This is a genomic window from Acidovorax bellezanensis (genome assembly GCF_025421555.1).
Taxonomy (GTDB): domain Bacteria; phylum Pseudomonadota; class Gammaproteobacteria; order Burkholderiales; family Burkholderiaceae_C; genus Comamonas; species Comamonas bellezanensis.
The window spans coordinates 504,174-559,820 of record NZ_JAODYH010000004.1 but is presented as its reverse complement, the minus strand read 5'-3'; the positions used below and the strand labels follow the sequence as shown (position 1 = coordinate 559,820).

General features: G+C 66.4%; 53 protein-coding genes (2 of these 53 running past the window's edge). 29 read left to right on the top strand and 24 right to left on the bottom strand.

The features are described 5' to 3' along the window. The 4 genes in view from N0K08_RS10765 to N0K08_RS10750 are tightly spaced (at most 28 nt apart) and all read right to left on the bottom strand, a layout consistent with a single transcriptional unit that may run on beyond the window. On the bottom strand, positions 1-1,738 hold the 5' portion of the coding sequence (locus N0K08_RS10765) for an acetyl/propionyl/methylcrotonyl-CoA carboxylase subunit alpha (RefSeq protein ID WP_261500298.1). Its footprint begins 314 nt before the window's first position; only the first 1,738 of its 2,052 coding nucleotides appear in the window; the start codon lies at positions 1,736-1,738; the stop codon falls past the left edge of the window. Then, complete coding sequence (locus tag N0K08_RS10760) at positions 1,735-2,634, bottom strand: enoyl-CoA hydratase/isomerase family protein (RefSeq protein WP_261500297.1); 900 nt, start codon at positions 2,632-2,634, stop codon at positions 1,735-1,737. The genes N0K08_RS10765 and N0K08_RS10760 overlap by 4 nt, the downstream gene beginning before the upstream one ends. A gap of 10 nt (positions 2,635-2,644) precedes the next feature. Further along, positions 2,645-3,808, bottom strand: coding sequence for an acyl-CoA dehydrogenase family protein (locus N0K08_RS10755; RefSeq protein ID WP_261500295.1), 1,164 nt, complete (start codon positions 3,806-3,808; stop codon positions 2,645-2,647). 28 nt (positions 3,809-3,836) lie between these two features. Then, positions 3,837-5,450, bottom strand: coding sequence for an acyl-CoA carboxylase subunit beta (locus N0K08_RS10750; RefSeq protein ID WP_261500294.1), 1,614 nt, complete (start codon positions 5,448-5,450; stop codon positions 3,837-3,839). 181 nt (positions 5,451-5,631) lie between these two features. Here N0K08_RS10750 and N0K08_RS10745 point away from each other — a divergent pair, with 181 nt between their 5' ends. Continuing rightward, the gene (locus N0K08_RS10745; RefSeq protein ID WP_261500293.1) at positions 5,632-6,399 is read left to right on the top strand and encodes an IclR family transcriptional regulator; all 768 of its coding nucleotides are present in this window, start codon (positions 5,632-5,634) and stop codon (positions 6,397-6,399) included. Positions 6,400-6,414: 15 nt separating this feature from the next. Here the strand turns inward: N0K08_RS10745 and N0K08_RS10740 are convergent, their stop codons facing one another. Continuing rightward, the gene (locus tag N0K08_RS10740; protein WP_261500292.1) at positions 6,415-7,290 is read right to left on the bottom strand and encodes a LysR substrate-binding domain-containing protein; all 876 of its coding nucleotides are present in this window, start codon (positions 7,288-7,290) and stop codon (positions 6,415-6,417) included. 143 nt (positions 7,291-7,433) lie between these two features. Here N0K08_RS10740 and phnD point away from each other — a divergent pair, with 143 nt between their 5' ends. The 5 genes from phnD (at position 7,434) to phnX (ending at position 12,114) form a co-directional block, all read left to right on the top strand. Next, entirely contained in the window at positions 7,434-8,309 is an 876-nt protein-coding gene (gene phnD, locus N0K08_RS10735) for a phosphonate ABC transporter substrate-binding protein (RefSeq protein ID WP_261500291.1), read from the top strand. Next, positions 8,306-9,100, top strand: coding sequence for a phosphonate ABC transporter ATP-binding protein (gene phnC, locus N0K08_RS10730; protein WP_261500290.1), 795 nt, complete (start codon positions 8,306-8,308; stop codon positions 9,098-9,100). Before phnD ends, phnC begins: the two co-directional genes overlap by 4 nt. Before the next feature lie 8 nt (positions 9,101-9,108). Then, complete coding sequence (gene phnE / locus N0K08_RS10725; RefSeq protein WP_261500289.1) at positions 9,109-9,918, top strand: phosphonate ABC transporter, permease protein PhnE; 810 nt, start codon at positions 9,109-9,111, stop codon at positions 9,916-9,918. 134 nt (positions 9,919-10,052) lie between these two features. Continuing rightward, on the top strand, positions 10,053-11,141 hold the full coding sequence (gene psrA, locus N0K08_RS10720; protein WP_261500288.1) for an iron-containing alcohol dehydrogenase PsrA: 1,089 nt from the start codon (positions 10,053-10,055) through the stop codon (positions 11,139-11,141). Positions 11,142-11,214: 73 nt separating this feature from the next. Next, positions 11,215-12,114: a phosphonoacetaldehyde hydrolase gene (gene phnX / locus N0K08_RS10715; RefSeq protein WP_261500287.1), complete on the top strand. Its 900-nt coding sequence runs from the start codon at positions 11,215-11,217 to the stop codon at positions 12,112-12,114. On the opposite strand, the gene N0K08_RS10710 is transcribed toward phnX, so the two are convergent. Both N0K08_RS10710 and N0K08_RS10705 read right to left on the bottom strand, forming a co-directional pair. Further along, the gene (locus tag N0K08_RS10710) at positions 12,111-14,777 is read right to left on the bottom strand and encodes a M66 family metalloprotease (RefSeq protein ID WP_261500286.1); all 2,667 of its coding nucleotides are present in this window, start codon (positions 14,775-14,777) and stop codon (positions 12,111-12,113) included. The two genes, phnX and N0K08_RS10710, sit on opposite strands and share 4 nt — an antisense overlap. 177 nt (positions 14,778-14,954) lie before the next feature. Continuing rightward, positions 14,955-15,848 carry a LysR family transcriptional regulator gene (locus N0K08_RS10705; RefSeq protein WP_261500284.1) on the bottom strand — a complete coding sequence of 298 codons (894 nt, stop codon included), beginning with the start codon at positions 15,846-15,848 and terminating at the stop codon, positions 14,955-14,957. Between the two features lie 100 nt (positions 15,849-15,948). Here N0K08_RS10705 and N0K08_RS10700 point away from each other — a divergent pair, with 100 nt between their 5' ends. The 3 genes from N0K08_RS10700 to N0K08_RS10690 all read left to right on the top strand — a co-directional run bounded on the left by N0K08_RS10700 (position 15,949) and on the right by N0K08_RS10690 (position 18,957). After that, positions 15,949-17,151 (top strand): MFS transporter, encoded by a 1,203-nt coding sequence (locus N0K08_RS10700; protein ID WP_261500282.1) that lies wholly within the window; start codon positions 15,949-15,951, stop codon positions 17,149-17,151. Between the two features lie 109 nt (positions 17,152-17,260). Continuing rightward, positions 17,261-17,722: a MarR family winged helix-turn-helix transcriptional regulator gene (locus tag N0K08_RS10695; protein WP_261500280.1), complete on the top strand. Its 462-nt coding sequence runs from the start codon at positions 17,261-17,263 to the stop codon at positions 17,720-17,722. After that, positions 17,719-18,957: a multidrug effflux MFS transporter gene (locus N0K08_RS10690; protein WP_261500278.1), complete on the top strand. Its 1,239-nt coding sequence runs from the start codon at positions 17,719-17,721 to the stop codon at positions 18,955-18,957. The genes N0K08_RS10695 and N0K08_RS10690 overlap by 4 nt, the downstream gene beginning before the upstream one ends. 19 nt (positions 18,958-18,976) lie before the next feature. Here the strand turns inward: N0K08_RS10690 and N0K08_RS10685 are convergent, their stop codons facing one another. Both N0K08_RS10685 and N0K08_RS10680 read right to left on the bottom strand, forming a co-directional pair. Beyond that, positions 18,977-19,753, bottom strand: a complete 777-nt coding sequence (locus tag N0K08_RS10685) for a substrate-binding domain-containing protein (protein WP_261500276.1) — start codon at positions 19,751-19,753, stop codon at positions 18,977-18,979. A gap of 42 nt (positions 19,754-19,795) precedes the next feature. After that, entirely contained in the window at positions 19,796-20,776 is a 981-nt protein-coding gene (locus N0K08_RS10680) for a Bug family tripartite tricarboxylate transporter substrate binding protein (RefSeq protein ID WP_261500275.1), read from the bottom strand. Positions 20,777-21,100: 324 nt separating this feature from the next. Between N0K08_RS10680 and N0K08_RS10675 the strand changes: the two genes are divergently transcribed. From N0K08_RS10675 to N0K08_RS10610, 14 genes are all read left to right on the top strand, one after another. Then, positions 21,101-21,478 carry a helix-turn-helix domain-containing protein gene (locus N0K08_RS10675; protein WP_261500274.1) on the top strand — a complete coding sequence of 126 codons (378 nt, stop codon included), beginning with the start codon at positions 21,101-21,103 and terminating at the stop codon, positions 21,476-21,478. A 174-nt stretch (positions 21,479-21,652) separates the two neighbouring features. Then, positions 21,653-22,615, top strand: coding sequence for a P-type conjugative transfer ATPase TrbB (gene trbB / locus N0K08_RS10670; protein ID WP_261500273.1), 963 nt, complete (start codon positions 21,653-21,655; stop codon positions 22,613-22,615). A 23-nt stretch (positions 22,616-22,638) separates the two neighbouring features. Further along, the gene (trbC, locus tag N0K08_RS10665; protein WP_261500272.1) at positions 22,639-23,034 is read left to right on the top strand and encodes a conjugal transfer system pilin TrbC; all 396 of its coding nucleotides are present in this window, start codon (positions 22,639-22,641) and stop codon (positions 23,032-23,034) included. After that, positions 23,034-23,336, top strand: a complete 303-nt coding sequence (locus N0K08_RS10660) for a conjugal transfer protein TrbD (protein WP_261500271.1) — start codon at positions 23,034-23,036, stop codon at positions 23,334-23,336. The genes trbC and N0K08_RS10660 overlap by 1 nt, the downstream gene beginning before the upstream one ends. Positions 23,337-23,344: 8 nt before the next feature. Then, entirely contained in the window at positions 23,345-25,870 is a 2,526-nt protein-coding gene (locus tag N0K08_RS10655) for a VirB4 family type IV secretion/conjugal transfer ATPase (protein ID WP_315967996.1), read from the top strand. Then, a complete protein-coding gene (locus N0K08_RS10650; protein ID WP_261500269.1) occupies positions 25,867-26,604 on the top strand; it encodes a VirB8/TrbF family protein in 738 nt (245 codons plus the stop codon). The genes N0K08_RS10655 and N0K08_RS10650 overlap by 4 nt, the downstream gene beginning before the upstream one ends. A 17-nt stretch (positions 26,605-26,621) precedes the next feature. Next, a complete protein-coding gene (trbG, locus tag N0K08_RS10645; protein ID WP_261500268.1) occupies positions 26,622-27,518 on the top strand; it encodes a P-type conjugative transfer protein TrbG in 897 nt (298 codons plus the stop codon). Continuing rightward, a complete protein-coding gene (locus tag N0K08_RS10640) occupies positions 27,515-27,976 on the top strand; it encodes a conjugal transfer protein TrbH (RefSeq protein WP_261500267.1) in 462 nt (153 codons plus the stop codon). The genes trbG and N0K08_RS10640 overlap by 4 nt, the downstream gene beginning before the upstream one ends. A gap of 3 nt (positions 27,977-27,979) precedes the next feature. Next, positions 27,980-29,314, top strand: a complete 1,335-nt coding sequence (locus N0K08_RS10635) for a TrbI/VirB10 family protein (protein ID WP_261500266.1) — start codon at positions 27,980-27,982, stop codon at positions 29,312-29,314. An 11-nt stretch (positions 29,315-29,325) separates the two neighbouring features. Continuing rightward, entirely contained in the window at positions 29,326-30,114 is a 789-nt protein-coding gene (trbJ, locus tag N0K08_RS10630) for a P-type conjugative transfer protein TrbJ (RefSeq protein WP_261500265.1), read from the top strand. 11 nt (positions 30,115-30,125) lie between these two features. Next, positions 30,126-30,434, top strand: a complete 309-nt coding sequence (gene trbK / locus N0K08_RS10625; RefSeq protein WP_261500264.1) for an entry exclusion lipoprotein TrbK — start codon at positions 30,126-30,128, stop codon at positions 30,432-30,434. A gap of 52 nt (positions 30,435-30,486) precedes the next feature. Continuing rightward, on the top strand, positions 30,487-32,052 hold the full coding sequence (trbL, locus tag N0K08_RS10620) for a P-type conjugative transfer protein TrbL (RefSeq protein ID WP_261500263.1): 1,566 nt from the start codon (positions 30,487-30,489) through the stop codon (positions 32,050-32,052). A gap of 17 nt (positions 32,053-32,069) precedes the next feature. After that, complete coding sequence (locus N0K08_RS10615; protein ID WP_261500262.1) at positions 32,070-32,636, top strand: TrbM/KikA/MpfK family conjugal transfer protein; 567 nt, start codon at positions 32,070-32,072, stop codon at positions 32,634-32,636. Between the two features lie 8 nt (positions 32,637-32,644). Continuing rightward, positions 32,645-33,145: a transglycosylase SLT domain-containing protein gene (locus tag N0K08_RS10610; RefSeq protein ID WP_261500261.1), complete on the top strand. Its 501-nt coding sequence runs from the start codon at positions 32,645-32,647 to the stop codon at positions 33,143-33,145. Positions 33,146-33,226: 81 nt separating this feature from the next. Here N0K08_RS10610 and N0K08_RS10605 read toward each other — a convergent pair whose 3' ends face one another. Further along, a complete protein-coding gene (locus N0K08_RS10605) occupies positions 33,227-34,480 on the bottom strand; it encodes a type II toxin-antitoxin system HipA family toxin (RefSeq protein WP_261500260.1) in 1,254 nt (417 codons plus the stop codon). Continuing rightward, entirely contained in the window at positions 34,477-34,890 is a 414-nt protein-coding gene (locus N0K08_RS10600) for a helix-turn-helix transcriptional regulator (RefSeq protein ID WP_261500259.1), read from the bottom strand. The genes N0K08_RS10605 and N0K08_RS10600 overlap by 4 nt, the downstream gene beginning before the upstream one ends. 333 nt (positions 34,891-35,223) lie before the next feature. Here N0K08_RS10600 and N0K08_RS10595 point away from each other — a divergent pair, with 333 nt between their 5' ends. Next, positions 35,224-36,204, top strand: coding sequence for a Bug family tripartite tricarboxylate transporter substrate binding protein (locus N0K08_RS10595; protein ID WP_261500258.1), 981 nt, complete (start codon positions 35,224-35,226; stop codon positions 36,202-36,204). Between the two features lie 71 nt (positions 36,205-36,275). Continuing rightward, a complete protein-coding gene (locus tag N0K08_RS10590; RefSeq protein WP_261500257.1) occupies positions 36,276-36,935 on the top strand; it encodes a cupin domain-containing protein in 660 nt (219 codons plus the stop codon). A gap of 48 nt (positions 36,936-36,983) precedes the next feature. Here N0K08_RS10590 and N0K08_RS10585 read toward each other — a convergent pair whose 3' ends face one another. Next, positions 36,984-37,934 carry a LysR family transcriptional regulator gene (locus N0K08_RS10585; protein ID WP_261500256.1) on the bottom strand — a complete coding sequence of 317 codons (951 nt, stop codon included), beginning with the start codon at positions 37,932-37,934 and terminating at the stop codon, positions 36,984-36,986. A gap of 108 nt (positions 37,935-38,042) precedes the next feature. Here N0K08_RS10585 and N0K08_RS10580 point away from each other — a divergent pair, with 108 nt between their 5' ends. Then, positions 38,043-39,119 (top strand): TauD/TfdA family dioxygenase, encoded by a 1,077-nt coding sequence (locus N0K08_RS10580; RefSeq protein ID WP_261500255.1) that lies wholly within the window; start codon positions 38,043-38,045, stop codon positions 39,117-39,119. Positions 39,120-39,155: 36 nt separating this feature from the next. Next, positions 39,156-40,133 carry a Bug family tripartite tricarboxylate transporter substrate binding protein gene (locus N0K08_RS10575; RefSeq protein ID WP_261500254.1) on the top strand — a complete coding sequence of 326 codons (978 nt, stop codon included), beginning with the start codon at positions 39,156-39,158 and terminating at the stop codon, positions 40,131-40,133. 115 nt (positions 40,134-40,248) lie between these two features. On the opposite strand, the gene N0K08_RS10570 is transcribed toward N0K08_RS10575, so the two are convergent. The 8 genes from N0K08_RS10570 to N0K08_RS10535 form a co-directional block, all read right to left on the bottom strand. Then, positions 40,249-40,944 carry a PepSY-associated TM helix domain-containing protein gene (locus tag N0K08_RS10570; protein ID WP_261500252.1) on the bottom strand — a complete coding sequence of 232 codons (696 nt, stop codon included), beginning with the start codon at positions 40,942-40,944 and terminating at the stop codon, positions 40,249-40,251. A gap of 161 nt (positions 40,945-41,105) precedes the next feature. Beyond that, positions 41,106-43,223, bottom strand: a complete 2,118-nt coding sequence (locus N0K08_RS10565; RefSeq protein WP_261500251.1) for a TonB-dependent receptor — start codon at positions 43,221-43,223, stop codon at positions 41,106-41,108. 362 nt (positions 43,224-43,585) lie between these two features. Continuing rightward, positions 43,586-44,752: an acyl-CoA dehydrogenase family protein gene (locus N0K08_RS10560; RefSeq protein WP_261500250.1), complete on the bottom strand. Its 1,167-nt coding sequence runs from the start codon at positions 44,750-44,752 to the stop codon at positions 43,586-43,588. A 32-nt stretch (positions 44,753-44,784) separates the two neighbouring features. Next, positions 44,785-45,612, bottom strand: coding sequence for an IclR family transcriptional regulator (locus N0K08_RS10555; protein WP_261500249.1), 828 nt, complete (start codon positions 45,610-45,612; stop codon positions 44,785-44,787). Between the two features lie 154 nt (positions 45,613-45,766). Beyond that, positions 45,767-46,423, bottom strand: a complete 657-nt coding sequence (locus N0K08_RS10550; protein WP_261500248.1) for a DsbA family protein — start codon at positions 46,421-46,423, stop codon at positions 45,767-45,769. Further along, on the bottom strand, positions 46,420-46,836 hold the full coding sequence (locus N0K08_RS10545; protein ID WP_261500246.1) for a disulfide bond formation protein B: 417 nt from the start codon (positions 46,834-46,836) through the stop codon (positions 46,420-46,422). Before N0K08_RS10545 ends, N0K08_RS10550 begins: the two co-directional genes overlap by 4 nt. Before the next feature lie 148 nt (positions 46,837-46,984). Beyond that, positions 46,985-47,317 (bottom strand): hypothetical protein, encoded by a 333-nt coding sequence (locus N0K08_RS10540; protein ID WP_261500245.1) that lies wholly within the window; start codon positions 47,315-47,317, stop codon positions 46,985-46,987. 44 nt (positions 47,318-47,361) lie between these two features. Further along, complete coding sequence (locus N0K08_RS10535; protein ID WP_261500243.1) at positions 47,362-48,420, bottom strand: porin; 1,059 nt, start codon at positions 48,418-48,420, stop codon at positions 47,362-47,364. 364 nt (positions 48,421-48,784) lie between these two features. Between N0K08_RS10535 and N0K08_RS10530 the strand changes: the two genes are divergently transcribed. Beyond that, positions 48,785-49,732: a GGDEF domain-containing protein gene (locus tag N0K08_RS10530; protein WP_261500242.1), complete on the top strand. Its 948-nt coding sequence runs from the start codon at positions 48,785-48,787 to the stop codon at positions 49,730-49,732. 135 nt (positions 49,733-49,867) lie between these two features. Next, the gene (locus N0K08_RS10525) at positions 49,868-50,890 is read left to right on the top strand and encodes a patatin-like phospholipase family protein (RefSeq protein ID WP_261500240.1); all 1,023 of its coding nucleotides are present in this window, start codon (positions 49,868-49,870) and stop codon (positions 50,888-50,890) included. A 205-nt stretch (positions 50,891-51,095) separates the two neighbouring features. On the opposite strand, the gene N0K08_RS10520 is transcribed toward N0K08_RS10525, so the two are convergent. The 4 genes in view from N0K08_RS10520 to N0K08_RS10505 are tightly spaced (at most 55 nt apart) and all read right to left on the bottom strand, a layout consistent with a single transcriptional unit that may run on beyond the window. Beyond that, on the bottom strand, positions 51,096-51,839 hold the full coding sequence (locus tag N0K08_RS10520; RefSeq protein WP_261500239.1) for an SDR family NAD(P)-dependent oxidoreductase: 744 nt from the start codon (positions 51,837-51,839) through the stop codon (positions 51,096-51,098). Between the two features lie 55 nt (positions 51,840-51,894). After that, a complete protein-coding gene (locus N0K08_RS10515; protein WP_408642943.1) occupies positions 51,895-53,406 on the bottom strand; it encodes a class I adenylate-forming enzyme family protein in 1,512 nt (503 codons plus the stop codon). 16 nt (positions 53,407-53,422) lie between these two features. Continuing rightward, positions 53,423-55,057, bottom strand: a complete 1,635-nt coding sequence (locus N0K08_RS10510) for an acyl-CoA dehydrogenase family protein (RefSeq protein WP_261500237.1) — start codon at positions 55,055-55,057, stop codon at positions 53,423-53,425. A gap of 26 nt (positions 55,058-55,083) precedes the next feature. Then, positions 55,084-55,647, bottom strand: the 3' portion of a protein-coding gene (locus N0K08_RS10505; protein WP_261500235.1) for a thioesterase family protein. The gene runs 303 nt beyond the window's last position; only the last 564 of its 867 coding nucleotides appear in the window; its start codon lies off the right edge, out of view — the gene reads right to left on this strand; the stop codon is at positions 55,084-55,086.

Sequence of the window (55,647 nt, the reverse complement as noted above, 5' to 3'; positions counted from 1 at the left end):
CCACGGCCGCCGCGCTCTCCACCATGCCATTGCATTGCACCTGGAACTGGCGCCGCCCGGCGTCCAGCCACAACAGGTCGCGCATCTCGAAGCGCGCGGCGGCAGTCGCTGCGTCCTCCCCGGTCTGCGTCTGCAGTGCAATGTCCCAGCCCTGGGCTGTGGCCTGCACCTGGGCTTGCCAGCGCTGCTGGCCGTGGCGCAACTCCAGCGCGGTGGCGGTCTGTTGCTGCAGGCGACCTGCGCCCAGCTCGGCCAGGCCCTGGCTGGCGAGCAGCCTGGCCAGCACGGCGTAGGCCACGGTGCGCTCCTGCGGCGCCGGGGCCTGGGCCAGGCTGTGGGCCATGGTTTGCGCCACAAAACCGGTGTGGATCTCGCGGCCCGCCGCGAACTGCGCGGAGTTCAGGCACTCCACCAGAAAGCGCTGGTTGGTCGGCACGCCCAGCAGCACGCATTGCTCCAGCGCCTGCACCAGCTTGCGCCGCGCTTCCTCGCGGGTGGCGCCATGGGCCACGACCTTGGCGATCATGGAGTCGTAGTAAGGGCTGATGACCCAGCCATCGCGCAGCGCGTGGTCCACGCGCACATCCAGCGCCTGCTGGTGGCTGGACAGCGGGCCAGGCGGCGGTGCATTGGGCGCGCGCCAGAACAGCACATTGCCGGTTTGCGGCAGAAAGCCCGCGTATACGTCCTCGGCGGTGAGGCGTGCCTCGATGGCGTGGCCCTGGTAGTGGACGTCGGCTTGTTGCAGGCTGAGCGGCTCGCCTGCGGCGATCCTGAACTGCCAGGCCACCAGGTCCAGCCCGGTGATGGCTTCGGTCACCGCATGCTCGACCTGCAGGCGGGTGTTCATTTCCATGAAGTAGAAATGCCCTTGGGTGTCGAGCAAGAACTCCATGGTGCCGGCGCCTATGTAGCCAATGGCCTGGGCGGCCTTGACGGCGGCCTCGCCCATGCGCTGGCGCAGCGCGGGCGTGACCACGGTGGAGGGCGCTTCTTCAATCACTTTCTGGTGGCGTCGCTGGATGGAACAGTCGCGCTCCCCCAGGTAGATGCAATGCCCCTGGCTGTCCGCGAGCAGCTGGATCTCGATATGGCGCGGCGCGAGGATGGCTTTTTCCAGGATCAGCTCGGCGCTGCCAAAGGCTTGCTGGGCTTCGGAACGCGCCGAGGCCAGGGCGGCGGGCAGATCGGCTGGGCTGTGCACCAGGCGCATGCCCCGGCCGCCGCCGCCGGCCGCGGCCTTGACCATCACGGGGAAGTCGATGCGCGCGGCCGCGGCCACAAAAGCGCTGTCCGCCTGGTCTGCTTCCTGGTAGCCGGGAATGCAAGGCATGTCGGCGGCCATCATCAGCTGCTTGGCCCGGGCCTTGTTGCCCATGGCCTGCATGGCGGCGCCGGTCGGGCCGATGAAGACCAGGCCGGCGGCGTCCACGGCGTTGGCGAAGTCCGCGTTTTCCGCGAGAAAGCCATAGCCGGGGTGGATGGCATCGGCACCGCTCAGGCGGGCGGCCGCGAGGATGGCGTCGCTGTCGAGATAGCTGTCGCGCGGCAGCGGCCCGCCGACCAGCACGGCGCTGTCCGCGGCCTGTACATGCGGGCTGAGGCGGTCGGCCTCGGAGTAAATGGCCACGGTGCGGTAGCCCAATTGGCGCGCTGTCTGGATGATGCGCAGCGCAATCTCGCCGCGGTTGGCGATCAGCACGCAGCGGAAGGGGCGGATGTTTTTGGTGACGGTCATGGCGCGGTCTGAAGAGAGGGCAGGCGGGAAGATGCGGGCGCGGCGGGCGGGGTATGGGTCTGCCGTATGTCCTGGGCGCTGAACTCGGCCTGCCAGGCCGCCGGGCGCTTCTCGCGGAATGCGGCAATGCCTTCGGCGCCTTCATGGCGCATGCATTGGGCGAAAGCCAGCGCGGCGTGGTCCAGGCGGGCTGCCAGGGCGGGGGCGGCGTCCGCAGCGAACAGCCGCTTGAGGGCCTGGTTGGCGCCCGGCGCGCAGCGGGCCATGCGCGTGAGCCACTGGGCCAGCAAGGCGTCCAGCGCGGCGCTGTCCGCGGCCAGCTCATCGACCAGGCCCAGGGCTTGGGCCTGATCGCCGCTGACGCGCTCGCCAAACAGCCCCAGGCGCAAGGTGTTGCGCCGGCCTATGCGCGCGTCGACGAAGGGAGCGATCTGCGCCGGAATGATGCCCAGCGCAGTTTCCGTCAGCGCGAACTTGGCGCCGTGCGTTGCCAGAACGATGTCGGCCGTGCACGCCAGGCCCATGCCGCCGCCCATGGCCGCGCCTTCCACGGCGGCGATCAGGGGCACGGGCAGCGCAGCCAATTGTTCGAGGAAGCGGCCGAAGGCACGATTGCGCGCGGCGACCGGGTCAGAGGCCAGTGCGTCGGCATCGGCCTGCGGGCTTTGGTCCAGGCGCGCCTGGAAGCTGCCGATGTTGCCGCCGGCACAGAAAAAGCCCTGGCTGCCGCGCAGCACGATGGCGCGCAGCTGCGCATCGCCCTGGACGCTGGCGATGGCCTGGGCCAACTCCGCCACCAGTTCGGGGGCCAGGGCGTTGCGGGTGGCCGGGCAGTTCAAGGTCAGGAACAGCACGTCTTGCAGACGCGTCACAAGAAGAGAGGAATGGCTGGACATGGCGGGACTTTCAGGCGCCAAAATCCATCAAGCCCATCTTGCGGGCGATGACCATCATCATGACTTCGTCGGCGCCGCCGCCTATGGAGCCCAGGCGGTAGTCCCGGTAGGCGCGGGAAGCGGAGTTTTCCCAGGTGTAGCCCATGCCGCCCTGGAATTGCATGCACCAGTCGGCAATCTCGCGGCCCAGGCGGCCGGCCTTGAGCTTGGCCATGGAGGCCAGCTCGATCACGTCTTCGCCCTGGATATAGGCCTCGGTCGCCCGGTAGATCAGCGAGCGCAGGGCTTCGAGTTCGGTCTTGAGTTCGGCCAGCTTGTACTGGATGTACTGGTTGTCCAGCAGCGGGCGGCCGAAGGCAATGCGCTGGCGCAAGTAGTCGGCCGTGTCCTGGATCAGGGACATGCAGGCCAGGCGCCGCGCCGCGCCGTCCAGCCGCTCCTCCTGGAACTGCTTCATCTGGTAGATGAAGCCCATGCCTTCCTCGCCAATGCGGTGGCGCACGGGCACGCGCACGTCGTCGAAGAAGATCTGGGCCGTATCGGACGACCACATGCCGAACTTCTTGATCTTCTGCACTTCCACGCCCTTGGCGCGCTGGCCGTTGTGCTTGAGCGGCACGATGATCAGCGACTTGTTCTTGTGCGCCGGGCCGTCGGAGGTGTTGGCCAGCAGGCAGATCCAGTCGGCCTGGGTGCCGTTGGTGATCCACATCTTGGAGCCGTTGATCACATAGTCGTCGCCGTCGCGCCGCGCCGAGGTCTTGAGGGACGAGACATCCGAGCCCGCGCCTTGCTCCGAGACGCCGATGCTGCAGACCATGTCGCCGGCGATGGCCGGTGCCAGGAATTCGCGGCGCAGTGCGTCAGAGCCGAAGGCCGCCAGCGCGGGCGTCGCCATATTGCTTTGCACACCTATGCCCATGCCCACCCCCTGGGCCTTGGCATGGCCTATGGCTTCGGCCGCGGCCAGCGCGTAGGAAAAATCCAGGCCCATGCCGCCGTAGGCTTCGGGCTTGGAAATGCCCAGAAAGCCCAGCTGCCCCATTTTCTTGAACAGCTCGTGGGCGGGAAAGATCTCGTTGGCCTCCCATTCGTCCACGAAGGGGTCGATTTCGCTGGCGACAAAACGGCGGATGCTGGCCATCAAGGCATGGTGTTCGGCGGTGTAAAGCATAGGGGTCCTGGAAAAGAATGGGACGGGCTTAGAAACGGGCCACGCCAAACTGCATGGCGCGCGGCTGGCGGCGCTGGGCTTCGTCTATGGTGGCCAGCGCGAACAGCAGGACGTCGCGCGTGGCGCGGGGATCGATCACGCCGTCATCCAGCAGGTGGCCGCTGGTGTAGAAGGCGCTGGCCTGCTTGTCGAAATGGGCGATGGTTTCGGCTTTCTGCGCGGCCAGAACGGCTTCGTCGACGGCTTGGTTCTTGCGCTGCGCCTTGTCGCGCTCCACGATCTCCAGCGTGGTGGCCGCTTGCTCGCCGCCCATGACCGCGGTGCGGGCGTTGGGCCAGGAGAAACAAAAGCGCGGCTTGAAGGCGCGTCCGCACATGCCGTAGTTGCCCGCGCCAAACGAGGCGCCGCAGTAAATGGTGATCTGCGGCACGCTGGAGTTGGACAGGGCCTGGATCAGCTTGGCGCCGTGCTTGATCATTCCGGCCTCTTCCGAGGCGCGACCGACGATGAAGCCCGTGGTGTTCTGCAGGAAGACGATGGGTGTCTGGCTTTGGTTGCACAGCTGGATGAACTGCGCGGCCTTGGTGGCGCCCGCGGGATCGAGCGAGCCGTTGTTGCTGATGAAGCCCACGGTCTGCCCCGCCATGCGGCCATGGCCGCAGACGGTGGCCGGGCCGTAGTCGGGCTTGAAATCCATCCAGCGCGAGTCGTCCACCAGGCGCGCGATGACTTCGCGCATGTCGACGGGCTTCTTGTGCTCTAGCACCATCACGCCGGCCAGTTCCTCCGTGGGCAGGCAAGGCGGTGCGGCGTCGGCAGCGGGGGCTGCGCGCTCCCAGGGGAGCAGGGACAGGATGTCGCGTACCAGCGCGATCGCATGGGCATCGTCCTCGGCCACGTATTCGGCCAGGCCGCTGATGGCAGCATGCATGTCGGTGCCGCCGAGCTCTTCGGCCGTCGCCACTTCGCCCGTGGCCGCCTTGAGCAGCGGCGGCCCGGCCAGGAAGGCCTTGGCCTGGCCGCGCACCATCACCACGTAGTCCGACAGCCCGGGCATATAGGCGCCGCCGGCGGTGGAGGAGCCGTGCACCACGGTGATGACCGGCAGGCCGGCCGCGGACAGCCGCGCCAGGTTGTAGAACATGCCCCCGCCGCGGACGAATTTCTCGACCCGGTACTGGCGCAGATTGGAGCCGGCCGATTCCACCAGGTGCACGAAAGGCAGCTTGTTTTCCAGCGCGATTTCCTGGCAGCGCATCAGTTTCTGGTTGCCTGCCTCGGTCAAGGCTCCGGCGTTGATGCCGGAATCGGTGGCCACCACCATGCAGCGCACGCCGCCGACAAAACCGATGCCAGCGATCTGCGAGCCGCCGGGAATGGTCTTGTCGAGCTCGCCGCCGTCCATGCCATAGCCCGCCAGATTGCAGATCGGCAGGAAGGGGCGCATGGGGTCGAGCAGGCGGGCCATGCGTTCGCGGGGCAGCAGCGCGCCGCGCTTGGCAAACCGGGCGGCCGAGCGCGCGGAAGTGGTGGCCGCACGTTGCTCCAGCGCTTGCAGCTGGTCCACCAAGGACAGCATGCCGTCGCGTTGGCCTTGGAATTCCTCGCTCTGGGGCAGGATGCGCGTGTTGAACGGTGTCATGAAGCAGTCGCAATCAAAGTGATTTGTGGCATGGCTGTTGATTGAATGTGAACTGCCGCCAAGGGACAATCGGAGAAGCGGTTTTTGTGCACCATATGCACAATCCAGGGATTTCCAGTAGATCCCGCACGGCATGGCCGTGCCCTCGCAGCGCGCGCGCCGCGCAGGAGAAAGCCGCCCCATGGATATCGCCGACGACCTGGACAACAGTGGCAAGGGTGCGCAAAGCACGGACCGCGCCTTGCGCCTGCTGGCGCTGGTGGCCGCGCAGCATGGAGCGGGAATCAGCGTGGCGGCGTTGGCCGCGCAAAGCGGGCTGGACCGCACCACGACGCACCGCTTGATCAAGGCGCTGGAAGGCCACGGCCTGGTGCATCGCGAAGGGCGCACCGAAGGCTTTCGGCTGGGCTTGCAGGCCATGGCCCTGGGCCAGGCCGCGTTGCAGCGCCCGCCCTTGCTGGTGCAATACGCGCCGCTCATGAAGTCACTGGTGCGGCGCGTGAATGAGCCCTTGTTTCTGGTGGTGAGAGCGGGCGACCGCAGCCATTGCCTGTACCTCGAAGAGGGCTCGCGCCCGGTGCGGGATTTCGGCGAATCCGTGGGCAATCTGCGTCTGCTGGGCCTGGGCATTCCCAGTTTTGCGCTGCTGGCCCATCTGGATGACGCCCAAGTGCAAGCGCATTACCAGCGCTGCCGCGCGGAATATGAGGCCAATCAGATGGGCTTGATCCGTTTGCGCAAGTGGATCAGCGAGGCGCGCGCGCAAGGCTATGCGCATATCTATGCCAAAGGCTTGCGCGGCGTGGGCGTGCGCTTCACCTATGGCAGCTGCGGAGAGGCGGCGCTGGGTTTTGTCGCGCCCGCATCGCGCCTGCCCAGGGCCCAGGTGCCGCAGCTCGCCGCATTGCTCAGCGCGGCCCTGGAGCGGATCGCGCCGGGCGCGGTGTAGAACCCGCCGGGGCCGCTAGGACGCCTCCTGCTGCGCCATGCCCAGCGCCTGCAGGAAGGACTGGATCAGCAGGCTGGCGCGGCGCTCGCGCACGAAATGCAGGTAGGTGCTGGTGCTCGCCGGGTCGCCGTCTATGCGGATGGGCTTGAAGCGCGGGTCGGGAATGAACTCGGCTTCCGAGACGGCGCCCAGGCCCAGGCCATGGGCCACGGCTTCGCGCAGGGCTTCGCGGCTGCCGACTTCAAGGGCGCAAGGCGTGTGCACGCCCGCGGCCTGCAGCGTGGCGTCCATGGCCGCTTGCGTGGTGGAGCCGGCTTCGCGGCGCAGCATTTCCACGCCCTGCAAACGGGCGATGGGCACGCTGTCGTGCCGCGCCAATGGGTGGTCCTTGTGGGCGAACAGGATGATGGGGTGGCAGGCGTAGAGCAGGGCTTCGAGGCCCGGGCTGTCGTGCAGGCCGGCGAGCACGCCGATGTCGGTGGCGTAACGCTCGAGATCGGCCAGCACCTGCTTGGAGTTGCCCATGCGGATCGCGACCTGGATGCCGGGGTGGCGCAGTCGGTGGGCGGCGACCATTTCGATCACGTGGAAGGGGCCGACCGCGCCCAGGTTGAGCGTTCCCTGGTTGAGCTGGCCCGAGTCGCGCAGAAAGAACTCGGCCTCGGCGTCGAGCGCCAGGATTTTTTGGGCGATGGGCAGCAACTGCTCGCCGGCCGGCGACAGGCTCATGCGGTAGCCGCGGCGGTAAAACAACTCGACTTCGCTGCGCTGCTCCAAGGCGCTGATCTGGGCCGAAATCGTGGGCTGGCTCAGGTTCAGCGAGCGCGCGGCGGCGCTGAGGCTGCCCTGGTTGGCAACGGCGACAAAGGCGCGGTAGCGGGCGGTGCTCATCTATAGGTCTTATCTATAAAAACAGTATGAGAGAAGTTTAAAAATTTCACATGAAAGAAATATGGCATTCCTACCATCGAGTGGTCGAACAGCCTTTCTCTACCCACCCCCTGTCCCCCAGGACCGCCACCAGGAACGCCACCATGCACACCACCCGCAGAAACTGCCTCCAACTCGCTGGCGCCGTGGCGCTGGCCTTCGCCACGTCCAGCGCCGCCTTGGCCCAGACCCAGGAACTGCGCGTCGGCCTGATCCCTTCCGAAGACGCCCAGGCCATGATCCGCTCCAGCCAGCAGGTGATGGACCAACTGGCCGAGAAGACCGGCATGAAAGTGCGCCCCTTCGTGGCCAACGACTACAACGGCGTGATCGAAGCCCTGCGCTCGGGCAAGCTGGACATCGCCTACCTCGGCCCGTTCTCCTATGTGCTGGCCAGCAGCATGGCCAACGCCGAAGCCTTTGCCGTCGCCGTGACCAAGAAGACCGGCACCAGCGCCTATCACAGCCTGCTCATCACCCGCAAGGATTCGGGCCTGGACAGCGTGGCCAAGCTGCAGCGGCGCACGTTCGCCTTTGTCGACCCGACTTCGGCTTCGGGCCATCTGTTTCCCAAGGCCGGGCTGCTGGCCGACGGCTTCGATCCGGAAAAGCACTTCTCGCGCGTGATTTTCTCGGGCTCGCACGACGCCAACATCATGGCCGTGGCCAACAACAAGGTCGACGGCGCGGCCGTGGCCGACCGCATCTTCGAGTCGGCCATCGCCAAGGGCCTGATCAAGGGCGAGGACTTCCAGGTCATCTGGCGCTCGCAGCCCATCCCCGAGTCGCCCATGGTCTGGCGCAAGAGCCTGGACGCCGCGACCAAGCAGAAAGTCGCTGCCGCGCTGGCCGACATCAAGGGCCTGCCCTGGGGCGACCAGGGCGTGCTCAACGGTTTTGCACCGACCAACGACAAGGCCTACGACGTGGTCCGCCAGACCGCCAAGGCCTTGAACCTCGACCTCGGGAAAATGAAATGATCCACGCCCGCCAACTGCGCAAGAGCTTCGGCAGCAACCATGTGCTGCACGGCATAGACCTCGACGTCCAGCCCGGCGAGTTCGTGGTGATGCTGGGACTGTCGGGCGCCGGCAAGTCCACGCTGCTGCGCTGCATGAACGGACTGGCCCAGCCCGACAGCGGCACGCTGCAGGTCGGCGGCATCGATTTGATGGCGCGCCACTCGCGCCGGCAACTGGCGCGCCAGGCGGCCATGGTGTTCCAGCACCACAACCTCGTGCCCCGGCTGTCGGTGCTGAAGAACGTGCTCACGGGGCGCCTGGGCGCGCTGTCCACCCTGCCGTCCATGTTGCAGCTGTTTCGCCAAAGCGATATAGCTCTGGCGCACGAATGCCTGGAGCGCGTGGGCCTGGCGCACAAGGCGCACGAGCGCACCGATTCCTTGTCGGGCGGGCAGATGCAGCGCGTGGGCATTGCCCGGGCGCTGGCCCAGCAGCCGCAAGTGATCCTGGCCGACGAGCCTGTCGCCAGCCTGGACCCCAAGACCGCGCGCAGCGTGCTGCAGTACCTGCGCGATGCCACGCGCGGCCTGGGCATTGCCGTGGTCTGCAACCTGCACCAGGTCGACTATGCGCGCGAGTTCGGCGACCGCATCGTGGGCCTGGCCCAGGGCCGCATGGTCTACGACGGCAGTACGCACGGACTCGATGAAGCCGCGCTGCAAGCCATTTACCACGCGCAGCCGCAGGCGGTGACGCCCGCTGCGCCCCACCCGTGGCAACACGCCATTCCCGCCGGAGGCCTGCTGTGAGCCATACCATGCACAAAGATTCCTACCGCTGGACGGTCACGCCCCCCGCGGGCAAAAGCGGCTGGCTGGTTTACGCCGCCATCGCCCTGGCCCTGGGCTGGGTGCTGCAGTGGAGCGCGACGGGCGCGCAGCTGAGCTGGGGCGAGCTGGCCAACGGCATGCCGCAGATCGCCGACTTCCTGTCGCGCTCGGTGCCGCCCGACTGGAGCATCCTGCCGCGGCTGTGGGCGCCGGCCATGGAGACCATTCAGATCGCGATCTGGGGCACGCTGCTGAGCATCGTGCTGGCCCTGCCGCTGTCCTTCATCGCGGCCAGCAACCTGCACAGCTGGCACGGCCTGCGCCGGGTCACGCGGCAGTTTCTGAACGTGGTGCGCAGCATCAACGAGCTGATCCTGGCCCTGGTCTTCGTCTCGGCCGTGGGTCTGGGGCCCTTCCCCGGCGTGCTGGCCCTGGCGCTGCACGGCATGGGCATGCTGGGCAAGTTCTTTGCCGAAAGCATCGAAGAAATCGACAGCGGCCCGCTGGAAGCCCTGCGCAGTGCGGGGGCGAGCCAGCTGCAGGTCATCGTCTTTGGTGTCGTGCCCCAGGCGATCACGGCCTGGATCGCCGTCGTGCTGTACCGCTTCGAAGTCAATCTGCGCTCGGCCACGGTGCTGGGCATGGTCGGCGCGGGCGGGCTGGGCTTCGAGCTGGTCGGCAGCCTCAAGCTGTTCCGCTACCAGGAAACCGCGACCTGCATCGTCGTCATCACCGCCATGGTGATCATTGCCGACCTGATCTCCAACCTCTTGCGCCAGCGCATACAGAGGCATTGATCGCCGCCGCCGGGTGCTCCCGGCGGCGCACTTCCCCCGAGACCTTTTCAAAGCCCGGCAGCGTTGAGTCCTGCCGCCGGTGGCTTCGCCCTGGGCGTGTCTTTCTCCCTTTTCATTTTTCTAGGCAATTCACCGTGTGGACCTATCACAACCCCGTACACATTCACGCTGCTCCCGGTGGCCTGCAACAGCTGCCGGCCCTGCTCCAAGGCCGTGACTGCATTCTGGTGACTTTCCCCGAAGCCCACGGCCTGGGCCTGGTCGACAAGCTGCGCGGGCTGCTGGGCGCGCAGCTGCGCGCCGTGGTCAGCGACATCCTGCCCAACCCCGATGTGCAATGGCTGGCACCGCTGTATGAGCGCGTGCACCGCGATCACGCTGACGTGCCCTGTCTGGTGGCCTTGGGCGGCGGCAGCGTGATCGACACGGCCAAGGCCTTGATGTGCGCCACGCCTTCGGGCGCGTTTGCCGAGTTGCTGGCGGTGCTGGAGCAGGGCGCGCAGCTGCCGGCCGGCGCGCACAAGGCGCTGATCGCCATTCCCACCACGGCCGGCACGGGCAGCGAAGTCACGCCCTGGGCCACGTTGTGGGACCAGGCGGGCGGGCGCAAGCATTCGCTGCACCAGCCCTGGACCTGGCCCGAGGCAGCGCTGATCGACGCCGAACTCATGCTCAGCCTGCCCGGCCCGTCTACCCTGGCCAGCGGCCTGGACGCGCTGTCGCATGCGCTCGAATCCCTGTGGAACGTGCACCGCAACCCGGTCTCGACCGCCCTGGCCGTGCGCGCCGCGCAGCGCATCCTGCAGACCCTGCCGGCGCTGATGCAGGACCTGAGCAACGCCAGCTTGCGCGCCGAGCTGGCCGAAGCCGCGCTGATGGCCGGCCTGGCGTTTTCCAACACCAAGACGGCGCTGGCGCATTCGCTGTCCTACGACATCACGCTGCGCTACGGCCAGGTGCACGGCATTGCCTGCTCGTTCAGCCTGCCGCTGGTGCTGGAGATGGCGCTGGGCGCGGACGCGCAATGCGACGCGGCCTTGCTGTCGGTCTTCGGCGCCGCCAGCGGCGCGGCCGCCGTCGCCCGTCTGCGCGACTTTCTGCACGGCCTGGGCGTCTCCACCGACCCCGCCCAGTTCGGCCTGAGCGCCGCGGACTGGGACCGGATGGTGCAGGCCGCCGCGCGCGGCCCGCGCGGGCGCAACTTCATTCGCGCCCTGGCCTGAGCCATGTCGCTGCTCACTTCCTGCCAGTTGCCGCTGTGCTGCCTTTCTTTGTCTCTTTCCTTGGAACCACACCATGACCGCCACCCTCGTGCCACTTTTCTCCGACACCTGCGCCTTCTTGCCCGACGCCGCGCCCGCCGACTTGGCGCCTTTGCAAGGCGTTGTTTTTGACTGGGCCGGCACCCTGGTCGACTTCGGCTCGCTGGCCCCGACGCAGATCTTCGTGGAAGCTTTTGCGACTTTCGGCATCAGCATCACGCTGGCCCAGGCGCGCGGTCCCATGGGCTTGTCCAAATGGCAGCACATCCACCAGCTGCTGCAGGAGCCTTTGATCCACGCCCAATGGCTGCGGGTGTTCGGCCAGGCGCCGCAAGACGCCGACGTGGACGCGGTCTACGCGCGCTTCATGCCTTTGCAGATCGCCAAGGTCGGCGAGTTCTCCGCGCCCATCGCCGGCGCGGCCGAAGTCCTGCAATGGCTGCGCGACCAGGGACTGCGCACGGGCTCCTGCTCGGGCTACCCACGCGTCGTGCTGGACAAGCTGCTGCCCCAGGCGGCCGCGGCTGGCGTGGCGCCCGAATATGTGGTGGCCGGCGACGAGCTGGCCGCGGGCGCGCGCCCGGGCCCGTTCATGGCGCTGGCCAATGTGCTGGCCCTGGGCATCGGCGATGTGCGTGCCTGCGTGAAGGTCGATGACACCGTGCCCGGCATCGATGAGGGCCGCAACGCCGGCATGTGGACCGTGGGCCTGAGTCTGTCGGGCAACGAGGTCGGCTATTCGCTGGCCGAATACGCCCAGGCCCCGGCCGAGGAAGTCGCCGCGCGCATTGCCGCCGCCGAGCACAAGCTGCGTGCGGCCGGCGCGCATTACGTGGTGGACAGCATCCAGGATCTGCCTGGCGTGCTGCTGGAGATTGCGGCGCGGATGCGCGCGGGCGTGGAACCTGGGCCGCTGCGCGCGCCAACGCGTTAACGTGCCGCCGGCACGGGCCCCAGGACTTCCAGATAGCCCGCATAGCGGCTGTCGATCAAGGACAAGGCCAGGCTGTCGCCAGGCAGCAGCCCGCTCCACTGCTGGTTGGCACCCCCCGTGCAGCTGTAGGTGATCAGGCGGCCCAGGTTGTTGCTCAAGTTGCCGCTGGACAGGTCCAGGCAGCGGTTGCCGCGCGCAATGCGCTTGGGCACGCTGGTGTCCCAGACCTGGTTATCGTTGCGCACATCGCAGGCCGTCAGCTTGACGGCATTGCTGCCGCCCTGGTCGGTCAGGCACAGGCCCAGGTCGGCGCGGCTGCGAATGCTGCCGCGGCCGTCCAGAATCCATTGCTCGTTGGCGTCTGCCGTGCACAGGCTCTTGCCGGCGATGCGCACGTCGGCGCCCAGCTTCTGGATGCAGTTGCCATTGGCCATGCGCATGGACTGGGCCGCGGGAATCAAGGGCTGGCTGGAGAGGCCCAGCTTTTGCAGCAGATCGCGCAGGGCTTGCTGTGCATCGGCCTTGTCCAGGGACTGGGCATGGGCGGCCATCCAGCGGTTCAGGCGTTGGGCCTGCTGCTGTTGCGCGGTGAAGCGGTCCCACTGCAGGCGCGCGGCGGGCGACAGGTCCTGGGCATGGTTGGTATAGCTGTCGTACAGCAACTGGTCGGCGCTGCCCAGCGTCAGCACTTTCTTGTCCGCCAGAGGCAGCAAGGCCGCTTCGAGCGCGGGCAATTCCACGGCACGGATGGCGCTGTAGCCGGCCTGCTTGCCGACGGTCACGGGCGCGGGCATGGCGGGCAGGTGGTGAGGGATGGCCAGCGTGTAGAGCTTCTGGGGGGCGGCGGCTGCCGTCTGGCAGAACAGCTCGGCCTGCGTGGGCTGGTCGCTTTGGGCCAGGTTGACATGCAGTTTGTTGACCTTGCCGGTTTCCATGCGCTTGCCCGCCACGGCAATGCGCTGGCTGGGAAGGGCGGAAAACTGCACGTCCAGCCAGCATTGGCGCGGCTCGGCGCTGCCCACGGCGGAGGCGGGCAGGTGGAAGACATTGCCCCAGTTGCTGCGCAGCGCCGGGTAGAGCAGCGCATTGTTGGTTTCGGGGTCATAGCCGCCCAGCAGGGTGACGACCGGCACGCCTTGCAGGCGCGGTGCCAGGAATTTTCCCGTGGCGCTGTTGAACCAGACGGTGTTTTGCGCGGGAATGGCGGGGGCCACCGCTTCCATGGTCTGCGTGCTGGCGTTCCATTGGGCATAGCCCGTGGGCGAGGAGGGCGTCAGCACCGGTTTGTCCAGGCTGGGCTGGATCTTGTTCCTGGTGCTGTAGCCGGTGTAGTGGGTGTAGAGCGACAGCGCGCTGCTGTAGTGGCCGCCCGCCATGGCGTCCGAGGCGAAGCTGTAAGAGTCTTCGAACACCGGCATGCCTGGCAGGCCGTCATTCTCGCCGCGCGTCCAGTGCAGATTGGCGCGCATGCGCTTGCGGTAGGCGATATAGCCCCAGCCACTGTCATGGTGGTGGCCGGACCAGAAGTAGTTGCCGTCCACTTCGCCGGGGTAGTGGCCCAGGCCGTAGTGGTGGCCGATCTCGTGGCTGAATTCATTGCCGCGCGTGGCTTCCAGCGTCAATATGCCGTTGCCGCCACTCAGGCTGTGGACTCGGTCGCCGTTGCTGTACTTGCCCATGGCATGGTGGGCGACCACGCTCTGGAACACCTGCGGTTGCTGTTGCGACTGCATGCCGGCGCTGGTGACGCCATAGTTGGCCAGGTTGATGCCGGTGCTGAAAGTGGACTTGGCGGTGTTCTCCCGCATGTCGCCGCTGTATTCATCGCCGGCGGTGGCGCTGGCCGTGTCGTAGATCACGCCCGTGGCCACCATCACGCGGCTCAGGCGCACGCTCTCGTAATAGGCGGCGGTGATGCGCGCCAGCGGCACGGTCTGGAAATAGTCGCTGGCGGCCTTGGCGGGCTGGTTCAGGAACCAATGCCCTGCGGCATCGGTGGGTGGATCGGTCAGCATGCCCAGCTCGAAACTGTGCACCACCAGCTCCGCCGGTGCGGCAAACTCGATGGCGGCGGCGGTCAGGGTGCCGGCGCGGTTCAGGTTGTCGCTGACGCGCAGTTCCAGCCCCGGCTGGACCCAGTCCCAGGGCAGCACGGCCGACCAGGCGCGGCGTGAATAAACGTAGTCGGGCCGACCGTCCTGGTGGTTGGCGTCCGCGCGCAGGATCTCGTTGGGGTGGCGCATCTGCAGCGTGCCCAGGCTTTGCCCGTTGCACGAGACGGCCACCATGAGCGTGGCGGCTTCACCCAGCGAAGGGTCCGGCGTGACCAACAGCAAGGCTTCGCGCTGGGCTGTCAGCGTCGGCATTTGCTTGGCGGCATTGCCCGACGGGTCCACGGTATGGCTTTGCGCGAACTGCAGCATGGCGGGCAGGCTGCCGACCAGGTCGTTGCGCACGGCGCGCGGCAGTCCGGTCTTGTCGCGGTCGTAAAAGCCCAGGGCGTTCAAGGGCGTGTATTTGCCGCCCAGGGGCTCGGCGTAGGGCGCCTGGCTGTCTCCGCCGCCAGGGGGGTCGCCCAGGCCCGGGTTCTCCGGAAGAGGTCTCTCGGTCACCGGCGGCGTGCCCGAAGATTCCTCTCCACCGCCGCATCCCGCCAACACCATCACCGAACTCAATAAGACTGCATGACCCCAATGCAAATTGCGCATCCGAACTTTCAAACGAAATGCGTTGATTCTAGAAATGAGTTTTGCGATTTCTGACGTAAATGAGATTTATTTTCGTCGATTGCATGCAATTTGTAAAAAAGTGTTCTGCGCGGGCTCGCAAGCCGCGGCGCTTCAACCCGGCCGTTGCAGCGCCTTGGCCAGGTAGTCCACGAAGACGCGGATGCGCGCGGCCAGCTCGGTGTTGCGGTAGTAGACGGCGTTCACGGGCTGCAGCTGCTCCACGGTGTGGGGGATGAGCAGTTGCACCAGATCGCCGCGCGCGCGGTCGGCATGCGTCATGAAGTCGGCCAGGCAGGCGATGCCCTGGCCGGCGAGCGCGAGTTGGCGCACGGTTTCGCCGCTCGATGCGCGCAGCTCGGGCGTGATTTCAAAGTCTTCGCCGCCCGCATGGCGCAGCGGCCAGCGGTTGAGGCTGTCGGGCTGGGTGAAGCCGATGAGACTGTGCTGGCGCAGGTCTTCCACCTGGCGCGGCCGGCCATGGGCCTTGAGGTAGGCCGGCGTGGCCAGCACGCGCAGCGCAAAACGGGCCAGCGGCGTGGCGTGCAAGGTGGAGTCGCGCAGCGTGCCTATGCGAATGCCCACGTCGGTGCGCTGCTCTATCAGGTCGATCAAGTCGTCGTTGCTGTTGAGCTCCAGCTCGATGTCGGGGTATTGGGCGCGAAAGCCGGCCAGCAGCGGCACGACGGCGTGCAGCATGAAGGGCGAAGCCGCATTCACGCGCAGACGGCCCGCGGGGCGCACGCGGCGCGTAGCCAGCTCGTCCTCGGCCGCATCCACCGCGTCGATGATGGCGCGCGCGCGGCCCAGGAACAGCGTGCCTTCCTCGGTCAGTGCCAGCTTGCGCGTGGTGCGGCGCAGCAAGGTGGTATCGAGCTTTTGCTCGAGGCGGCGCAGCGTGCGGCTCACGCCCGACACCGTCTGCGCCAGGTGCTCGGCGGCGGCCGTGATCGAGCCGGTGTCGACCACGGTCACGAAAGCCTGCAGTTCATCGAGGGTGGTTTTCATGGATTATTGATTTTGAATCAAGGGTATTGTGATGGTGCAGGGCTTTTTCGACAAGTATTGCGGCCGCATAGTACGGGCTACTTCATTGAAACGAGCTGCCATGCCACTTGCCCTTCTCGCGCTGACGATCAGCGCTTTTGCCATCGGGACGACGGAATTCGTCATCGTCGGCCTGCTGCCCACGCTGGCCGCCGACCTGGCCATCAGTCTGCCGTCGGCCGGCCTGCTGGTCAGCCTGTACGCCCTGGGTGTCGCCATTGGCGCGCCCGTGCTCACGGCCTTGACGGCCAAGCTGCCGCGCAAGATCTTGCTGCTGGCGCTGATGGCCTTGTTCACGGCCGGCAACCTGCTGGCCTGGCAGGCGCCCAGTTATGAATCGCTGGTCGCGGCGCGCGTGCTCACGGGCCTGGCCCATGGCGTGTTCTTCTCCATAGGTTCGACCATTGCCACCAGCCTGGTGCCCAAGGAAAAAGCCGCCAGCGCCATTGCCATCATGTTCACCGGCCTGACCGTGGCCCTGGTCACGGGCGTACCGCTGGGCACCTTCATCGGACAGCATTTTGGCTGGCGCGAGACTTTCCTCGTCGTCTCCCTGCTGGGGACACTGGCTTTCGTCGGCAGCTGGGTCTTCGTGCCCGCCAAGCTGCGCCACAGCGCGCCGGCATCGCTGCTGCAGCAGGCCAAGGTATTGACCCAGCCGCGCCTGCTGCTGGTCTATGCCACCACGGCCATAGGCTACGGCGGCACGTTCATTCCCTTCACTTTCCTGGCCGCCATCCTGACCGACATCTCGGGCTTCAGCGCGGGCTCGGTGGGCTGGGTGCTGCTGGTCTACGGCGTGTCGGTGGCCGTGGGCAATCTGTGGGGCGGCCGGCTGGCCGACCGCAAGGGCGCGATTCCCGCGCTGAAGATCATTTTTACCGCGCTGGCTGCCGTCTTGCTGCTGCTGAACTTCACGGCGCCCCATGCCTGGCTGGCCCTGGTGACGGTGCTGTTGTGGGGCGCGGTGGCCTTTGGCAACGTGCCCGGCCTGCAGGTCTATGTGGTCAAGCAGGCCGAGCGCTTTGCGCCCCAGGCCGTGGATGTGGCTTCGGGCCTGAACATCGCCGCCTTCAATCTGGGCATTGCCTTCGCGGCCTGGGCCGGCGGCCTGATCGTGAGCCATTGGGGCCTGCAGCACACGCCCTGGATAGGCGCCGTGGTGGTGCTGCTGTCGCTGGCATTGACCTACTGGAGTGGCGCGCTGGACCGCCGCGACGCGGCAGCACCGCGCCGCCAGGGCTTGCAAGCCGCAGCGCGCTGACCTGAATCACGCCAGCGCCGGGGAAATGGGGCCGCAGCCTTGATGGGCTGCGGCCCATTTTTTTTCATAAAAGATTGCAGTTGCAATGCTTGCAGCTACAATCATCTGCATGAAAACCGCCACCACGCCGCAAGGCTGCACCAACCTGAAGATCCGCCAACTCGATCGCATGGTGTCGCGCCACTACGATCGCTACGTGGGGGCGGCCGGGCTCAAGAACACCCAGTATGCGTTGCTGACGCATGTGGTCAAGCTCGGACCCATCCGTCCCGGCGACCTGGCCCGGCGCATGCAGATGGACGCCTCGACCCTGACGCGCAACCTGCAGCCCCTGGTGGCCCAGGGCTGGGTGACGGTGGCCGCGGGCGACGATGCGCGCAGCCGTCTGGTCGAAGCGACCGAAGCCGGGCGGGCCAAGCAGGCCGAAGGCCAGCGCGCCTGGAAGGCGGCGCAGTTGGCGCTCAATGCGCGCCTGGGCGTGGAGCAGGTGGCGGCCTTGCATGTCTTGCTGGATGCCTGCATTGCCAACCTGGATGAGGACGGCGCAGGCGCCGAAGGGGTGTCGCTGTGACGCCGCTCAAGGGCGCCGCGGCCCTGGACGCGGGCCTGGCGGGCGCGCGCCCGGCCCGGGGCGAGCTCACGGGAGAACGGCTGTTTCTGCTGGCCGGACTGGCCGCCCTGGGCGCGCTGGCGACCAACATCATTTTGCCGGCCTTCCCTGAAATGGCGCAGGCGCTGCATGCGTCCACCCAGGATTTGAGTGCCACGCTGAGCAGCTTCTTCGTGGCCTTTGCGCTGGGCCAGCTGTTCGTGGGGCCGTTGTCGGATCGATTTGGCCGCCAGTGGTTGGTGCTCGGGGGCCTGCTCACGTTCGCGCTGGGCAGCGTCCTGTGCATTCTGGCGACAAGCTTGCCGCAGCTGATTGTGGGGCGCATCGTCCAGGCGCTGGGCGTCTGCGCGACTTCGGTCCTGGCGCGGGCCATTGCGCGCGACCTGTTCGATGGCGAGCAGTTGGCGCGGGTGCTGTCGCTGATCATGGTGGCGATGGCGGCGGCGCCTGGTTTTTCGCCGCTGCTGGGCCAGGCCTTCAACAGCGCCCTGGGCTGGCGCGCGACGTTTGGCTTCGTCGGCGTGCTGGCCCTGGTGCTGGCCGTGCATTACCGCCTGCGGCTGGGAGAGACGCACCACAGGGCCCACCGATCCGCGCTGTCGCTGCGCGCGGTGCTGACCGGCTATGGGCAGTTGCTGCGCGACCGGCGCTTCATCGCTCCCGCACTGTCCGTGAGCCTGGTCATAGGCGCGCTGTACGCGTTCTTCTCCATGGCGCCCGCGATCCTGATGACGGGGTTTGGGCTGTCGGCCTTGGCCATGGGCGTGTTTTTTGCGGCCACGGTGCTGGTGGTGTTCGCCGGGGGATTTCTCGCGCCGCGCCTGGCCCGCCGCTGGGGGGCGGCGCCGGTGGTGCGTGCCGGCATGGGCATTGCGCTGGCCGGCAGTCTGGCGCTGCTGGTCGGCCCGCACGATTTCTATTTCTTCAGCGCGGCGCTGAGCGTGTTCCTGCTGGGCATGGGCATTCTCAACCCGCTGGCCACGGCCATTGCGCTGCAGCCTTTCGGTCAGCAGGCGGGAGCGGCCTCGGCCTTGCTGGGATTCCTGCAAATGGGCTGCGCCGCCACGGCCATCACGCTGGGCAGCGCCGGCGGTCTGACGGCCTATGGTGCCCTGGGCATCATCTTGAGCGTCAGCCTGACGGCGTCGCTGCTGGTGTTCCGGGCGCTGCGATCGACTGCGCCCGCGGCCGCGTGAGCCAACGCAAGCCCCTGGCCTATCGCGCGGGCTTCATGCCGTTGGCTTCCATCACCGGGTAGGCGACTGGTGAAGTGATGAATTGCATGTAATCGCGGGCCGCGGATTTTTGCGCACTGTTTTTCGGAATGGCGGCCGAGAACGTGGTCACGGCCTGGATTTCCGCGGGCAGCGGTCCGATGACGCTGATGCCCTTGGCGTGCATCAGCTCGCTCAGCTGCTGAAATCCGATCTCGGCTTCGCCGCTTGCCACCAGCGTCGCGACCGGGATGCCCGGTTTGGGGACGATGGTGCGCTGCTTCAGTGCGTCGGCAACGCCCCATTTCTCAAACAGATTTTGCAGATACACCCCGCTAGGCCCGGTGGAGTAGCTGATGCTTTGGGCCGCGATGACCGCCTGGCGCAGCGCCGATTCGCTGCGGATGTCGATTTTGGGGGCGCCTTCGCGTTGCGCCACGGCAATGCTGGAGTGCACAAATGCCAGGGCACTGCCGGGCTCCAGTGCCGCGCCGGCCGCAAGCCGGTCGATGGCGCCCGAGGCCAGAATCACCACATCGAAATTCTCGTCGTTCTTGACCCTTTGTTCCGCGTCCACGCCGCCTACGGATTCGAGCACGACGCGGTGGGGCGATTGCTCCTCGAAGCGCCGGGAGAGATCCGACAGGATTTCTCGCGTCGCCATGGAGGAGATGATGCGCAGCGGCGGATGGGCGGAAGCATTTTCCGCGGGGCCGGCGTGCGTATTGGCGCTAGAAAGCAGGGAGAGCATGGCGATCCACAGGGTGCGTTGGAACATTCTGGTTTCAATCAAGAAAGCGGCGGCTTGCCGCTTCGTGGCTCAGTCCGCCTGTATGCCGGCGTCCTTGATGACCTTGCCCCATTTGGCGATTTCCGACTTGCTGTATTCCGCGAATTTCTGCGGCGAGCCCGTGTCGACAATCGCGCCGCGGTCGGCGAGCCGGTCCTGCACATCCTTGCGGGCCAGGGTTTTCTGCAACTCGCTGTTGAGTCGCTGAACGACATCGGCGGGCATGTTCTTGGGGCCCATCAAGCCCCACCAGACGGTCGCTTCCAGCTTGGGCCAGCCCAGCGATTGGGTGGTGGGCAGTCCGGGCACCGACGCGGTGGGCTTGCTGCCATACACGGCGAGCGCCCTGAGCGAGCCCGACTGGATATGGGAGATCACTTCCAGCGGATTGATGGACATGAACGACAGGCGGCCGCCCAGCAAGTCGGTGATGGCCGGGCTGCCTCCCTTGTAGGGAATGTGGATGGCGCTGAGCCCGGTTTCCTGGATCAGCAATTCACTGGCCAGGTGTCCTGAACTGCCGTTGCCCGCCGAGCCGTAAGACAGTTCATTCTTGTTCTTCTTGCTGTGCTCTATCAGCTCCTTGAGCGACTGGAAGGGCGACTTGGCAGGCACCACGATGACCAGGGGCGCATAGCCGATCTTGCCGATGGCGGTGAAATCTTCGCTGGGGTTGAAGTTGAGTTTCTTGAACAGCGCCCCGTTGCTGGCCAGGGTGGGCGACGCCGTCAGCAGCGTATAGCCATCGGCGGGCGCCTTCGCGACGGCCGCCATGCCGATGTTGGTCGATGCGCCCGGCTTGTTGTCGACGATGACGGTTTGGGCCAAGGCAGTGCCCAGTTCTTGTGCCACGATGCGCGTCACAATGTCTACGCCACCGCCCGGGGCATAAGGAACCACCACCGTGATCGGCTTGCTGGGGTAGGTTTGGGCCAGCGCGCCCAGGGGCAGGGCAAGCAGCGGTGCCAACGCGATGAATTGGCTGAGTTGGCGGCGGCTGAAAGGCGTCACGGTGTTTCCTGGAGAATGGAGCGATGCCAAATTCTAGGCCGGCGCTGCCTGCCGCGATGGACGGTTTTGGTATAGCTGATAGCGCAAATCTGAGCGGCAAATACGTGGTTTTACAGTTGACACCAGGGGGCGGTGAACGGATGCCCGCCAGGCTCAGTGTGCCGCGCGGCGCCGCTGTCCCGCACGCTAAAATCCGTGCACTATGGGCGCCGAGCGGGTTCTCAACCGATTTTCCGGGGGAAGTCGAGGAGGAAGCCAGGCGCTTCCCTTCACAAGAAACTTCGGCGGCTCAGTGCCGACTGCAAAAACAAGGCGACGCCCACCGTGTACTCACAAATTTTCCTGACCAACGTGCTGCGCCTGCTGGACGAGAAAAGCATGACCAAGCAGGCCTTGGCCGAGAAGGCGGGAATGTCCATTTCCTTTCTGTCGGATCTGACCAATGGCAAGGCCAATCCATCGCTCAAGATCATGGCCGCCATCGCCAGCGCGCTGGAGGTGTCCTTGCCCTCGCTGCTCGAAGTCTCGGAGGAAGCCCCGGCAGTGCGCGACGGGGTCGGCAGCTACCGGGTGACGCGCCGCCTGCCCCCCGGCATGTCGCGCGTGGCAGCGGTGCTCACGGACTACCAGGCGTTCAACGTGCGCCAGTGGGATGAGGCCAACCGCAAGTTGCTTGCCAAGTCCAAGGGCCGCGGCGCCTGACGCGAACGGGCGGGTTTTAGCCGCTAAAACACGCGGCCCCAGCCGGCATCCTGTCGGCCAACAGGACGGTAATCTCAGGTAACACTTCTTTTTCTGGCGAGCTTGTTTGCCCATTTTCTTCGGTATATCGTTTGCCGCATTGCATTCAGGTGAATGCACAGGACGCGACAGCCCATGGCCGATGCCGAAGATTTTTCCACGCTCAAGGAGCGGGCCAAGCGCAAGTTGGAGCGCGACATGGGGCCGTTGCTGCTGGGCGCGTTGAACGATCCGCGCACGGTCGAGATCATGCTCAACGCCGATGGCCGGCTGTGGCAGGAGCGCCTGGGCGAGAAAATGCAATGCATAGGCGCGCTGCGTGTGGCGCAGTCCGAAGCCATCATCAAGACCATTGCCGGCTACCACGGCAAGGAAATCACCCGCGGCAAACCCGTGCTCGAAGGCGAACTGCCGCTCGATGGCTCGCGCTTCGCCGGCCAACTGCCGCCCATCGTGCCGGCCCCCACTTTCGCGATCCGCAAAAGAGCGGTGGCGATCTTCGCGCTGGCGCAGTACGTGGCCGCCGGCATCATGAGCGAGGCCCAGCACGCGGCCTTGCAGGCCGCGGTGAGGAACCACAAAAACATCCTGGTGATCGGCGGCACGGGCTCGGGCAAGACCACGCTGGTCAACGCCATCATCCATGAGATGGTGGTCTGCGATCCCACGGAGCGCGTTTTCATCATCGAAGACACCGGCGAAATCCAATGCGCCGCGGAAAACTTCGTCCAGTTCCACACCTCCATGGATGTGCCCATGACGGCACTGCTCAAAACCACGCTGCGCATGCGGCCCGACCGCATCCTGGTGGGCGAAGTGCGCGGGGCCGAAGCCCTGGATCTGCTCGATGCCTGGAACACCGGCCACGAGGGCGGGGCGGCCACGCTGCACGCCAACAATGCGGCCGCGGGATTGGCCCGCCTGCGCTCGCTCATCACCCGCAACGAGGCGGCGCCAGCGGAAATCGAGGCGCTGATCGCCGAGGCGGTGCATGTCGTGGTGCATATCGCGCGCACGCCCGACGGCGGACGGCGCGTGCACGAAATCCTCGGCGTGCTCGGCTACGCCGACGGGCGCTACATCACCCAAGGGCTGTAAATACCTTCAAAGGAGTCGCTGCCATGTCTTCTGTATTCCCTGCATCTCACGCCGGCGCGGCCTTGCAGCGCTGGCTCTGGCTGGCGCTGCTTCTTGCCCTGCTGGTGTTGCTGGCTCCGCCGGCCTGGGCTTCCGAAGGCACGGGAGGCTCGCTGCCCTACGAAAGCTGGCTCACCAATCTGCGCAATTCCGTCACCGGCCCCGTGGCGTTCGCGCTGTCCATCATCGGCATCGTCATCGCCGGCGGGGTGCTGATCTTTGGTGGCGATCTCAATGGCTTCTTTCGTACGCTGGTCTTCCTGGTGCTGGTCATGGCGCTGCTGGTCGGCGCCCAGAACGTGATGGGCCAGTTCTTCGGCCGGGGCGCGGAACTCGTGGCCTCGGTGCCGGCCGCGCTGGCGCTGCCCAGGAGTGCATGATGGCTTTGCGCTCCATTCCCATCCGCCGCTCGGGCAACCGCCACAACCTGTTCATGGGCGGCGACCGTGAGCTGGTGATGTTCTCGGGCCTGCTGGCTTTCGCGCTGATCTTCAGCGCCCAGGAGCTCAGGGCATCGGCCGCGGGCCTGGCCTTGTGGTTCGGCGCGCTGTTTGCCTGCCGGCTCATGGCCAAGTCCGACCCCCAGTTGCGCCAGGTCTATTTGCGCCACCGCCGCTACAAGGCCTATTACGCGCCGCGCAGCACACCGTTTCGCGTGAACCGGGCAGGGGGCTTGCGATGATTTCCGCCATGGCTTTGTCGATCGCCGCCCTGGGCGCTGGCCTGCTGCTGTGGCTGTTTGCCCGGATCCGTTCGGTGGGGGCGGCGCTGAAGCTGCAAAAGCACCAGTCCAAGAGCGCCGGACTGGCCGATCTGCTCAATTACGCAGCCCTGGTCGATGACGGCGTGATCGTCGGCAAGAACGGCGCCTTCATGGCCGCCTGGCTGTACAAGGGCGACGACAACGCCAGCAGCACGCCGGCGCAGCGCGAGGCGGTGTCGTTTCGCATCAACCAGGCGCTGGCCGGGCTGGGCAATGGCTGGATGCTGCACGCCGATGCCGTGCGCCTGCCGGCCCCGAAATACGCGGCCGCCGGCCTGTCGCATTTCCCCGACCCGGTGTCGGCCGCCATCGATGAGGAGCGCCGGCGCCTGTTCGAGCGGCTGGGGGCCATGTACGAAGGCTATTTCGTCCTCACGCTGAGCTATTTCCCGCCGCTGCTCGCCCAGCGCCGATTTGTCGAACTGATGTTCGATGACGAGGCCCAGGCTCCGGGGCACAAGGCGCGCACCCAGGGGTTGATCGCATATTTTCAGCGCGAGTGCACGGGCCTGGAGTCGCGCCTGTCCTCGGCAGTGCAGCTGCAGCGCCTGCGCGGGAACAAGCGCGTGCAGGAAGACGGCAGCACGGTCACGCACGACGACTTGCTGCGCTGGTTGCAGCTGTGCATTACCGGCCTGGACCATCCGGTGCTACTGCCGCGCAACCCCATGTACCTCGATGCCATCCTGGGCGGTCAGGAGCTGCTGGGCGGGGTGGTGCCCAAGATAGGGCGCAAGTTCATCCAGGTGGTGGCCATCGAAGGCTTTCCGCTGGAGTCCACGCCAGGCGTGCTCACCGCCCTGGGCGAGCTGGCCTGCGAATACCGCTGGTCCAGCCGCTTCATCTTCATGGACGGCTTCGAGGCGGTGAAGCACTTCGACAAGTTCCGCAAGAAATGGCGGCAAAAGACGCGCGGCTTTTTCGATCAGGTGTTCAACACCCATACCGGTGCCATCGACCAGGATGCCTTGTCCATGGTGGCGGACGCCGAATCGGCCATCGCCGAAATCAACAGCTCCCTGGTGGCGGCCGGCTACTACACCAGCGTGGTGGTGTTGATGGACGAAGACCGCGCGCGGCTCGAAGCCTCGGCGCGGCAGGTGGAGAAAGCCATACACCGCCTGGGCTTTGCGGCGCGCATAGAGAGCATCAACACGCTCGATGCCTTCCTGGGCAGCCTGCCGGGCCATGGCGTGGAAAACGTGCGTCGCCCGCTGATCAACACCTTGAACCTGGCCGACCTGCTGCCCACCAGCACCATCTGGACGGGGCTGAACGCCGCGCCTTGTCCGCTGTACCCGTCGCTGTCGCCGGCCTTGATGCACTGCGTCACGCAGGGGGCCACGCCATTTCGGCTGAACCTGCATGTGCGCGACCTGGGTCATACCTTCATGTTCGGCCCCACGGGCGCGGGCAAGTCCACGCACCTGGCCTTGCTGGCCGCGCAGCTGCGGCGCTATCCCGGCATGTCGATCTACGCGTTCGACAAGGGCCTGTCCATGTACCCGCTGGCCAAGGCCGTGGGCGGCCGGCATTTCTGCGTGGCCGCCGACGACGAGCCGCTGGCGTTTTGCCCCTTGCAGTTTCTGGAGACGCGCGGCGACCGGGCCTGGGCCATGGAGTGGATAGACACGCTGCTGGCGCTGAACCATGTGGTGTCCACGCCCGCGCAGCGCAATGAGATCGGCAATGCCGTGATGAGCATGCATGCCAGCGGGGCACGCACTTTGTCGGAGTTCAGCGTCACCATCCAGGACGAGGCGATTCGCGAAGCCCTGCGCCAGTACACGGTGGACGGGGCCATGGGGCATTTGCTCGACGCCGAGCAGGACGGCCTGGCGCTCAGCGATTTCACGGTGTTTGAAATCGAGGAGCTGATGAACCTGGGCGAGAAATACGCCCTGCCCACGCTGCTGTACCTGTTCAGGCGCATAGAGCGCAGCCTGCAAGGCCAGCCCGCGGCCATCATTCTGGACGAGGCCTGGCTGATGCTGGGCCACCCGGTGTTTCGCGCCAAGATCCGCGAGTGGCTCAAAGTGATGCGCAAGGCCAACTGCCTGGTGCTGATGGCCACGCAAAGCCTGTCCGACGCCGCGCAGTCGGGCATTCTGGACGTGATCGTGGAGTCGACGGCGACCAAGATCTTCCTGCCCAACGTCTACGCCCGCGACGAGGACACGGCCGCCTTGTACCGCCGCATGGGCCTCAACGCGCGGCAGATCGACATCCTGGCCACGGCTACGCCCAAGCGCCAGTACTACTACCTGTCCGAAAGCGGCCGGCGCCTGTATGACCTGGCGCTGGGTCCGTTGGCGCTGGCCTTCGTGGGCGCCTCGGACAAGGAGTCGGTCGCGGCCATCAAGCGCCTGGAAGCCCGCCTCGGCGCGGACTGGGTAGGGGCCTGGCTGGCCGAGCGCAATCTGCAACTCAAGGACTATGGGGTGGCGGCATGAACTTCGCACCGATGATTCCAGGCTGGCTGCGTGCCAGGCCACGCTCCAGCGAGCCTCGCCCGCCAGACGCCGAGAATCCCTATCTCAACGCGCGCCGCAGCTGGAACGAGCATGTGGGCGCCGTTGTGGCGTCGCGCCAGGTCTGGCAGTTGCTGGCCCTGATGTCGCTGCTGATCGCCTTGGCGGCCGTGGGCGGGCTGATCCATATCGGCAGCCAGTCGAAGTTCGTGCCCTATGTGGTGCAGGTCGACCAGCTGGGCCAGGCCCTGGCCATTGCGCCGGCCCAGCGCGCCGCAGCTGCCGATGCGCGCGTGGTCCATGCGGCCGTGGCCGCGTTCATCGCCGATATCCGCCTGGTGACGCCCGATGTCGCCTTGCAGCGCAAGGCGGTGTTCCGGCTGTACTCCATGCTCTCCTCCCATGACGCGGCCACCGTCAAGGCCAACGAGTGGCTCAACGGCAGCGAAGACAGCAGCCCTTTCAAGCGCGCGACCAAGGAGACGGCGAGCACGGAAATCCTGTCGGTGATCCCGCAGACGCCCGACACCTGGCAGGTGGACTGGATGGAGACCACGCGCGACCGGCAAGGCCTGGTCAAGGACGCGCCCCAGCGCATGCGCGCCCTGGTCACGGTCTACACCGTCGCCGCCACGCCCCAGACCACGGAAGAGCAGGTGCGCAACAACCCGTTGGGCATTTACGTGCGTGATTTTTCCTGGTCGAAACAGCTGTAAACCAAGAGGCGAAACCCATGGACAAATATCTTCTGGCGCTGCTCCTGGGGACCGTGCCAGCCCTCGCCGCCGCCGGGCCCGCCGACAAGAATCTGGCCGAGCTCTACTTTTCCGCCAACAACCCGGCGCTGACCGCGCAGGAGAAAGCGGCCATTGCGATGGCGCACAAATGGCGCAATCCCGGCCCCAAAGGCATGGCGCCCGTGGCTGGCGCCGATGGCGCCATCCGCTTCTTGTTCGGCGCGCAGCAGCCCAGCATCGTCTGCGCCGTGCTGCAGGTCTGCGACATCGAGTTGCAGGCCGGCGAGCAGGTCAACTCCATCCATCTGGGCGACACGGCGCGCTGGACCGTGGAGCCGGCCGTGACCGGCAGCGGTGCGGCCGAAGTCCAGCACCTGGTGATCAAGCCCATGGACGTGGGCCTGGAGACTTCGCTGATCGTTTCCACCGACCGACGCACCTACCACCTGCGGCTGCGCTCGCACCGCAGCGAGTTCATGCCCCGCGTGGGCTTTACCTACCCCGAAGAAGCGCTGGCCAAGTGGGACGCGATCAAGACCCGGGCGGGCCGGGAGCGCCAGGACAGAACGCTGGCCGGCACCGGCGAGTACCTGGGCGATCTGAGCTTTGCCTATGAAGTGTCCGGCACGGCCGCCTGGAAGCCGGTGCGCGTCTACAACGACGGCAAGAAAACCATCATCCAGATGCCGGCCAGCATGCAGCAGGCCGAAGCACCGGCCTTGCTGGTCGTGCGCAAGGAGGGCAGCCTTTTCAAGGACGACGACACGGTGATGGTGAATTACCGCGTGCAGGGCGACCGCTACATCGTGGACGCCGTGTTCGACAAGGCCGTGCTGGTGGCAGGCGTCGGGCGCGGCCAGGACCGCGTCACCATCACCCGGGGGAAGTCATGAGCATCCACCCCATTCTCTGGAGCACGCTGCTGCTGGCCTGTCTCGCGGGCTGCGCCGCCCCGCAGGCCAACAGCTACGGCAATTTCCTGGGCCACGCGCCGGTCGAGTTGCAGCAGCCCCTGGTCGATGCGGCCGTGCAGCAACTGGCCGCGTTGTATCCGCCCGGCAAGACGCGCTTTGATCTGCAGCAGGCCACGCCCGACACTTTCGGGCGGGCGCTGGTCGCCGCGCTGCGCGCCAAAGGCTATGCGCTGCAGGAATTCCAGCCCGCAGCATCCTCGGCGCAGGCGCAGCCCGCCGTGGCGGCCGGCCAGCCCCTGGCCTACCTGCTGGACCAGGCTGCGGGGCCCGAGCTCTACCGCCTGACCCTGGTGCTTGGCAGCCAGTCCTTGAGTCGCGTCTATGTGGCGCAGCAAGGCCGTCTGCAGCCGGCCGGCGCCTGGGTGCGCAAGGAGTAAGCCATGGGCCACCTCGATCCCCTGTCGCCGAATGCCTCGCCAGCGGGCATCACGAAAAACGCCGGTGTGCGCCGCGTCAACAACCTGCCGATCTACCTGGTGGTGGGCACGCTGGCCGTGTTCTTGCTGATCATGGTGCTGGTGGCCGCGGACCGGGCCGCGCAGCAAAACCGCGCGCCAGGCGCGCAGGGCGAACAGGCCGCCAGCAGCAGCGTTTTTGCCAAGGAGCTCGCCGGGCTGCAAAAAGACGGAATCATCCAGGCCGAAAAATCGGCGCCGCTGCCGGTGCTGCAGCCCATAGACATTGCCCGCCCGGAAAACCTCGACGCGCCGCCCCGGCCGCCCGCCAGCGCTACCCTGGACGAGCGCGGCAACATCGATGAAGCGCAGCGTGTGCGCATGGCCAAACTGCAGCAACTGGAAGAGGCCATCAAGGCCAAGACCGGCGTGCGCATAACGGCCCCACGCAGCGCGGGCTCCGCGCCCACGGCCGATAGCGGCGCGCCTGCTTCGCGCGAAGAAGCGCTGGCCCGGCTCGCGGCCGCGCGCCAGCAGATCGACGCGCAAACCCGCGGCGACCCCACGGCGGCTTATCAGGCCCGTCTGCAGCAACTGCGTGGTGCCTCGGGCATGGGCGCCGGCACTGCCGTTGGGCTGCCGGCCGCAGCCGCCAAAGACTATGCACAGTTCCAGCGCCCGGGCACGGCCGACCGCTGGCAGCTCGATGCCCAGCCCGAAGCGCCGCGCAGCCCTTACACCTTGCGCGCGGGCTTTGTGCTGCCCGCCGTGCTGATCTCGGGCATCAACTCCGATCTGCCGGGCCAGATCATGGCCCAGGTCAGCCAGGACGTCTTCGACACCGGCACCGGGAAGTGGAAGCTGATTCCCCAGGGCGCCCGCCTGGTGGGCCAGTACGCCAGCGATGTGGCCTACGGCCAGGCCCGGGTGCTCGTGGCCTGGCAGCGGATTGTGTTTCCCGACGGCAAGGCGCTGGACATCGGCTCCATGCCGGGCGCGGACAGCGCGGGCTACTCGGGCTTTCAGGACCGCACGAACAACCGGTATCTGCGGCTTTTCGGCTCGGCCTTGCTGATGTCTGGCGTCACGGCCGGCATCGCCTTGAGCCAGAGACAGCCGTCGCCGTTTGCCAATGCGCCCACGGCCAGCAGCGCGCTGAGCGAAGCCCTGGGCCAGCAACTGGGCCAGGTCACGGCCCAGCTGATCGCCAAGAACATGGGCATCGCCCCGACGCTGGAAATCCGACCCGGCTACCGCTTCAACGTCATCGTCACCAAGGACTTGGCGTTTTCCGGGCCTTACCAGGCGTTTGATGACTAAGGAGGTCTCGCATGCAAGGAAATCCACAGCAATTTTTAGCCGCTAAAACGCTACTGGCCTTGGCGCTGGCCGCGGGGCCGCTGGCTGCGCGTGCAGGCGGCATTCCCGTGATCGACGCCGGCAACCTGCAGCACAACATGCTGACGGCCATGGAGTCGGTGACGCAGACGCTCAAGCAGGTCGAGCAGTACAAGACCCAGCTGCTGCAGTACGAGAACATGCTGCAGAACACCGCCGCCCCGACGGCCTATATCTGGGACCAGGCCGAGTCCACCATGGGCCAGCTGCGCCAGGCCATGGACACGCTGCAGCACTACAAGCAGCAGGCCGGCGGTATCGAGGCCTACCTGGACAAATTCCAGGACCTGGACTATTACCGCTCGTCGCCGTGCCTCAAGGGCGGCTGCAGTGCGGCCCGGTGGTCGCAGATGACCGAGGAGAGCGCACAGCGGGGCACACAGGTCCAGAAGCAAGCCAACGATGCCCTGTTCAGAGGCCTGGACAGGCAGCAAGCTGCCATGCAGTCCGATGCGCGCCAACTGCAGAAACTGCAATCCGCAGCCCAAGGCGCGACGGGCCAGATGCAGGCCTTGGCGGCGGCCAACCAACTGGCCAGCCACCAGGCCATGCAACTGCAGCAGATCCGCGCCTTGCTGATCGCCCAGCAAACCGCCGTGGCCACGCGCCAGCAGGTGCTGGCCGATCGCGAGGCCCGGCAGCAGGCCGCGCATGAAGCCGCGACCGCACCGCGTATTGGCCTGACGCCCAACCCGCTCAATTGGCTGAGCATCAAACACTGAAGGAGACTGTCATGGAATTCCCCCATGTTTCGGCGTTTTCATTGCTGCTTGTTGCGGCCGCACTGGCGGGCTGCGGCCAAGAGCCGCTGCCGGAAGTGAGTCAAGAGAACTGCACGTTCCGCAAGATGATGCTCATAAAGGACCAGGGCCGGCGCGCAGATTTCAAGTCGTTCTGTTCCTACATACCCCGATCTGCCTGGCCCATCCATCCGGACAAATGGCTCATGTTGTCCGAAGAAGAGCGGCAGAAATTTGAAGAAGCCTCATCGCGAATCGGGCGTACCCCGAATCCGCTCAACTGGTTGAGCATCAAGCCTTGAAGGTGGCTGAAATGGCGTGGGTGCTTGAAGCGTTGAGCAAACGGGGGTGACCATGAAACGGGTTCGGATGCTGGTGCTGGGCAGCAGCGGTTTGGCACTCATGCTGGCTGCCTCCTCGGCATCGGCCGAGCTGAAGAACTTGGCGCTGCTGGACACGGTGGTCACGGAGTTCTCCACACGAGCCCAAGGGTGGAAGGCCGTGATGATGAACGCCGCGAGCTGGCTGTTCTGGACGTTGGGCACGATTTCGCTGGTCTGGACGGCCGGAATGATGGTCTTACGCAAAGCCGATCTCGCGGAGTTCTTTGCCGAGTTCATCCGCTTCATCCTGTTTTTCGGTTTCTTCCTCTGGTTGCTGCGCAATGGGCCGGCCTTTGCGCAAACCATCATCGAATCGATGAAGCAGCTCGGTGCACAGGCCTCGGGCATGCAGAGCATCTCCGTGTCCGGCATTGTGGATATCGGCTTCTTGATCTGGAAGCAGGCGATTTCCAATTTGTCGCTCTTGGATCCCATAGAAAGCCTGGTTGGCATCATCTTGAGCGGAGCCATCCTGCTGCTGCTCGCCGCCATTGCCGTGAACATGCTGTTGCTGCTGATCTCTGGTTGGATCCTGATGTACGCGGGCATTTTCTTTCTGGGCTTTGGGGGCAGCCGCTGGACCAGCGACATGGCGATCAACTACTACAAGACGGTGCTGGGCATAGCGGTGCAGCTGTTGGCCATGGTCTTGCTGGTGGGCATCGGCAATGATCTGCTGGGCACTTTCTACAACCGTATTGGGAAAGTTGATAACAACTTTAGCGAGCTTGCAATCGTGCTGGTTTTCTGCCTTGCCCTGCTGATGCTTTCCAGCAAGATCCCCGCCATGGTGGCCGGCATCATCACCGGCGGCGCTGGCGCTTCCGGCGATATCGGCAGTTTGGGCGCCGGGGCCGTGATGGGCGCGGCCATGGGGGCGGCGGGTGCGGCTTCGGCGGCGGCGAGCATGGCCGGGTCGGTGCTGGCGTCCGGCGCAGCCAATGCCGCCGGCGGCGCCCAGGCCTTGATGGCGGCCTACAGCCAGGCGTCGGCGGCCGGCAGCGACGCAGGCGGTCTGGCGGATGCGGCGGGCAGCTCCGCCAGCGTGTTTGCCGACATGGATCAAGGCAAGGGCGCGGATGACAGCGCTGACGACGGCAGCGAAGGTGGCGGCGGTGGCAAGGACAGCCGCAGTGGCAGCGAGGGCAGCAGCGAAGGCGGCAAGGGCAGCGGCAGCGGCGGCGAAGGCGGCGGACAGGGCGCCAGTTCCCAGGCCGGAGAAATCGGCCAGGCGCAGTCCGGGGCCGCTGGCACTTCACAGGACGCTGGCATGCTGGGCCGCGCGGCGGCCACGGCGGCCGGCACGGCGAGCCAGCTGGCGCAAGGCTCGCTGGCCGTGGGCAAAGCCAAGATCGCCAGCCTGCGCGAAGGCGCCCTGGAACGCATTGGCCAAACCACGGGCGGCAAGGTCGCCTCCGCGATCAAGCAGGCTGGCGGGCCCGCGTCCCTGGGCGCTACCGGCCATCACCCCAGCCCGGGTAGCCGGAGCGCCCCGGAAGTCGAAGCTTTCGTGAACCGCGATTCCAGAAATTCGTGATGGCAAAGGAGCAGGCCATGGAGCGCAGATATTTCACCGCCGCAGCCACGGTGCTGGCGGCATTCCTGGGCGGGGCTGCACAGGCGCAGGACGAGCTCAGCGGCGACACGCGCCTGGCCTGCGAGGCCGTGCTGTGCCTGTCGACGGGCTCGCCGCCCGCCGAGTGCGCGCCGGCGCTACGCCGGTACTTCAGCATTTCTCACCGCAGGCTCGCGCAAACGATTCGGCTGCGCGACAGTTTCCTGCGCCTGTGCCCCACGGCCCAGCAGACGCCGCAGATGTCGGCGCTGATCACGGCCCAGGCACAGGGCGCGGGGCGTTGCGATGCCGCGGCGCTCAATGCCGCGCTGCAAGGCGCGGAGCGTGGCGCGGTCCAGGTCGACAACCGCCTGCCCGCGCATTGCATGGCCTATGTCACGCATGCCTACACGGACTTCACGGGCACCTTGCCGCGCTACGTCGGCGTTCCCGAGCGCGGCGGACATTGGGTGGCGCCCCTTGAGTACGCACACGCACAGCGCGTCTACGACGCCAGGATCCTGGCCGAGGATGCGGCACGCGCCAGCGATGGCGGAGGCAGCTGAGGCCGCCGATGTTGTTCGCCGACCTGCCCCCGCAACTGCACGAACGCGTCATCTGCTCGATCTCGGCGGCCGTGAAATACGAAGTGCCGGCCAACATCGTGCTGGCCGTGGCCGAAAAGGAAGCGGGCAAACCGGGGCAGTGGGTGAGAAACAGCAACGGCACGCACGACGTCGGTGCCATGCAGTTCAACACCCAGTACCTGGCCGATCTGGGCCGCTACGGCATCACGGCCGCCGATGTCGCCCAGGCCGGCTGCTACCCCTTCGACCTCGCGGCCTGGCGGCTGCGCCAGCATATCCGCAAGGACAGTGGCGATTTATGGACCAAGGCTGCCAACTACCACTCGCGCACGCCCCGTTACAACACGGTCTATAGAAATGACCTGATGCGCCGCGCAGCCCGCTGGGCCGACTGGCTGGAAGCGCGCTTTGTCACGCGCGAGGTGGGGCGGGTGGCGGTGGCCGCTGCCAGTGCTTCTCCACGCCAACCTCTGGAAGCCGGGCGATGAGCGGTGTTCTGGCAAGACCACGCGCGGGCCGTGGAGGTCTTGGGCGGGTCCGGCCATTCAGCCCGCACCGCCTGCGCGGCTTCAGCAATAGGCTTTTCTTTGCAGCCGCAGCGCATCGCGGTCCATGCTGGCGCGCAACAGTTCCATGTCCGCGGGGCACACGCCTTGCTGCGTGAAGTGCGGCTCCCACTGGTCCACTGTTCTTGCCACCTGCTGTATCAGTGCGATGGCGCGCGCTGGCTTGATGCCGAATTCGTTCAATTGGCTCAAGGCGTTTTCCAGGCTGGATTCCGCACCGGCCGTGCCCACGGACAGCGCCTGGTAGCCCAGGTTTTGCAGGGTGGGTACCACGTCGTAGGCGGGCGTGAGTTCGTAGTAGCCATCGAAGCCCAGGCGCAGGCTGTGGTTGCGTTCGTGGTCGTCGGTGTTGTCCGTGAGGATGTTGAACACCATGCGCTGGAACAGCTCTTCGCGCTGGGCGGCCTGGCGGTCGGGGTGTCCCAGGCGCAGCAGTACGGTCGCCAGGGCGCTGTAGCTTTCGTCCAGGCGCGCTGCGCGCAAGACGGTTCTGGCCGAAAGGCAGTGCAGGCGGTAATCTCCCTGGCGGTCAAAACGCTCGATGGTCAAGGCATGGCGCAGTTTGCCGTGGCGTGCCGGCAGGGGCAGCACGCCGGTCGCGGCCATGTGCATGCCGGCCTTGGCGGCCAGCGTCATGGTGGCGTGCTCGACCAGGGGCGTGTCCAAGGTGTCGTCGAGTTCGCTGAACTTGATCACGCAAGGCCCGGCCTCGGTTTGCAGCAGCGCCTTGGGTCGCGCGCCGCCCAGGGTCACGCCGGGCTGGATCAGGCGCTGCATATCCGCCGAAAGCGGGGCCTGGGTCTGCACGTCTTCGATGGCGCGGCCCAGCTGGGCCAGGTCGCGCAGCTGCGGGTAAGGCCCCAGGGGCCGCGGAATGTACTGCTGCGCGGAGACGGACACACCGAGCGCGCCGAAGCGGTCGTCGCCGGCAAACAGCAGCATTTCCAGAATCGACAGGCGGGCCGGGCGGTCGATGTGGCGAATGATGCGCTCGCCCCAGCGGTCGGGGCGGGCATCGTCGATGGCGCCGGGGGCGCTGCCGCGCTCGCCGGCGGTGAACTCCTGGCCTGCGACCAGAGGCAAGTCCTCGCTCAGCGGGAAGTGCCACCACTGGGGCTCGTAGGTGAATGTTGCGCAGTCGGCGACCAGCTGCGACAGCCGCAGTTCCCCCACCAGCACCGGCTGGGCTGGATTCACCAGGGCCCAGACATACAGCTGGTCCTGAGGGACATAGGAGCGTGGGGTGACGGCCCTCATGGCGTGGGCCCCTTGGCCAGCAATGCGGCCAGGCCGGTGGCGGTTGCCGCGCCGCTTGCAGCCGGTGTGGTGTTTTTCGCCGCGGCGGCTGGGACCGGGCGGCGCTGGCCGCGCACTTTGCGCACTTCGCGCTCCAGCGCAGCATGGTCGTTGAGGGGGGCGATCAAATCGGCCAAACCCTGGGCCTGGTTGATCAGCCACAGGCACATGACATACGAGGCCATGGCCACCGACGGGTCGCCGCGCTCTATGCGGGCCATGGTCGGCTGTGAGACGCCGAGCTTTTTCGCCCATTGCGCCTGCGTTTCACCACGCCGCTTGCGTGCAATGGCGATGTTCTGCGCAAGCTGCTCAATGGCTTGCAGCACGGCCTGGGGGTAATCGGCGGGGGGCGTGTTCTGTCGTGGCATTCATAGATGTTAGTTGTTTGCCGTTATTTTGCAAATCAATGAATAAAGACTGGCTTGGCGCTCGACCGCAGGCGCACCGAGGGCCGGGAAGCAATGCCCTGGCCAGGGATGGATTTATTCATAGATATTCAAGTATGGAGTATTTGAGAAACTCTATGAATTGACGGGGCGCCTTGAAGCTTCTCACTCCTTGGTGGGCGCGGAGCGCGTACCGACCATGCACGCCCGTGGATTGTTTTGACAGGCGAAACAGTCATTGTGGCCCTGGCCTTTGCGTGCTGTCATCACGGCTCCGGGCTCCCGCCCGGCGGGATATCACCATGGGAGTCGAGCATGTTTTTCAATCCAGGAATCCGCGTTCTTTGTGCCGTCTTGACCCTGGGCATGCTGGTCGGCGCCCGGCCCGCCAGCGCCCAGGAGTACCCACAGCGCCCGGTGCGCCTGATCGTGCCTTTCACGGCGGGAGGCGGCACCGATGTGCTTGGACGCATCCTGGCCAAGAACCTGTCGGCGTTGCTGGCGCAGCCGGTCATCGTGGAAAACGTGGCCGGCGCCTCGGGCACGGTGGGCACGGCCCAGGCGGCGCGGGCTGCGGCCGACGGTTACACCTTGCTGCTCGGTGCTTCCGTCACCAACGCCATTGCCCCCGCGCTCTACCGGCAGCTGCGCTATGAGCCTGTCAACGATTTCGTGCCCATCGCCCAGCTGGCCACTTTCGGCAACCCCATCGTGGTGAACCCCGCGCTGCCCGTGCGCACGATTGCCGACTTGACGGCCTGGGCCAGGCAGGCCAAGAACGGTGGCTCGTACGGCACCTGGGGCGTGGGGTCCGCAGGCCACCTGGCGATGGAGATGGTCAATGCCAAGACCGGCGCGGCGCTGACCCATATTCCCTACAAGGGCGCCGTTCTGGCCCTCAATGATGTGCTGAGCGGCCAGTTGCCCGTGGCGGTGACCGACCCCCTGGTCGTGCTGCCTTTTTACAAGGCGGGCAAGGTGAAAGTCATCGCGGTGACCGGCGCCCGCCGATCCGCGTCCATGCCCGAGGTGCCGACGCTGGCCGAGCAGGGGGTGGCGCTGTCCACCGACAGCTGGTATGCGGTTTTTGCTCCGGCGAAAACCCCGGCCAGCGTGCAGCAGAAGCTGCAGGTCGCCATGCATCAGGTCATGGCCACGGCGGAGTTCCAGAAAACCCTGGGCGACCTGGGTCTGCAGCCCTCCACGCTCAGCACTGCCGAATTCGATAGCGTGCGCCGCCAGGATCTGGCCACCTGGTCGCGCCTGGTGGTGCTGTCCGGCGCCAAAGCCGACTGATCCGCACCTTCGAGCCATGGATTGAGCGCATTCAGCAGGTATTCTCGCCGGAGTGAACTGAAAGAACAGCCATGCTCGTCAACGCAGATTTTTCGCGCCGCGCCAGCGTCGCGCCCCACGAATACGAATGGGTGACTTCGCCCCAAGGCGGGGTCGAGCGGGTGATGCTGGACCGGCTGGGGGGCGAGAAAGCCCACGCCACCAGCATCGTGCGCTATGCCCCCGATTCGTATTTCCCCCAGCATTCGCACCCCGGCGGCGAGGAAGTCCTGGTCCTGGCCGGCACCTTCTCCGAAGACGGGGGCGACTACCCGGCGGGCTGGTATCTGCGCAACCCACCGGGGTCGTCCCACCGGCCGTCGAGCAAGGAGGGCGCGCTGATCTTCGTCAAGCTGTGGCAGATGCCGCCGGGGGAGAGCCGCCATGTGCGCATCGACACCCGCGACCCCGCGGCCTGGCACCGCGAAGCCGGGCGAGAGGTCTGTCCGCTGTTCTCGGACGGCGTCGAGCAGGTCAGCTTGCAGCGCCTGGCAGCGGGGGAAAGCCTGCGCGCCGATAGTCAGGGCGGTGTGGAACTGCTGGTGTTGGATGGGACGCTCGTCGCCGCGGACCAGAGCTGGGCGCGCGGCAGCTGGCTGCGCCTGCCCGCGGGCGATGGCCTGCAGATCAACGCGGGCGCCGAGGGCGCCAGCGTCTATCTCAAGACAGGCCACCTGGCCCGTCTGTCGTGAAGGCATAGTCCTTCAGACTGCACTTATCACCGGGGCGGGCGCAGACGCCTAGGACACCGGCTGGCCAGGTTTGGCATGGACCAGCTGGATATGCGGGCTGTGCTCCAGCCGGTGCATGGCCTCCTGCATGGATTGGCGCAAGGCCTGGGCGGCGGGCGAGAGGTCGCGGCCGTGCTTCTGGATGAAATACAGGTTGCGCCGCAACACGGGTTGCTGCAGCGGGCGGAACTTCAGGCCTGCGTGGATCAGGGGCTGGGCCGCCATGGCGGGCAGCGCCGCATAGCCCAGACCGCGCACCAGCAGGGGAAACAGCGACGGCATGGAGCCCACTTCGTAGGCCGGCTCCTGGTGGGGACGCATCAGCTTGGGATGCATGTCGATCAGCATTTGTATGCCGTTGGCGCGGTCGAGCTTGACCACGGTGTGCGGCTCCAGCGCGCTCCATTTAAGAGGGGCGCTGGATTCATTCAAGGGGTGGTCGGGGCCGAAGACCGCGCCGTAGACATCGGTCAGCACCATGCTGGTGTCCAGCCCCTCCACTTCCTGGAACAGCGTGTTCACCGCAAAATCCGCTTCGCCCGACAGCACGCGCCGGCAGGCTCCCGCCGTGGTTTCCTCGCACAGGCGCACCCGTATGCCCGGGTAGAGCTTGGCCATCTGCACGACGGCGGGCGACAGCACATAGTCGATGAACGAGGCGGCGGCGGCCACCACCACAAAGCCGCGCTGCCGGTTGGCCGTGTCCTGGAGGTTTTCCAGCGCCTCTGAGAGCTCGCGCAGCAGCCTGTCGGCCGTGGGCAGGAACTGCGCGCCCTGGGCCGTCAAGGCCACTTCGCGCGTGGAGCGGTCGAACAGGCGGCAGCCGATCTCGGACTCCAGCATCTTGATCGCTGCGGTCAGCGTGGACTGCGTCACATGCAGCCGGGTTGCGGCCCGGGTGAAGCTGCCTTCCCGGGCGACGGCGGCAAAGGCGCGCAGCTGTTTGATGGTGATGTTCATTGATTGATTGAGTGACTGAATAAATTTATCAAAATTATTCGTTTGTTTGATTGTAAGAGCCTGCCTAGACTGGGCGGCATTGTGAACACTTCCAGTGAAAGGAACACCATGACCGAAGTGATAGAGCGCCGTCCTCTCCTGGCTCCCCCGCAACTTCAGGGTCCTGCCGCCTGGCTGGGCTCGCAACTGGGCCAGCGCACCGACTGGATAGAAGTACTGACCCCTGCCGAGCTCGCGGAAATCGACCAGGCCATTCAGCGCTTCAAGGCCTCGGGCGCGGCCCTGGGCGATATTTCCACACAGACTTTTGCCCTGCCTTTGCTGGCGCCGCGCCTGGCGCGCATTCTGCAAGACGTGGTCCATGGCCGGGGCTTTGTGCTGCTGCGCGGCTTCGAAGTCGAGCGCTACAGCACTGAGGAGACGGCCATCGCCTACCTGGGCCTGGGCGCCTACCTGGGCAGTTTTCGTTCACAGAATGCCGCGGGCCATTTGTTGGGCCATGTGAAGGACACCGGGGTGGACATCAACAAGCCCACGGTGCGCTTCTACCAGACCAACCGCGCGCTGGAGTACCACACCGACTCCTGCGACATCGTGGGCCTGATCTGCCTCAAGCCTTCGCGTTCGGGCGGCGAGAGCCGCATCGTGAGCTCGGTGTCGGTCTACAACCAGATGATGCGCACGCGCCCGGATCTGGTCGAACAGCTGTTCCATGCCTTCCCCACGGACCGACGCGGCGAAGTGCCCGAAGGCGGCCTGCCCTGGTTCGATATCCCGGTCTTCCACTGGCACGCGGGGCAGCTGACCACGATTTATGTGGGCCAATACATCCGCAGCGCACAGCAGAACTTCCCCCAGGCCAGACGCCTCACGGCCAAGGAGCTGGAGGCACTGGATCTGCTCGATGCGCTGACCAATGACACGCAGCTGAACCTGGAGATGGAATTTCGGCCCGGTGACATGCAGTTTTTGCACAACCACCAGATCCTGCACTCGCGCACGGACTTCGAAGACTGGCCGGAGCCAGAGCGCAAGCGCCACCTCATGCGGCTGTGGCTGGCGCCCAAGGACGGGCGTGCGCTGCCCGAATGCTTTGCGCCGCGTTATGGCTCGGTGGTTCCCGGAGACCGGGGCGGCATCATCACCCGGCAAACCCAGCTGCGCTTTGTGCTGGACGCCGCCTGAAGAGGGGGCAGGCGCTCTTGTTTCTGAAAGAAGGCTATGGACCGTCGTAAATTTCTCATGACCGCACCGGCGCTCGCCGCGACCTGGACCTCAGGCCAGGCCGCAGCCTTGGTCTGGCCGCAGCAGCCCATCCGGCTGGTGAACCCCTATCCGCCGGGCGGCATTGTCGACATCCTGGCGCGGGCCGTGGCTGCCGACCTGGGCAAGGCCGTGGGCCAGCCGGTGGTGGTCGACAACAAGCCGGGAGCGGGCGGCAATATCGGCACGGCCTTTGTGGCCAAGGCGGCCGGCGACGCCCATACCCTGCTGCTGGGGGCCAGCGGGCCGCTGGCGATCAACGGGTCGTTGTACAAGAACCTGCCGTTCGATCCGCTCAAGGACTTCACGCCCATCAGCCTGCTGGCAGCGACGCCGCTGGTGCTGGTGACGTCCAGGAAATCCGGTATCACCAGCGTCAGCGATCTGATGAAGCACCTGAAAGGCAAGGATGGCGCGGCGTTCTACGGCTCGGCGGGCGCGGGCACGCCCCAGCACCTGGCGACGGAGCTGTTCCTGCAGCGGGCCAGGCTGTCTTGTGCGCATGTGGCTTACAAGGGCGGCGCCCCGGCCGTGTTTTCGGTACTGGCGTCGGAAGTGCTGTTTGCGTTCGAGAACCTGGCTTTGGTGAGCGCGCACATCGAGTCGGGTGCCATGAATGCTCTGGCCGTGACCAGCGCCAAGCGCGTGGCCTTGCTGCCCGGTGTGCCCACGGTCGCTGAAAGCGGCCTGCCGGGTTTTGAAGCCCGTGGCTGGTACGGCTTGCTGGCCCCGGCGGGGATTGCCACGGCGGTGAGCGAGCGCTTGACGCTGGAAACCTTGAAAATCGCGCGCGCCCCCCATTTTCAGAAGCTGGTGGCGAGCTTCGGCTCCGAAAACGTGGCGCAGGGGCCAGGGGAGTTCGGCAGGATCATTGCGGCGGATTCAGGCAAGTGGCGCAGCATCATCGCTGCGGGGAATATCCAGCTGGACATGTGATCGCCTACCGCCGGCGGGTACAGGCGCTGGCGCTATGCCAGCACGACCTGATCGGCTTCGAGATCCCGGCGTTGTGGGGGAAGCGGCCGGCGCCCGCATGGGGCGCGCAGCCGCCTCAGGCGATGCAGGCCAGCGTCAGCAGCAGCGTCAGGCAGGTGCCCGAGATGCCCAGGGCCAGCAGGCGTGAGCCGTGCAGGCGGGTCCAGAGCAGCAGGCCGGTCAGGGACAGCGCGATCAGTGCGCCGGCCAGGGTGTCGGTCAGCAGAATCCAGGCGGCGCTGGCGCCCGTGGCCATGTGCAGGCGGTTCAGGTGCGACAGAAAGTTCGGGTCCATGCGCTTGACGGCGATGGATTCGTTGCCGACCCAGTACTCGGCATTGACGGTTGCCGCGGGCGAGGCAAACGCGATCTGCCAGCGCTCGGGCTGGACCGCGCCCGGCCAGGGCGTGGGCCCGGCCGGCTCGATTTTCTTGGAGAAGGCCGGTCTGTCCATCCGCAGCTCTTTTTGCAGGTGCAGCGCCAGGGCGTCGATGTCCGGCGGCAGCGGCTGCGGCAGTTGCAGCTGCCACTGCGTATGGGCGTAGTTGGCGCCCGGAATCTTCATGGTCGCGCGGTGGTTGAGCAGCAGGCCGGTGGCGCCGAACAGCAGGCCCAGCACCGCCCCCCACATGCCCAGCCAGGCGTGGACGCGCCGCAGCGTTTTCAAGACGGTGGGGCGGTGCCAGCGCCTGGGCATGAACAAATGCCCGCCCCCTTGGGCGGGGCGCCGGGCCGGATGCACGGGTGGTGACAGCGTGTGCTTGCGATTCATCTCAGTTATCCATTCCGCGTTCGCGCCATCCGCGACGCATGAAACTGGCGTGTCCTAGCTCAGGGACATCGAGCAAGGGCCGCCCCGCAGCGAGGATGTCGTCCCCCTCCACCGCAGGTTGAGAGGGGGAGGCGGCAAAGCCGCTCAGGGGGTGTTGCATTTCAGAAACGATAGCGGGCCGTCAGTTGCACCGAGCGGGGAGCGCCGGGCATGTTCAGGTTGGCGACCGAGCCATGGCCGGAGACGATGTACTGGCGATCGAACAGGTTGTTGAGCTTGAGTTGCAAGTCCAGCCCGTCCATGCGGTAGTACACCATGGCGTCGGCCGTGGTGTAGCCGGGCAGGGTCACGGTATTGCCGGTATTGGCGAAGCGCGCACCGACCAGGTTCAGGCCCGCGCCCGCGCCAAAGCCATTGCCCAGCGCCTTGGTCAGCCAGAGGTTGGCGCTGTGCTTGGGCGTGAGCGTGGCGTGTTTGCCCTGCACGCGAACGCCGCCGTCAACGGCTGGCGACGAGGTCATCTTGGCGTCCAGGTAGGCATAGCCCGACCAGATCTGCCAGCCTTGCGGCAGCTCGCCGGTCAACGTCAATTCCAGACCGTTGGTGCGCTGCACGCCCAGGGGCACCAAGGTGTTGGTCACGGGATCGGTGCTCTTGATGTTGGTGCGTTCCAGCTTGAACAGCGAGGCCGTGGTCGAGACCTTGCCGTCGAGCAAATCCCATTTGACGCCCAGCTCCTGGTTGGTGGTCTTCTCGGGTGCGATCTGCGCGTTGTTGGCGGCCAGGGAGAAGGCCTCGCCCGAAGGCTGGAAGGACTTGCTGAGCGATGCGTAGTACGACACGGTCGCCGAGGGCTGGTAGACCAGGCCTACGCGCGGGCTCCAGGTGCCGTCCGTGCGGGCGAGATTGGGCTTGCCCGGCAGGCGTTCGGAGGTTTCCTGCTCGAAGCGGTCGTAGCGCAGGCCGGCCAGCGCCTTCCATTGCGGGGCCAGTTCAATCATGTCCTGGGTGTAGAACGCCAGGGTCTTGAAGGTGCCCAGGTTGTCGGCACCCGGCGTGCGCGAAGTGTGCAGCGGCAGCACCGGCAGCACGGGGTTGAACAGCGAGAATTCGCGGATCTTGCCTTGGGCATCGGTGACTGGCGCCGAGAAGTTCACCAGGTCCTTGTTCTGCTGGCCGACTTCCACGCCGTACAGCAGCTGGTGCTTCATGCCCAGGAGCTCGGTCTTTTGCGTCAGCTCGGTCTGGTTGGTCCAGCCGTGCTCCTCGCGGTAGACGTTGCCATGGTTGAGCGTGAAGGTTTGCTTCTTTTCGTCGACGCTGCGCGTCAGCGTGTTGTTGCGGTCCAGCGAATAGCTGTAGTAGCGGAAGGCATTGCGCAGCGACAGGCTGTCGTTGAGGCGGTGGTTCAGCGTCAGGCCGATGGAGTCGACGGTGGACGTGCTGGTGTCCACATCGCGTGCATTGGCCGCGCCGTAGTAGGCGCCGGGCGGCACCGCGACGGGGCGGCCGTTCAAGGCCGGGATGCCGAAGTCGGTGATGCGCTTGTCCTTGAGGTGGTCGGCCTGCAGCAGCAGGCTGGTGTCGCTGCTGGCTTTCCACAGCAGCGAAGCGGCCAGGGCCTGGCGCTTGAGGAATTGCGGGTCGCGGTAGCTGTCGGCGTCTTCGGCGGCGCCGGTGATGCGCCAGGACAAGCTGCTGTCCTTGGGCGCGCGCGCCAGGTCGAACTCGCCACGGCGCTGGTTCCAGCTGCCCAGCGTCACGCCGACTTCGTTCAGATCGATGCCGGGTTTCTTGGTGACGCGGTTGATCAGACCGCCCGACGAGCCGCGGCCGTAGAGCACGGCAGCCGGGCCCTTGAGCACTTCGACCTGCTCGACGTTGGACAGATCGCGGTAGTACAGCGCATCGTCGCGCATGCCGTCCACGAACTGGTCGGCGATCGCCGAGAAGCCGCGGATGGTGACCTGGTCGCGCTGGCCGTCGCCATGGGACAGGCCCACGCCGGGCACCATCTTGAGTACGTCTTGCATGGACTGCGCGGTCTGGTCGCGCAGCAGGCTTTGCGGCACGACGTTGACGGTTTGCGGGATGTCGCGCAGCGGCGCTTCGATCTTGGTCGCGCTGGTGGCGGTGGGAGGGTTGTAGGTCGGTTCCAGTTCGCGTGCGCTGCGGATCTGGATTTCACCCAGCGTTGCCTGCGCAGCCTGCTGGGCGAAGGCCCCACCAGAAATAGCCAGCCCCAATGCCGCGACCAGCGGACGGTATGTCATTGCCATGAGAGTCTCGAGAGATAGAAATTTTGGATGTGGTCTGGCTGGTCGCAGTCCACGGGCTCTCGAACTTCGATTGGCTAACACCTTTGTGGCGCGAAGTATAAATGCAAATCATTCTCAATTTACCGAACGTTTACATTCGCTTCATCTTTTGTTGGCATTGCATCTGGCAGGCGCTGACTCCGGGGCTTGGCGCTCCATGGTGCTTGCACCGCTTGCCTGCGAAACTGACGCGTCCTAGCCCAGGGGCACCGAGCCAGGGCCGCCCCGCAGCGAGGGTGCCGTCCCTCGCCGGGCCCCCCCCTCCACCGAAGGTTGAGAGGGGGAAGCGGGGGCCGGCCATCCGGCGGCAGCCGCACAGGGGGTCAATACGACTTCGGCAGTCCCAGCACCTTCTCGGCGATGAAGCACAGGATGAGCTGGGGGCTGATGGGGGCAATGCGCGGGATCAGGCTTTCGCGCAGGTAGCGCTCGACGTGATATTCCTTGGCGTAGCCATAGCCGCCGTGCGTCATCACCGCCTGCAGGCAGGCCTGGTAGCCGGCTTCGGCGCCCAGGTACTTGGCGGCGTTGGCTTCAGCGCCGCAGGACAGGCCGCGGTCGAAGCGGTCGGCGGCCTTGAGCATCATCAGGTGGGCGGCTTCCAGCTGCATCCAGCATTCGGCCAGCGGATGCTGGATGGCCTGGTTCTGGCCTATGGGGCGGTCGAAGACCACGCGCTCGTTGGCGTACCGGGCGGCGCGCTGGAGCGCGACCTTGCCCAGGCCGATGGCTTCCGAGGCGATCAGGATGCGCTCGGGGTTCATGCCGTGCAGGATGTACTGGAAGCCCTTGCCTTCCTCGCCGATGCGGTCTTCGACCGGCACTTTCAGGCCGTCGATGAACAACTGGTTGGTGTCCACGGCCTTGCGGCCCATCTTGTCGATGACGCGGGCTTCGACAAAGCGCCGGTCCAGGTCGGTGTAGAACAGGCTCAGGCCTTCGGTGGGCTTGCTGACCTGGTCCAGCGGCGTGGTGCGCGCCAGGATCAGCATCTTCTCGGCCACCTGGGCCGTGGAGATGAAGACCTTGGAGCCGCTGAGCACATAGTGGTCGCCGTTGCGCACCGCCTGGGTCTTGAGCCGCGTGGTGTTGAGGCCTGCATCCGGCTCGGTCACGGCGAAACAGGCTTTTTCCTTGCCCGCCACCAGCGGCGGCAGCATGCGGCGCTTTTGCTCGTCGTTGGCGAAGATCACCACCGGCGACAGGCCGAAGATGTTCATGTGCACGGCCGATGCGCCCGACATGCCCGCGCCCGAAGCGCTGATGGTCTGCATCATCAGCGCGGCTTCCGTGATGCCCAGGCCCGAGCCGCCATATTCCTCGGGAATGCAGATGCCCAGCCAGCCGGATTCGGCCAGCGCCGAGTGCAGCTCGTACGGAAAGCCGCCTTCCTTGTCTTTGTTCAGCCAGTACTCATCATCGAAACGTTCGCAGATGCGGGCGACGGCGTCGCACAGGGATTGCTGGTCGGAAGAGAGGTCGAAGTTCATGGTGGCAGGGTCCGCAGTGAAAATGAAAATACTCAATCAACGAGGGAAGAGGGCGCGCCCAGGGCGGTCTCTATGCTGCGCGCCAGCGTGGCCAGGCGCGGTCCTATGTCGTCCAGCAGCTGGCCGGGACGCAACTCGAAACGCGGCACGACGCAGGCGAAGACGTAGATCTCGTCCGCGCTGTCATTCGGGTGGGGGCTGCGCAAGGCCACGGCCACGGATTCGATCTGCTGGTTCAGATCGCCGTAGTTGACGCAAAAGCCGCGCTCGCTCAGATCGCGCCGCGTCTCCTGCATGCGCGCGTCCAGCCAGTCGCCACGCGCCGGGTCCTTGGCCTGCAGCGCCGCGGCATAGCCCTGGAACTGCTCGGGCGGCAAGGCGGCCAGGTAGGCGCGGCCCGAGGCCGTGCGCGGCAGCGAAATATGGCTGCCCATGGCCGGGCGCACCGTGGCGCAGTCCTTGGACTGGGCGAGCTCGATGAACACCAGATCCTGGCCCAGGCCCAGGCTCAGCGTGACCTGGCCGCAGGCGCGCTCGGCCAGCGCCTGCATGGGGCCGAAAGCCAGTTGGCGTATCGAGGCGCGCTCGAGCAGCGGCGCGGCCAGGTGGGCCAGGCCGGGTGCGGGCATGTAGCGCCCGCTGCGCTCTTCATAGCGCAGCAGGCCGGCGTCGCACAGCGTGCTGGCCAGGCGAAACAGCGTGGGCTTGGGCAGGCCGGTGGCGGCCATGAGCTCGCGCGCCGTGCGCGCCGGCGCATTCGGCGTGAAGGCCTGCAGCAACTGGATGCCGCGGGCCAGGGCGCTGCTGGCCGGTTTGTCCGCATCGGACGCGGCATCTTGAAAATGAGATTCTTGATCCATTTATTGATTCCAAAGAATCACTATGTCTTGAAAACTGGATCATATCCATAAAAAACGAGACATGTGTTTCGATTTTTAGATGGTTCTGGCGTTTTCGGCCGAAAAAAAGACCCATGGCCAGGCCATGGGTCCGAGCCTCAGGCCTGCAGCGGCCTTACTTCCTGGCCTTGGCCACTTCCTGCGCGACCAAGGCCGCCAGCTGCTCGGCGCCAAAGCTTTGCAGGGGCTGGCCGTTGACGAAGAAGCTCGGCGTCTTGGTGACTTGCAAGGCCTTCAAGTCCTCCACATCCTGCTGCAGCACGGCAGCGACTTCCGGCGTCGCGGCATCCTTCAAGGCCTGGGGCAGATCCAGGCCGGCCTGCGCGGCGGCCTGGAAGGCCAGCTCCACGTTGGGGCGGCCGTGATCGGCCCACATCGGCTGGGCGGCCAGCACCATTTCCAGCACGGGCCAGTACTTGTCCTGCTTCTTGGCGGCTTCCAGCAGCAGGATCACCTGGTCCGAGCCCTGGTGGAAAGGCGCATAGCGCAGCACCAGGCGCAGGTCGTCGGGGTACTGGCGCATCAGGCTCTTGACGATGGGGTAGAAGGCGCGGCAGGTCTCGCAGGCCGGGTCGAAGAACTCGACGATGGTCACGGGCGCATCGCGCGGGCCCAGCACGGGCGAATGCATGCGCACCAGGCGCTCCATCTGATCGCTGGCTTTTTGCGCCTGGGCGTCCTGCTCGCGGCCTTGGTAGGTTTTCATGCCGAAGAAGAACGCCAGGAGCACGAGGCCCAGCAGCAGGGTGACGGTGATTTTTTTGGAATTCATGGGGATTTTTTGCGTAAAGAAGCGATGAGCAGGACGGAGATGAGCACGAACGCGGCCAGCGACAGCCAGGGCAGTTGCAGGCCGTTGAAGATTTCCAGCGATTGCCGGGCGCAGGACACGCCCGCGCCGCAGGGAATCCAGGCCGCGGAGACCAGGCCCGCGACCAGCAGCGTGTGGTAGCCGGCCAGCAGCACGCCGGCGAGCGCCAGGGGCAGGGCGTAGACGGCGCCGCGCCGGTCGTCGCCATAGCAGGCGATGCCCAGGATCAGGGCCAGCGGGAACATGGCGATGCGCTGCCACCAGCACAGCACGCAAGGCGTCATGCCTATGACTTCGCCCAGGAACAGGGCACTGGCGGTGGCGACGACCGCCACCACCCAGGCGAGCAGTAAAAGAGTCCAGCTGCGGTTCATGGTCTGGGGCCGACCCGCAGGGCTGGAGCAGGGATGGACGGGCGCAGCCGCCCCTTGGAAGAAGACATCGATGGGAATCCCGAAAATGAATGGGACCCGCCAGCGCGGTGCGCGGGCAGGGTGAAAGAGCGCGGTGATGCGGCCCTGTTCAGGCCAGGGCCAGCCACTGCGGCCGTTCGGGGCGGCTCAAGGGCGGGGAGGTGGGGGCGCGCAGCGGAAGATCCGCGAACACGGCCGTGCCCGGGCTGGCGCCAGCGCTGTGGTGCGGGGGGCCGGCCAAGCCGCCATGGGCGTGGCAGGCTTCACAGTCCAGGCCCGCGGCCAGCGCGTGGCCTTCGCAGGCCGTCTGGCCGCAGCTGTGGTGGCTGGCGTGCACGGCGGCGGGCCGAGCGGGCGCGCAGCGACCGTCGCCGCAGCCGCCCGCCCAGGACAGTTGCAGCGGCAACAGTGCCCACAGTAAGACGGCCAGCCAGAATCGCATGCCGGGATTGTAGGCACTGCGGAGGCGGGCGTTCAGGCCCGGGCTCAGAAGTGGTGGCGAATGCCCACACCGATGGAGCGTACGCCGTGGCCGCTGTCGACCACCACGGGGACGCCGGCGAACGAGACCGAAGCGTTGCTGCGGTTGTCCAGCGACACCCAGCGGGCATAGACGGCCGTGCGCTTGCTTAGATAGTGGTCATAGCCCAGCGTCCAGAGGAACTGGCCGCGGGGCGTGCCGTCGACCTTGCGTTCGGTCACGCCGGCGAGCACGCGCGAGGTGGAAGCGGCATTCCACTCCAGCCCGACGTTGATGAACTTGGCGGTGGGCGTGGTGGCCACGTCCAGGCTGTTGCGAATGTAGTTGGCCGACAGCCGCAGCGTGGGCGTGATGGCCACCGAAGCGTCTATGGACTGGTAGGTGGTCGTGGTGGGATGGGCCACCGGGGCCGCGGCCGAGCCCGAGCGCGATTTCTGCAAGCCGTAGCCGATGTAGAAAGGCTTGCCGTTCCAGCCTATGGTGCCGCCGTAGAGGTTGCCGCTGCTTTTGCTGGCCCCCGAGGATTCGCCCGGCGCGACGGCAATGTCGAGCACGAAGGGTAGGCCGGCCGGCGTGCGGTAGCGCAGCATATTGTTGGCGCGCGCGGCAAACGGCGTCAGTCCGGACTGCGCGTCGATGGCGGCGATCAGGCTCAGCGGCGCGTAAACCGTGTTCAGGTTGAAGGGGTCGGCACGCAGCAGGGCGTAGAACATGGGCGTGTACATGCGGCCCATGTCCACCGAGCCCCAGGCGCCGCTCAAGCCCACGGAAGCCTGGCGGGTGAATGCCAGGCCGGGGCCGGGAATGGTGCCCGCGCCGGTATCGCCGGCCAGGCCGGCTTCCAGTGTGAAGTTGGCGCGCAGACCGCCGCCCAGGTCTTCGCTGCCGCGAAAGCCCAGGCGCGAGGCGGCATTGCCCCCATCATCCATGCGGGTCACGCGGGTGGGGCCGGATTTGGCGCTGTGGACGAAGAGGTCGACCGTGCCATAGACGGTTACGCTGCTTTGCGCGCCGGCACTGCCACAGACCGCGAAGGCCAGGGCGGCCATGGTTGCTTTTTTCAATGCTGTCCCCTAGTGATTTATGGGTTGCGGCGGCACAATGCGACTGAGCTGCTCAGCTGCGTGCCGATTCGCAGGGCCAATGTAGGAGGGGGGGCGGCCGCACTCAGTCAAGCAGTTAACAGTTGGCCGCATTTGGCTTTCAGGAATACCCTGCCAGGGGGCAACCCGCATGCGGGCGGCCGGCAAGCGCTTGCCGGGCGCTGGTGTCTGCCGCATATGGTGCGGCTTGCGCATGCCATATTCATGGGACTGCATCCAAGGCCTGAATCTGCATTCTTGGCTCTAACATGGTCTGGAGAGGTGGAAAAGCCTGTCACCATTCGTCAGTTCGGTATTTCACCGCCATTGACCAGAGAACATTGATATGCCCAATTCCAGCGAATTCAGCAAAGACAGCGCGGTTTACAGAACATTGCTGGAATCCACCAAAGCCATCCCCTGGAAAATCGATTGGGCAAGCATGAAGTTTGCCTACATAGGCCCCCAGATCGAAACGTTGCTGGGCTGGAGCCAGGACAGCTGGGTCAGCGTCGAGGACTGGGCCAAGCGCATGCACGTCGACGATCGCGAGCATGTGGTGAATTTCTGCGTGGCGCAATCCCAGGCCGGAGCCGACCACGAAGCCGACTACCGGGCGCTGACCAAGGACAACGGCTATGTCTGGATACGCGACGTGGTGCACGTGGTGCGCAATGACAAGGGCGAAGTCGAGTCGCTGATCGGCTTCATGTTCGACATCAGCGAACGCAAGAAGACCGAGGAAAAGCTGCTCACCATGCAAAGAGAGCTGGAAACGCTGTCGTTCAAGGACGGGCTGACAAGCATTGCCAACCGGCGCCAGTTCGATGTCAGTTTCGAGCTGGAGTGGAAAAATGCGCGCAACAATCGCCAGCCCTTGTCCATGCTGATGTTCGACATCGACTTCTTCAAGCAATACAACGACCTCTACGGCCATATCCGGGGTGACAAATGCCTGGTGGACATCGCGCAGACCTTGAGTCTGGCGCTCGACGGACTGCGCGATATGGTGGCGCGCTTTGGCGGCGAGGAATTTGTCGTCCTGCTGCCCCAGACCGACGCGGCCGTGGCCTGGAAAGTCGCCGAGCGCTGCCAGCGGCTGGTCCAGCGGCGTGCCATCGATCACGCCCAATCGCCCCATGGCCAAATGCTCACCGTGAGCATAGGCGTGGGCACCGTGATCCCCGATGAGCACATGAAGCCCGCCAGCTTCATCGAGGCGGTCGATCTGCGGCTGTACGCCGCCAAGAAAAACGGCAGAAACCGGATCGAGACCCTGCAGGCCGTGGCCTGAATCCGCCAGTTTCCGAGCCAAGCCGGCTGCGGCAATCGTCATGGCGCTATCGTTTTTGATGTGATAAGCACTGCCGGGAGCTCGGTTGCCGCCTGCCGCTATACTGCTTTTCCGATGAAAGCAGTACTTCCCCGCATGCGTTTGAACGACTTTTTGCGCCCTCTGGCGTGTGTGGGCCTGCTGGCCCTGGCCGCCTGCGGCAGCAACCCGCCGCGCACTTCCGCCGCCGCGCCCGAAGCCAGCGATCAGGCACCGATACGCATAGGCATTGCGCTGGGCGGCGGCGCCGCCAAAGGCTTCGCCCATATCGGCGTGATCAAGATGCTCGAAGCCAACGGCCTGACGCCGGCCGTGGTTGCGGGCACCAGCGCGGGCAGCGTGGTCGGCGCGCTCTACGCCAACGGCATGAATGCGTTCGAGCTGCAGGAAAAGGCCGTGGCGCTGGACGAAGCCAAGATCCGCGATCTGCAGCTGTCCTCGGGCGGGCTGATCCTGGGCCAGAAGCTGCAGGACTATGTGAACGAACAGGTCCAGAGCAAGCCGCTGGAACGCCTGGCCAAGCCTTTCGTGGCCGTGGCCACGCGGCTCGAAGACGGCGAGCGCACGGTGTTTGCGCGTGGCAACACCGGCCAGGCCGTGCGTGCATCAAGCAGCATTCCCGGCGTGTTCCAGCCGGTGCGCATCGGCAAATACCACTTTGTCGACGGCGGCCTGACCAGTCCCGTGCCCGTGGATGCGGCGCGCCAGCTGGGTGCCGATCTGGTGATTGCCGTGGACATCTCCAACAAGGCCAGGGGCAAGGTGGCCGAGCACATGCTGGGCACCATGGGCCAGTCGATTGCCATCATGGGCCAGAAACTGGGCGAGGCCGAGCTGGCCCGTGCCGACGTCACTATCCGCCCCAAGGTGCTGGACATGGGGCCGGCCGACTTCAGCCAGCGCGCCCAGGCCATCGTCGAAGGCGAAAAAGCCGCCCTGGCCGCCATGCCGCAAATCCGCGCGCGCGTTGCCCAGTTGCAGGCCGAACGCGCCCAGACCACGCGCCTGGCCCAGCAGCAGGAAGCCCAGTCCCAGTACCAGGCCTGCCTGGAAAAGCGCTCGCGCCTGCAGAAAATCGCGGGCATGGCCGGACTGGAAAGCGACTGCGTCAAGCCTTGAATTGAATCACCCCCTGAGACGCTGCGCCGGATGGCCGGCCCCGTCTTCCCCCTCTCATCCTTCGGTGGAGGGGGGCGCCCGGCCAGGGACCTCGGTTCGGGGGGGCCGCCCAGGTGCGGCCCTTCCTCGCTGCCCCCTTGCTGGGACACGCCAGTTGCATGGGCCGCGGTTGACGCAAGCGCCATGGGTAGTTGAGCGAGAAATCCTAGGTCAGATTCAAGCCCCCATCGGACAGCAGAATCTCGCCCGTCAGATAGTTCGATTCCACCAGCATGGCCACGGCCTGGGCAATGTCCTCGGGGCGGGCCGCGCGGCGCATGGGTGCCTTTTCCTGCCACAGCTGCTGGGCCTGGGTCCAGCTGGCGGTCAAGGGCGTGTCGACCAGGCCCGGCGCCACGGCGTTGACGCGGATGTCGGGCGCCAGCGACAGTGCGAGCAGACGCGTCATGTGGTTCAGCGCGGCCTTGCTCGCGGCATAGGGAATGGACGCGCCCTTGGGCCGTACGCCCGCATGGGAGCTGACATTGACCACGCAGCCCGGCCGGCCCTGCAAAGCCGAGGCGCGCAAGGCGGCTTCGGCCTCGGCGATCAGGCGAAACGGCGCGACCACATTGACTTCGTGCAGCGTCTGCCAGACGGCGGGCGTGGCCGCGGCCAGGTCGGCATGCGGAATCACCTGGCTGATGCCCGCATTGTTGACCAGCACATCGAGCCTTCCCCAGACCGCGATGGCTGCGCGCACCAGCCGCACCCGGTCGGCCTCCTGGGCCAGATCGGCCTGGAGGTAGGCGGCATTCCCGAGTTCCGCGGCCAGGGCCTGGCCCGCTTCGACGGAGCTGCGCGAATGCACGATCACGGCATAGCCGTCACGGGACAGGCGGCGCGCGATGGCGGCGCCTATGCCCGAAGTGGAGCCGGTGACGAGAGCGACGGGGAGGGCGTTGGGCATGGGCGGCGGTGTATGGGTGGGACAGGCCGCCCGATTGTCGCTTGCCGCAGGGCGCTCAGGCGGGCAGCTCGCGAAGCAGGTGTTTCAGCAGCTTGCCCGTCGCCGTGCGCGGCAGCGTGTCGCGCGACTCGAAGACCCGGGGAATCTTGTAGCGCGCGAGCCGGGGTTCGAGGAAGCTGTGCAGATCGGCCGGCGCCAGCGTGCGCCCGGGCCGCGCGACCAGCACCGCCACCACGGTCTCGCCCCATTCGGCGTGCGGGCGGCCGATGACGGCCACGTCCTGCACGTCGGGGTGGGCGCCCAGCGCGTCTTCGACTTCCTTGGAGTAGACGTTCTCGCCGCCGGTGATGATCATGTCGCGCAGGCGGTCGACGATGAACAGAAAACCGTCTTCGTCTACGCGCGCCAGGTCGCCGCTGCGGTACCAGCCGCGCGCATCGAAGGCCGCGGCCGTGGCGTCCGGGTTGTCCAGATAGCCTTGCATCATGGCCGGCGAGCGCATGTGGATTTCGCCGACTTCGCCCGCGCCGCAGCGCCGGCCGTCGGGCAGGCGCACTTCAATGGCCACGCCGGGCACGCCCACGCGGCCTATGGAGCCGGCCTTGGCGATCGCATCTTCGGGGTGCAGCACGGTGCCCAGGGGGCCGGTTTCGGTCATGCCGTAGACCTGCACGAAGCGGTCGCTGCGGTAGCTCGCGGCGAGCTTGCGCGCCATGTCGGCGCCCAGCGGCCCGCCGCCGTAAGCCCACATGCGCATGGCGCTGAAGTCGTAGTTGGCGACATCGGGCACGATGGACAGCGGCGCGAGAAAGGCGATGGGCGCGCCGAAGGTGAACGTGATGCGCTCGTCCACCAGGCTGTCGAGAAAGGTCTGGGGCGCGTACTCGCGCAGCAGTACGGCCGTGCCGCCCATGAGCAGCGTGCCCAGCAGCCAGTTGTTGAGCGGCGAGGAATGCCAGATGGGCATGGCGATCAGCGTGCGCTCGCGGTGGGAGAGCGAGGTGCTGGCGGCCGCGCACAATGCGGCGTGGAAGACATTGGCGTGGCTGTGCAGGCAGCCCTTGGGCTGGCCCGTGGTGCCCGAGGTGTAAAGCACTTCGGCCAGGCTGTCGCTGGCGGGCGTGTCGTCACCGGCCAGCGGCGCGGCGCTTTCCAGCAGGCCATCGAAATCGGCCATGCCCGGCGCCGTGCTGTCGGTGGCCAGCCAGGTCACGGGCGTTGGCACGCGCTGCGCCAGCGCGGCCAGGGCGCCGTCGGCCAGGCACAGGCGCGCGCCCGAATGCCTGAGCTGGTAGTCGACTTCCGGGGCCTGCAGCTTGTGGTTGATGGGCACGACGGCCGCGCCCAGCCGCCAGGCGCCGAACAGCGCAAACACGAAACTGGGGGTGTTGAAACACAGCAGCGCCAGCTTGTCGCCGGCCTGCAGGCCTTGCGCGCGCAGCAGCGTGGCCGCGCGGCGGCTGGCTTCGGCCAGTTCGGCATAGGTCCAGGACCGGCCCGCGCCGCGCAAGGCCTGCTTGTGGGGCTGGCTGCGCGCGTGCTGGTCGAGCAGCGAAACAAAATCCATCATGGCGTGATTCCTTTCATGCCCAGGCTGCGCTGAGCAGCGCTGCGGGATCTTGGCTGCCGGAGGTGATGCCCGTCACCGGGCCCCAGTCGGGGTCGAAGCGGCTGGCGATGAAGGCCGAGGAGGCCTCGTCGCTGGCATGCTGCAGCATCAGGCAGGCCTGGGTGGTCAGCGCCAGCTTCTGGGTGAAGCGCCGGGCCTGGCGCTCCAGCGCTGCTGGCGGCAACTGCAGCGCAGTGCGCAGCTTTTGCACTTGGGCCAGCAGTGCAGGCGCTTGCGTGGCCACGTCTTGCAAATGGTCGAGCACCAGATGGGCATCGTCGGGGTTGCGCGAAATGGCGCGCAGCACGTCCAGGCACATCACATTGCCCGAGCCTTCCCAGATGGAATTCACCGGGGCTTCGCGGAACAGCCGACCCATGGGGCCGGTCTCCACATAGCCGTTGCCGCCAAACACTTCCATGGCTTCGCCCGTGAGGCCCACGGCGCGCTTGCAGTTCCAGAACTTGGCCACCGGCGTCATCACGCGGCGCCAGGCCGTGTCCAGCGCGTCGCTGGAGCCGAAGTGCGTGGCCAGGTCCATGGCCAGCAGCGTCGCGGCTTCGGATTCCAGCGCCATGTCGGCCAGCAGCTCGGTCATCACCGGCTGGTCGATCAAGGCCTTGCCGAAGGCATGGCGGTTGCGCGTGTAGTGCAGGGTCTGGGTCAGCGCCTGGCGGATGTAGCCGGCGCTGGCCAGCGCGCAGTCCAGCCGCGTGAAGGTGGCCATCTCGATGATGGTAGCGATGCCCCGGCCCTCTTCGCCTATCAGCACGCCAAAGGCGTCCTTGAACTCCACTTCGCTGCTGCTGTTGGAGCGGTTGCCGACCTTGTCCTTCAGGCGCTGGATGTGGATGGGGTTCTTGCTGCCGTCGGGCCGCCAGCGGGGCACGAAAAAGCAGGTATCGCCGCGCTCCTGGGTCTTGGCCAGCACCAGGTGGCCGTCGCACATCGGGGCCGAGAAGAACCACTTGTGGCCGGTGAGCCGAAATTCTTCGCCCCAGGGGCCCTGGCCGGCGGGTACGGCCAGCGTGGTGTTGCTGCGTACATCGCTGCCGCCCTGCTTTTCGGTCATGCCCATGCCCACGGTCATGGAGTGTTTGTGGGCCAGCGGGATGTCGCGCGGGTCGTGTTCCAGCGAGGCCAGTAGGTCGGCTGTGGTTTTGTACAGTGGTGCGTTCAGGCGCATCAAAGGGATGCAGGCCTTGGTCATGGTGGTCGGGCAGGTGGAGCCGGATTCGATCTGGCTGTGCATGTACAGCGAAGCGCCATAGGCCGACCAGGCCGACGGGCGCGCATCGAAGAACGGTAGGTTGGCGATGCCATTGCGTCTGGCCATGGCCATCAGGGAATGCCAGGCCGGGTGGAATTTCACCTGGTCGATCCGCTCGCCGGTGGGCGACAGGGCTTGCAGTTCGGGCGTATAGCGGTTGGCGTCTTCGGCCGCGCGCAACGTGGCTTCGGCGCCGTATTCGGCCCCTTGGCGCACCAGCTCGGCGTCGCGCCACTGGGCGCCGCCGCGCGCCACGGCACGGCGCAGCACGGGGTCGCTGGTGTAGAGGTTGTAGTCCTTGAGTTCGGGGACCTGGTTGTCGGGGTGGATGCCAATCATGGTGACTCTCCTTGGAAAGGGGGGCTTCAGGCTGCAGGCGTTGCCGGGGGCGTTGCCGCGGGCGCGCCGCGCTCGCGCAGCACCAGGGACTGGACGGCGACGCCGACCGGGCCGTGTTCGTCGTACAGCTGGGACAAGGTGGTGCCCGCACCGCTGCCGTCGGCCTGGGTTTGCGATGCCACGCCTATCCACTCGCCTTGGGGCGCGCGGTGCAGGTGCAGGCTCATGTCGGCGTTGGCAAACAGATAGCGCTCGGCCGGCAGCACCCAGCTCAGGCCGTTGCCGAAGTCGGCGGCGGCCGCGGCGCGCATGGCGGGGGAACTGGGCTGGCCTTGCACCAGCGGCACGCGCAGGCGGAACCAGGCTGAGGCCGCGCCCGGCTGGCTGGGGTCGCCCTGGGCCACGCGGCTTTCCACGGCCGCGGTGTGGAAGGCCGTGCCCTCGGGCAGGCCGGGAATGCGCAAGCGCTCGGTGCAATCCTGGGGCAGGGGCAGCAGGCGCGCCGCTGTCCAGCCCGGCGTCTGCGCTGGCAGGGCAAACGGCTGTCCGCGCAGCAGCAGGGCGTGGGCCCGGGCCACCAGAATGTCGTC

Excerpts from the sequence above, each read along its gene's own strand:
- N0K08_RS10760 (WP_261500297.1), bottom strand. The coding sequence starts at position 2,634 with ATGTCCAGCCATTCCTCTCTTCTTGTGACGCGTCTGCAAGACGTGCTG.
- N0K08_RS10755 (WP_261500295.1), bottom strand. The coding sequence starts at position 3,808 with ATGCTTTACACCGCCGAACACCATGCCTTGATGGCCAGCATCCGCCGT.
- N0K08_RS10750 (WP_261500294.1), bottom strand. The coding sequence starts at position 5,450 with ATGACACCGTTCAACACGCGCATCCTGCCCCAGAGCGAGGAATTCCAA.
- N0K08_RS10745 (WP_261500293.1), top strand. The coding sequence starts at position 5,632 with ATGGATATCGCCGACGACCTGGACAACAGTGGCAAGGGTGCGCAAAGC.
- N0K08_RS10740 (WP_261500292.1), bottom strand. The coding sequence starts at position 7,290 with ATGAGCACCGCCCGCTACCGCGCCTTTGTCGCCGTTGCCAACCAGGGC.
- phnD (WP_261500291.1), top strand. The coding sequence starts at position 7,434 with ATGCACACCACCCGCAGAAACTGCCTCCAACTCGCTGGCGCCGTGGCG.
- phnC (WP_261500290.1), top strand. The coding sequence starts at position 8,306 with ATGATCCACGCCCGCCAACTGCGCAAGAGCTTCGGCAGCAACCATGTG.
- phnE (WP_261500289.1), top strand. The coding sequence starts at position 9,109 with ATGCACAAAGATTCCTACCGCTGGACGGTCACGCCCCCCGCGGGCAAA.
- phnX (WP_261500287.1), top strand. The coding sequence starts at position 11,215 with ATGACCGCCACCCTCGTGCCACTTTTCTCCGACACCTGCGCCTTCTTG.
- N0K08_RS10710 (WP_261500286.1), bottom strand. The coding sequence starts at position 14,777 with ATGGTGTTGGCGGGATGCGGCGGTGGAGAGGAATCTTCGGGCACGCCG.
- N0K08_RS10705 (WP_261500284.1), bottom strand. The coding sequence starts at position 15,848 with ATGAAAACCACCCTCGATGAACTGCAGGCTTTCGTGACCGTGGTCGAC.
- N0K08_RS10700 (WP_261500282.1), top strand. The coding sequence starts at position 15,949 with ATGCCACTTGCCCTTCTCGCGCTGACGATCAGCGCTTTTGCCATCGGG.
- N0K08_RS10695 (WP_261500280.1), top strand. The coding sequence starts at position 17,261 with ATGAAAACCGCCACCACGCCGCAAGGCTGCACCAACCTGAAGATCCGC.
- N0K08_RS10685 (WP_261500276.1), bottom strand. The coding sequence starts at position 19,753 with ATGTTCCAACGCACCCTGTGGATCGCCATGCTCTCCCTGCTTTCTAGC.
- trbB (WP_261500273.1), top strand. The coding sequence starts at position 21,653 with ATGGCCGATGCCGAAGATTTTTCCACGCTCAAGGAGCGGGCCAAGCGC.
- trbC (WP_261500272.1), top strand. The coding sequence starts at position 22,639 with ATGTCTTCTGTATTCCCTGCATCTCACGCCGGCGCGGCCTTGCAGCGC.
- N0K08_RS10660 (WP_261500271.1), top strand. The coding sequence starts at position 23,034 with ATGGCTTTGCGCTCCATTCCCATCCGCCGCTCGGGCAACCGCCACAAC.
- N0K08_RS10655 (WP_315967996.1), top strand. The coding sequence starts at position 23,345 with ATGGCTTTGTCGATCGCCGCCCTGGGCGCTGGCCTGCTGCTGTGGCTG.
- N0K08_RS10650 (WP_261500269.1), top strand. The coding sequence starts at position 25,867 with ATGAACTTCGCACCGATGATTCCAGGCTGGCTGCGTGCCAGGCCACGC.
- trbG (WP_261500268.1), top strand. The coding sequence starts at position 26,622 with ATGGACAAATATCTTCTGGCGCTGCTCCTGGGGACCGTGCCAGCCCTC.
- N0K08_RS10640 (WP_261500267.1), top strand. The coding sequence starts at position 27,515 with ATGAGCATCCACCCCATTCTCTGGAGCACGCTGCTGCTGGCCTGTCTC.
- N0K08_RS10635 (WP_261500266.1), top strand. The coding sequence starts at position 27,980 with ATGGGCCACCTCGATCCCCTGTCGCCGAATGCCTCGCCAGCGGGCATC.
- trbJ (WP_261500265.1), top strand. The coding sequence starts at position 29,326 with ATGCAAGGAAATCCACAGCAATTTTTAGCCGCTAAAACGCTACTGGCC.
- trbK (WP_261500264.1), top strand. The coding sequence starts at position 30,126 with ATGGAATTCCCCCATGTTTCGGCGTTTTCATTGCTGCTTGTTGCGGCC.
- trbL (WP_261500263.1), top strand. The coding sequence starts at position 30,487 with ATGAAACGGGTTCGGATGCTGGTGCTGGGCAGCAGCGGTTTGGCACTC.
- N0K08_RS10615 (WP_261500262.1), top strand. The coding sequence starts at position 32,070 with ATGGAGCGCAGATATTTCACCGCCGCAGCCACGGTGCTGGCGGCATTC.
- N0K08_RS10610 (WP_261500261.1), top strand. The coding sequence starts at position 32,645 with ATGTTGTTCGCCGACCTGCCCCCGCAACTGCACGAACGCGTCATCTGC.
- N0K08_RS10605 (WP_261500260.1), bottom strand. The coding sequence starts at position 34,480 with ATGAGGGCCGTCACCCCACGCTCCTATGTCCCTCAGGACCAGCTGTAT.
- N0K08_RS10600 (WP_261500259.1), bottom strand. The coding sequence starts at position 34,890 with ATGCCACGACAGAACACGCCCCCCGCCGATTACCCCCAGGCCGTGCTG.
- N0K08_RS10595 (WP_261500258.1), top strand. The coding sequence starts at position 35,224 with ATGTTTTTCAATCCAGGAATCCGCGTTCTTTGTGCCGTCTTGACCCTG.
- N0K08_RS10590 (WP_261500257.1), top strand. The coding sequence starts at position 36,276 with ATGCTCGTCAACGCAGATTTTTCGCGCCGCGCCAGCGTCGCGCCCCAC.
- N0K08_RS10585 (WP_261500256.1), bottom strand. The coding sequence starts at position 37,934 with ATGAACATCACCATCAAACAGCTGCGCGCCTTTGCCGCCGTCGCCCGG.
- N0K08_RS10580 (WP_261500255.1), top strand. The coding sequence starts at position 38,043 with ATGACCGAAGTGATAGAGCGCCGTCCTCTCCTGGCTCCCCCGCAACTT.
- N0K08_RS10575 (WP_261500254.1), top strand. The coding sequence starts at position 39,156 with ATGGACCGTCGTAAATTTCTCATGACCGCACCGGCGCTCGCCGCGACC.
- N0K08_RS10570 (WP_261500252.1), bottom strand. The coding sequence starts at position 40,944 with ATGAATCGCAAGCACACGCTGTCACCACCCGTGCATCCGGCCCGGCGC.
- N0K08_RS10565 (WP_261500251.1), bottom strand. The coding sequence starts at position 43,223 with ATGGCAATGACATACCGTCCGCTGGTCGCGGCATTGGGGCTGGCTATT.
- N0K08_RS10560 (WP_261500250.1), bottom strand. The coding sequence starts at position 44,752 with ATGAACTTCGACCTCTCTTCCGACCAGCAATCCCTGTGCGACGCCGTC.
- N0K08_RS10555 (WP_261500249.1), bottom strand. The coding sequence starts at position 45,612 with ATGGATCAAGAATCTCATTTTCAAGATGCCGCGTCCGATGCGGACAAA.
- N0K08_RS10550 (WP_261500248.1), bottom strand. The coding sequence starts at position 46,423 with ATGAATTCCAAAAAAATCACCGTCACCCTGCTGCTGGGCCTCGTGCTC.
- N0K08_RS10545 (WP_261500246.1), bottom strand. The coding sequence starts at position 46,836 with ATGAACCGCAGCTGGACTCTTTTACTGCTCGCCTGGGTGGTGGCGGTC.
- N0K08_RS10540 (WP_261500245.1), bottom strand. The coding sequence starts at position 47,317 with ATGCGATTCTGGCTGGCCGTCTTACTGTGGGCACTGTTGCCGCTGCAA.
- N0K08_RS10530 (WP_261500242.1), top strand. The coding sequence starts at position 48,785 with ATGCCCAATTCCAGCGAATTCAGCAAAGACAGCGCGGTTTACAGAACA.
- N0K08_RS10525 (WP_261500240.1), top strand. The coding sequence starts at position 49,868 with ATGCGTTTGAACGACTTTTTGCGCCCTCTGGCGTGTGTGGGCCTGCTG.
- N0K08_RS10520 (WP_261500239.1), bottom strand. The coding sequence starts at position 51,839 with ATGCCCAACGCCCTCCCCGTCGCTCTCGTCACCGGCTCCACTTCGGGC.
- N0K08_RS10515 (WP_408642943.1), bottom strand. The coding sequence starts at position 53,406 with ATGGATTTTGTTTCGCTGCTCGACCAGCACGCGCGCAGCCAGCCCCAC.
- N0K08_RS10510 (WP_261500237.1), bottom strand. The coding sequence starts at position 55,057 with ATGATTGGCATCCACCCCGACAACCAGGTCCCCGAACTCAAGGACTAC.